Raw genomic sequence first — 42,808 nt, 5'->3', positions numbered from 1 at the left:
GCAGCGGTGAACACCCGGCCTTCCCTGCGCAATGGCTTTACGGCTTATGCCGTGATCTCCCCGGAGACGAGTTCTTGTTGACTCCGTCACCACCGGTTCAGCTTGCGCTAAGCCGACGGCTTGACGCCAGCAACGGGCGCCAGGACCACACGGTTTTGCCGTACGCTCGATCCACGCCATCGTCAGACGTAGACCAGCGTCCACCGCAACCCGCCCAACGTCCGTGACGACGGCCGACGCCCTTCTGACCAGGACGGGATGACGATAGATGCGCACTGATTTGGGTCGACCGACAACAAATATATTTTTGATTTACAGAAATTTTCTACTTGACACGATTTCTGAAACTCAGAATTGATTTGCCCGTCGGGTTGTTTTGTCGCAGTCAACCGTCATTGCGAGCGCAGCGAAGCAATCCATGGCACGGCTTGGCGCAATATGGATTGCTTCGCTACGCTCGCAATGACGAGAGAACCGACCAAGCAACGTCCCGCAGTGCGGTGCACCGAGCTGTGAATGGTTTAACCCGCACCTTCCACAAATCTCCAACTGCCGATACACTGCATCGGCGCTACCGAGAGTGGAAAGGACGTACGATGGCCGATGTCACCGTCAACGCCGGTACCCCGTCAAGCAGCGTCGAACCTAGCCTTCACAGGGTCATGGGCCCCTGGCTGCTCCTCCTGTTCATCGTCGGCGACATTCTCGGCACCGGGATTTATGCGCTGACGGGCCAGGTCGCCAAGCAGGTAGGCGGGGTGGTGTGGCTGCCCTTCGTGGTGGCATTCGTCGTCGCGCTGGTGACCGCGTTCAGCTATCTCGAACTGGTCACGAAATATCCAAAAGCGGCGGGCGCCGCCCTCTATACCCACAAGGCCTTCGGTATCCATTTCATCACGTTCATCGTCGCGTTTGCGGTGATGTGCTCGGGGATCACCTCGGCATCGACGGCCTCCCGGGCGTTCGCGGCGAACATGTCGCACGCGATGGGGCTCGGACTGACCGGTTTTGGCATCACCGTCACGGGTCTTGCTTTCATGGCTGTCGTTGCCGCGGTCAACTTCCGCGGCGTCGGCGAAAGCGTGAAAGCCAATGTGGTGCTCACCTGCGTCGAGCTGACCGGCCTCTTGATCATTATCGTCATCGGCCTTTGGGCCATTGGCCTCGGCCAGGGCGACGTTTCGCGCGTGATGCAGTTTCGCACGACCCCTGATGGCGGCATGTTCTGGCCGGTGATCGCAGCAACCACGCTCGCTTTCTTCGCGATGGTGGGCTTTGAGGATTCGGTCAACATGGCCGAGGAATGCAAGGATCCAACGCGTCATTTTCCAAAAGTGCTGCTTGCGGGCCTGGCGATTACCGGTGTCATCTATGTGCTGGTCTCGATTTCCGCGATCACGCTGGTGGCTCCGGAGCAATTGGGCGAAGGCGAGACCCCTCTTCTGCAAGTGGTTCAAAAAGGCGCGCCCGGTTTCCCGCTCTGGATCTTCGGCTTCATCACCATGTTCGCGGTGGCGAACAGCGCGCTCATCAACATGCTTATGGCCAGCCGCCTTGTGTATGGCATGAGCCGCGAGCATGTGCTGCCGCCCACCCTCGGCAAGGTGCATGCGACGCGCCGCACGCCCTATGTCGCGATCGGCTTCACGACGCTGCTGGCCTTCGGACTGATCACCTTTGTCGGCGAGGTGCCGGCGCTCGGAGGCACCACGGCGCTGCTTTTGCTGTGCGTGTTCACGGTGGTCAATGTTGCGGTGCTGGTGCTGCGGCGCGACCCTGTCGATCATCAGCATTTCCGCACGCCAACCATTCTGCCGATCCTGGGGGCGGTGTTCTGCGCCTTCCTGACCGGTCCCTGGACCGGCCGTGACCCGGTGCAGTACCGCATCGCCGGCGTTCTGCTCGCGGTCGGCGTCGTTCTCTGGTTCGTCACGGTCATGGTCAACCGCGCGACCGGGGTGACGCGCGCCGACCCGGATGTGGAAAATCTGGGTCGCGGCGGGCCCGTCAACTAACCGGCGATCCGCGTCGACGATCTGCGGGGCTCACCGACCACGACGAGCATTCAGGTTCCAACGCCTGGAAAGAAGGCATTCGCACACCTACATTGGGCGGTGACCAGATCGAAATGAGGGATGACCTGATGTCGGCCGTGCCGGAAGTGAAATCAGCGGACGCAAGCATCGAGAAAACCGTCATCAGCACCATCGTGCTCGGCTTTGCGTCCGACCCGATGACGCGCTGGGTTTGGCCCGACCCGTCCGAATATCTCAGGGTGATGCCGCGATTCGTCAAAGCCTTTGGCGGCCGCGCATTCGACCATGGCACGGCCGACATCACCGAACGCGCGCGCGCCGCCGCCTTGTGGCTGCCGCCGGGCGTCGAGCCCGACGAAGCGGCGATGGGCGCCGTCATGGAGGGTTCCCTGCGCCCGGAGATCGCCGAGGATGTCGGCGTCCTGATGAAAGGCATGGCCGAGCATCATCCCCATGAGCCGCATTGGTACCTGCCCCTCTTCGCCGCCGATCCGAAATGGATCGGGCAAGGACTCGGCGCGCTGCTGATGAAACACGCCCTACGACGCTGCGACGAGCGAGGCGCCGCCGCCTACCTCGAAAGCTCGAACCCGCGCAATATTTCCCTGTACGAACGCCACGGCTTCAAGATTATCGGCAGGATACAAAGCGGCTCGTCCCCCGCATTGACGCCCATGCTGCGGGCCCGACCGTGAGCCGACAGGCGGATTGGTTCAACGGATCCGCGCACACCCTGCAGAGTTCGTGACGTGGATCACACCCTCGGCTGAGCGCCCGTTCTACCCTCTCCGGCACGGTGGATGAGGCGTCCATCGCTTGAGAGGAGATCAACGGATGCAAAACGATCACGAGTTGAACATCGACGAGTTGTCCGCGGTGTACGGAGGCATGGCTGCGTCCAGGGATGGCTCGCTGCCCTATCCAAAGCCTTCGCCGATGGATCAGCTCATCAAGTGGATTCTCGGCATGTTCAAATGACCACGGTCCGCGGAGCGGACTGAGGCAACAGCCCGCTCCGTGGCCCTCGGCCGGCTTCAAGGCGTCATTCCGATCGATCGCTGGCCGGCTGCCGGATGCGGCGGCCCATTTCCTGTTTTCCCGACAACGCTTTTGCACATTCGGCGCGATAGTGATCACCGCCCCTGTCCATCGTGGCGCGGCAGCGTGCTAGCCTTGCGCCGGCATCGCGGAAAACTGTCGGAGGAAACCCTTGATGGGCAAGCGGATCAGTCGCTGCGTCGAACTGCTGGAGCAGGATCAGGCGATCTATTATGACGGCCCGCACAGCGGCCATGTGCTGACTCATGCGCAGGGCCGCATCGATGCCGGGACCTGGGCCGACTACATGAATGTCGGCATGGAGCACGGCGCCTTCGATATGGCCGGCCTTGCCGAGTACATGCGCGGCATGGTCGATGCCGGGCCGACGCGGTCGGGGCATCGCACGCCGACTGTCATTGTCGAGGCGCCGGTGAATGGCATCGACGCCGCGCATGTGCGCTACAACGCCTGGCAGTTCCGCCAGATCCTCGGCCGCGGCGTGCATGGCATCCTGCTGTGCCAGGCGGAAACCGCCGACGCGGTGCGGGCCTTCGTTGAATCCTGCCGCTATCCGCACAACACGGATGGCGTCGATCCCGAGATCCCCTCGCCGCTGGCACGGATGGCGGGCGCGATACGCGCAAAAGACGGCGGCACCGACGCCGCCGGCCGCAAGCTGCTCGGCATCGGCACGCGGGGGCGCGGATCGGAAACCACCGCGGCACCTGTGTGGGGCCTGTCGACCGAGGAATATATGGCGCGCTGCGATCCCTGGCCGCTCAATCCGAAAGGTGAGTTGTTGCTGGGCGTGAAGCTGGAAAGCCCCGAGGGCGTCGCCAATTGCGAGGAGATCCTTGGCGTACCCGGACTGGGCTTTGCCGAGATCGGCCCGGGCGACCTCAGTCTTTCGCTCGGCTATCGCGAAATTCCAAGCGAGCCCTTTCCGCGGGAAATGCAGGCGGCGCGGAATCGCATTCTGGCGGCCTGCCGCAACAACGGCGTCGCGTTCCTGCAAGGCTGCACGGCCGACAACATCACGATACGGATTGACGAGGGCGTGCGCGTGATCGCGGGGCATAGCGAGGCCGCCGCCATCAAGGGCCGGGCACACCAGAACCGAAAGTTGCCGGTGTAGCTGGAGCCGATTGGGGCGGCCGCTGGATTACGCCGGAGGGCGCGCTTTCGGCAATGGCCCCATGCGGGCAAGCACCTCGTTCGGCACCCCGTAGAGCTTGATCACGTGGTCGATCTTGTTGAGACCGCAGGCCTCGCGCTGCACGACGAAGAGCCAGAGCGCATACCCCGCCTGTTCGACGAGACCATCGCGGATTTTTCGATCGGAGTTGGCGGTCCGCGGACATGCGGCAAGTGCCGTCAGCGCGGCCTCGAGCCGCCGTCCAAGCCGTCCGAGTGCCGACGCCCTCTCCTCGGCGATCTCGTATTGGAGAGTTGCGTATCCGGATTGAAGTAAATCGAACGCCATAGCGGCGCGCTCCGAAGCATGGCCTGCCCACTTTATCTTTTATTATTAGTCGGCGCGGGGCCGTTCAAGGCCCCAATCCCGGTTCGCTAGCGCGCAGGGGAGCTTGGAGTTATGCTGTCCGCGCCTCGCTTCGTTCCACGCTGGTTCGAACGATCTGGGAGAACGCAATTGTCCAAGGCAATCGTGGAGGGATCGGACGGCCCGGCGGGCAAGGGAAGCAAGGGAAGAATGAAAATTGACGGCGCCTGTCACTGCGGGCGGATCAGCTACGAGGCGGATATCAATCCCGACTACGTCACTATTTGCCACTGTACCGACTGTCAGGCCTTTTCCGGCGCGCCCTACCGCTTCACCGTTCCGGTGAAGGCAGAGAATTTCAAGCTCCACGGGCAACCGAAGATCTACATAAAAACGGCCGACAGCGGCAACAAACGTGCGCTGGCGTTCTGTGCCGATTGCGGTTCGGCCATTTACTCCACGTCATTGGATGACCGTGTTGTGTTCAGCCTGCGCCTTGGGACGGCGAAGCAACGCGCGCAGCTGGTTCCAAAATATCAGGGTTGGTGCCGCTCGGCATTACCCTGGGCCATGGATATCAGCGACATTCCGCGGGCACCAGACCCAACCCAATAGCTGTTTGTTATCGGCACGAAATGGACGCGGTATCTTCGACGTGGGCGAGTAATGCCGTTCGCGAGGCTGAAGCCTGCCTTGCGGCGGCGCAAACGCATAACTGAAATCTACCCAGCCATGGTAGCATTACCGCCCTCCTTGGTCGTGAGGCTGTCAAAATGCCCATCAAGCGGCCCGTTGTTACGGAGATGGACCTGCAACGCGCACGTCAGATCGTGTGCTCCTTGGTGCCGCTCAAACGGCTCTCCGACGACGATGCCGAGATCGTCGCCCGGGCAATTGCCCAAGGCATTGCATGCGGTCGCAAACAAGGTTTGGAGATGGCGAAGGTCGACCAGGAAGCATAGGCTCCGCCCACCGTGCAGGGTCCGGAGGCTTCCATGGCCAACCTCTATTTCGAAGAACTGGACATCGGCATGCGCAGCGCCGCGGGCCCCTACCTGCTGTCCAAGGACGAGATTATCCGCTTCGCAAAACAGTATGATCCGATACCCCGCCACATCGACGAGGAAGCCGCGGCACAATCGGTCTTTGGAGGCCTGACGGCGTCGGGCTCAAATACGTTTGCGATCTACATCTTGCTGTCGAGTCAGCTGCAGCCGCATTACCAGGTCTTGATGGGACTGGGCTGGGAAGGGCTGAAACTGTCGAACCCGGTACGCCCGGGTGATCAGCTCGATCTCGAAATGACGGTACTGGAAATGCGCCAGTCGAAATCCAAGCCCGACTGGGGAATCGTTCGCAATCGAAACCTGTTGCGCAATCAGAAGCGCGAGACGGTGCTGGAATGCATCTCGAATATTTTCGTTGCAAAGCGGCCGGACGCACCGGCCGCGAGTTGACGCTGAGGACGGACTAGTCCTCGTTCGCCTTGAACCGGCCCAGCCCCTGCGTCACGAACGGCGCTACCAGCGCGATCAGCGCGATGCCGAGCAGCGTCGCCGACATCGGGCTTTGCAGCAGCGCCATGGGATCGCCGAGGCTGATCGACATCGCGCGGCGCAACTGGCTTTCGGCGATCGGCCCCAGGATCAGACCAACGACGACAGGCGCGATCGGAAAATCGAACCGGCGCATCAGGAAGCCCATCACGCCGAAACCCGCCAGCATCGACAGTTCGACCACCGACGGTTTTGCTGCGATGGTGCCGGTGGTCGCAAACACCAGAATGCCGGCGTAAAGCCACGGCTGCGGGATCGCGAGCAGTTTCACCCACAGGCCGACCAGCGGCAGGTTGAGCACCAGCAGCATGACGTTGGCGATGAACAGGCTGGCGATCAGGCCCCACACCAGATCGGGCCGCTCGGCGAACAGCAGCGGTCCCGGGTTCAGGCCGTATTGCTGAAAGCCCGCCAGCATCATCGCGGCGGTAGCCGAGGTCGGAAGCCCCAGCGTCAAGAGCGGCACGAGGGTGCCGGCGGCGGATGCGTTGTTGGCGGCTTCCGGCCCCGCGACGCCTTCGATCGCGCCCTTGCCGAATTCCTCGGGGTGTTTCGACAGCCTCTTTTCAGTTGAATAGGACAGAAAGGTTGGAATCTCCGCGCCGCCGGCGGGCAGCGCGCCGATCGGAAAACCGAACATGGTGCCGCGCAGCCACGGTTTCCACGACCGTTGCCAGTCCTCTTTGGTCATCCACAGCGAGCCGCGCACCGGCTCGAGCTTTTCTTCGGAGTGATGACGGCGCGAGACGACGTAGAGCGCCTCCCCCACCGCGAACAGGCCGACCGCCAGCGTCGTCACTTCGACGCCGTCGAGCAGTTCGGGGATGCCGAAGGTGAGCCGGGGCTGCCCGGTGAGCTTGTCGATGCCGACGAGCCCGAGCGTCAGCCCGATGAACAGGCTGGTCAGGCCGCGGATCGGCGAACTTCCGAAGGTTGCCGACACGGTGACGAAAGCCACGCACATCAACGCAAAATAATCTTCCGGCCCGAAGTGCACCGCAAAGTCGACCAGCCAAGGCGCCAGAAAGGCGAGACCAATGGTGGCGATGGTGCCGGCGACAAACGAGCCGATGGCGGCGGTCGCCAGTGCAGGCCCGCCGCGGCCGGCCTTGGCCATCTTGTTGCCCTCCAGCGCGGTCGCCATCGATGCGCTCTCGCCGGGCGTGTTGATGAGGATGGCGGTGGTGGATCCGCCATACATGCCGCCATAATAGATGCCGGCGAACATGATCAGCGAACCGCCGGGATCGAGCTTGTAGGTCACCGGCAGCAGCAAGGCGACGGTGAGCGCAGGCCCGATGCCGGGCAACACGCCAACCGCGGTGCCGAGCAGCACGCCGATCAACGCATAGAGCATGTTCATGGGCTGGATAGCGACAGCCATGCCGTTGGCGAGTGCGACGAAGGCGTCCATCAAAACAGCCTTTCCAGTGGGCCGGCGGGAAGGCTCAACGTCAGCAGGCGACTGAAGGCGACATAGATCAGGGTGGTCATCACGAAGCCGATGGCGAGATCGGTGAGAATGGCGCGCCGCCCGAAGGCCGTCGCCGTGGCGACGAACAATGCCGTGGTCGCCGGGATAAAGCCGCCGCCAAGACCGATGATGGCGATCAGCAGCGCCAACCCGCCGAGAATCAGCCACACCGCTTTGGCGTCGGCGCTCTCGCGTGCCGGCAGATTGCCGCGCAACGCCTCGACCAGGTTGCCGATCGCGAGAATGCCGAGCCCCACGGCGATGACAACAGGCATCACGTGGGGCCCCATGCCGTAGGGATTGTTGGATTGCAGCTGGCTCGCGTCCCACACCAGCACCGCGGCCAAGCCTGCGAGCGCGAGCGCAATGACAACGCCCGCGGAATCGATGCGCCGCTCCGCCGCCCCCTGCGGAAGGTCGCTCATGATTTGACCAGGCCGACCGACTTCAGCACGTCGGTGACGCGCACCGTTTCCTTCTTCAGGAAATCCGCGAACGCGTCGCCGGAAAGATAAGCGTCGTCCCAGCCCTTCTGCTTGAGAACCTCTTTCCAGGCGTCGGACTTGACCATCTTCTCCACCGCATCGCTCAGCGTCTTCTTCTGTTCCGCCGTGATGCCGGGAGGCGCCATCACCGCGCGCCAATTGGCCAGCACGAGGTCAATGCCCTGCTCCTTGAAGGTCGGAATATCGCTGCCGGGAATCCGCTTTTCCGAGGTCACGCCGATCGCGCGCAGTTTGCCGGACTTGATCTGACCGTCGTATTCGCTCATTCCCGAAATGCCCGCGGTGACCTTTCCGCCAAGGATGGCCGCCAGCGACTCGCCGCCTCCGGAAAACGGGATGTAGTTGACCTTCTTGGCGTCGGCGCCGACGGCGCCCGCGAACAATGCCGCCATCACATGGTCGACGCCGCCGGCCGAGCCGCCGGCAAAGGTGACCTTGGCGATATCGGCCTTGAGCGCGGCGGCCAGATCCTGCGCCGTCTTGATCGGCGAATTCGCCGGCACGACGATGACCTGGATCTCCTCGGTGAGGCGTGCGATCGGCGTCACCTGTTCGAGCGTGACCGGTGATTTGTTCATGGCGAGCGCGCCGACCATGACGAAGCCGTTCACCATCATCTGGTTACCGTCGCCCTTGGCGCCGTTGACGAACTGCGCGATGCCGACGCTGCCGCCTGCGCCGGCGACGTTGGTGACCTGGACGCTGCGCGCGATACCGGCCGCGACAAACGCCTGCTGCATCGCACGCGCAGTCTGATCCCATCCGCCGCCGGGCGCTGCGGGCGCCATCAGCTTGAGTTCGAGCTGCTGCGACAGCGCCGGGCTGCCTGCCGTGAGCGTCAGCGCGACCGCCGCGCCGATGAGGCGCGTATAAAACGGGATCATGGGAGTTCCTCCAGGCTGATGCAGATGGCTACGCATTTGCCGCATCGTGTCATTTCGTCGCATATCAGCCGGAAAAGCCGCCGCTGTCCAGACGGACTGTTCGCCGTCGTGATGTTCCGCTGCAAAAACGTGGGGGCGGTATTGCCCGCCGACCCGCCCTCGACGTCCGGCTGCGTTTTCGCCGAAACTTCCGCCGCTCAGTCCGATTTCCCAGCCGGCATCACGCCGCCGAGCGCCACCGTGAGTTCAGCCGCCACCTCGCGCACGGTCTGGCCCAGCAACGGCAGGCGATCGTCGGTGAGACGGCTGGTCATGCCGGACACTGAGATCGCGGCCAGCGGCTCGCTGCAATCGTTGTAGACCACGGCGGCGATGCAGCGCAGGCCCATGCAGGCTTCCTCGTCGTCGATGGCAAAACCCTGGCGGCGGACTTTTTCGAGCTCCTTGAACAGATCGCTCGGCCGCACGATCGACTTTTCGGTCAGGCGCGGCATGCCGTGATGGCGGATGATCGCGTTGACGTCCTCGTCGGACCAGGTCGCGAGCACCGCCTTGCCGACGCCGGACGCCACCATCGCGACGCGGCCGCCGACTTGTGTGAGTGACCGCATGATTTCGCGGCTTTCCATCCGCGTCAGCACGACGATGAACTCGTCATCGACGACGGCCAGATTGGCGGTCTCGCGCGTCAGATCGCGCAATTTGCGCAAATATGGCACGGCCTGCGCGGAAAAATTGCGGCGCCGGGCAAAGGTGGCGCCGACCGTAAAGGCGCGCGCGCCGACATGCCATTTCGATTCGGTGCGGTCGAACTGCACGAAGCGCCGGCTTTCCAGCGTCGACAGCAGCCGGTGCACGGTCGAGGTCGACAACCCCGTGCGGATCGCAAGATCGCTCAGGCGATAGCCCTCGTCGTCTTCGGCGAGCGTTTCGATGATCGAGAGCGCGCGATCGACGGACTGCACGCCGCCGTCTCTCGACTCGGCCTCACTGTCCGGGCCCGATTTCGGCTCGAGTGGTTTGCGCCGGATCACGTTTCGCTTCATCGCGACCTGCATCCATCCGTAGGTTGGATCAATACCGCGTATCCGTGGCCTCATGGTTCGAGACGCGCGGCTTTGCCGCGCTCCTCACCATGAGGGTCTAAGGTCTGATCCCGAGCTATTCGACCTCATCCCCGCGTGAGCGCAAGCTCATCGCCGGAGGAGCCGCATAGCGGCGTCTCGAAGGATGAAGCCACCGTTCTTTCGTCAGAGATCAAAATGCCGCTTCGGCGAACCGAAGCGGCATGGATCGTTGATCTCAGAGCAGGCCCGCGCCGCGCGCCCACTTGTACTTGGCGCCCAGCACTTCGACCGGCAGTTCGGTCGAGTACGCATAGGCCGGGATGCCGTTCTGGTAGAGATATTCGGCGGCCTCCTCGACCTCGACGTCGCCGGCGAGCGAAGCCACGATCGGCTTCACAAAGCCCTTGGCCTCCATCTCCTTCTTCACCTCGACCATGTTGCGGGCGAACACCATCGGCGGCGTGACGATGGTGTGCCAGTAGCCGAGGATCAGCGAGTGGATGCGATCGTCCGACAGGCCGAGCTTGACGGTGTTGACGTAGGTGATCGGCGGCTCGCCACCGGTGATATCCACAGGATTTCCGGCCGCGCCGAACGGCGGGATGAACTTCCGGAACGCCGTATCGAGATCCGGCGGCATCGCCATCAGCGACAGGCCGTTGTCGACACAGGAGTCCGACAGCAGCACGCCGGAGCCGCCGGCGCCGGTGATGATCAGGATGTTTTCGCCCTTCGGCGTCGGCAGGACCGGCACGCCGCGTGCGAATTCGAGCAACTGCCGCAGCGAGCGGGCACGGATCACGCCTGATTGCGCGAACACGTCCTCGTAGATCTTGTCGTTGCCGGCGAGCGCGCCGGTGTGCGACGAGGCCGCCTTGGCGCCGGCCGAGGTGCGGCCGGCCTTGAGCACCACGACAGGCTTCTTCTTGGAGACGCGCTTGGCGGCTTCCGCGAAGGCGCGGCCGTCTTTCAGATCCTCGCAATGCTGCGCGATGATCGCGGTGTTCGGATCCTGCTCGAAGAAGGCCAGCAGATCGTCCTCGTCGATGTCGGACTTGTTGCCGAGGCCGACGATCGCGGAGACGCCCATCTTGGCCGAACGCGAGAAGCCGATGATCGCCATGCCGATGCCGCCGGATTGCGACGACAGTGCCGCCGAACCCTTGACGTCATAGGCTGTACAGAACGTGGCGCAGAGATTGGCGGGCGTATAATAGAAGCCGTAGATGTTCGGCCCCATCAGGCGGACATTGTACTTCTTGCCGATCTCGACGATCTCTTCCTGCAGCTCGGGCGCGCCGGCTTCGGCAAAGCCCGACGGAATCAGCACCGCGCCGGGAATTTTCTTCTCGCCGCATTCGACCAATGCGCCGGCGACGAACTTTGCCGGGATCGCGAACACAGCGGTGTCGATCACGCCGGGAACGTCCTTGACGCTCTTGTAGGCCTTGTAGCCCAGGATCTCCGCGGCCTTGGGATGGATCGGGTAGATATCGCCTTTATATCCGCCGTTGATCAGGTTCTTCATCACCGAGTTGCCGATCTTGCCGTCCTCGGCGGAGGCGCCGATCACGGCGACCGCCTTCGGCTGCATGATGCGGTTCATCGCGGCAACGATTTCGTCATTCGGGCGCGGCGCCGGACGCGGCTTGTAGTCGAAGTCGACGACGATGCGGACGTCGGCGGCGATCGCGTCGTTCTTGGTGGCAAATACCGGGTTCAGGTCGAGTTCGACGATTTCGGGGAAGTCGCTGACCAGCTGCGACACTTTGACGATGACGGAGGCCAGCGCCTCGCGGTTGACGGGGTCACCGCCACGCACGCCCTTCAGCATGTCATGGGCCTGGATGCCGTCGAGCATCGACAGCGCGTCGTCCTTGGTGGCGGGCGCCAGGCGGAACGTGATGTCTTTCAAAACTTCGACCAGCACGCCGCCGAGGCCGAAGGCGACGAGCTTGCCGAACGAGCCGTCGGTGATCGAGCCGACGATGACCTCGGTGCCGCCGGCCAGCATCTGCTGGACCTGGATGCCCTCGATCTTGGCGTCCGCCTTGTACTTCTTCGCGTTGGCGAGAATGGTCTCGTAATTCTTTTCCGCATCCGCCGCGGTCTTGACGCCGACCATGACGCCGCCGGCCTCGGTCTTGTGGAGAATGTCCGGCGAGACGATCTTCATCACGACCGGGAAGCCCATATCGGCCGCGAGCTTGGCGGCCTCGGCCGCCGATTTGGCGACGCCCTCCTTCGGAACCGGAATTCCGTAGGCATCGCAGACCAGTTTGCCCTCCGGAGCCGTCAGGCTGGTGCGCTTATCGGCCTTCACCGCATCGAGAACTTTGCGGACCGCATCTTTGGGATTCGACATGGGACTTCCTCCTGGGCAAATTTTATGGCATTTGGTATGCCAGCGTAGAGAAAGTCAAGTCACCTGATGCCCCGGAAACGCTGAAAATACTGCCAACTTGACACGGTGGTATTTGGTATGCCAAAAATATTAGACGTTATTCCTGTTACAACACGTCTCCCACTGGAGGAGACGAATCGTGCCCGCACGCAAACAACCCAAGGCCACGCCTGCCATGGCTGATGCAGATATCGCAATCGTCCGGATTGCACCTGAGACGAGCTTCAAGAACAAGGCTTACGAAGCCTTGAAGGAAGCTATTCTCAAGATGGATATCTATGCGACGCCCGAGCAGGTGATGCTCGACGAACGCGCGTTGTCCGAACGCCTCGGCGTCAGCCGCACCCCCATTCGCGAAGCCATCGCGATGCTGGAGCAGGACGGTTTCGTCAAAACCGTGCCACGCCGCGGCATCGTCGTGGTCCGGCGCACCAAGACCGAGATCGTCGACATGATCCGCGCCTGGGCCGCGCTCGAGAGCATGGCTGCGCGCTTGATCACCACCACCGCGCGCAAGAAAGACATCACGGCGCTGCGCGATTTCTTCAAGGATTTCGGCAAGGACCGCCTGCCGCAGAACCACGTCGACGAATATTCCAAGGCCAACATCGCCTTCCACCAGGCGCTGATCTCGCTCTCGGAGTCGCCGGTGCTGGTCGATATGACCAACGACATCCTGCTGCATGTGCGCGGCTACCGGCAATTGACGATCGGCCGCACCGATCGCACCGCGACCTCGCTGCCCGAGCATCTGGCCATCATCGAAGCGCTGGAAGCGCGCGACACCGAGCTGGCCGAGAAACGCGCACGCGATCACACGCTGGGCCTTGCTTCTTATGTCGAAGCGCACGGTCAAGAACTGTTTAGTTAGAGAATTACCTAGTTAGAACGACCTCACAGCAGAAGACGATCAACTCGTCCGAACCACACACGATCAGGGAGAAAGTGGAATGTCCGTAACCGCAGCCAAGAGCATCGATACCAATCAGGCCGAGCGCGAGCTCACCGACGGCTTTAATCTCATGATCGATGCGCTGAAGCTCAACGGCCTTACCACGATCTACGGCGTGCCCGGCATTCCGATCACGGATTTCGGCCGCATGGCGCAGGCCGCGGGCATTCGCGTGATCTCGTTCCGCCACGAACAGAATGCCGGCAACGCCGCCTCGATCGCAGGCTACCTGACCAAGAAGCCCGGCGTCTGCCTCACGGTTTCGGCGCCCGGCTTCCTCAATGGCCTCACCGCCCTCGCCCACGCCACTACCAACTGCTTCCCGATGATCCTGATCTCCGGTTCGTCCGAGCGCGAGATCGTCGACCTGCAGCAGGGCGACTATGAAGAGATGGATCAGCTCGCGATCGCAAAGCCGCTGTGCAAGGCGGCGTTCCGCGTGCTGCATGCGCAGGACATCGGCATTGGTCTCGCACGTGCGATCCGCGCCGCCGTCTCGGGCCGTCCGGGCGGTGTCTATCTCGATCTGCCCGCGAAGCTTTTCGGGCAGGTGATGGACGCCGAGGCCGGACAGAAGTCGCTGGTCAAGGTGATCGACGCCGCTCCGGCGCAGATCCCCGCCCCGTCAGCCGTGAAACGCGCGCTCGACGTGCTCAAGGGCGCAAAGCGTCCGCTGATCATCCTCGGCAAGGGTGCGGCCTACGCGCAGGCCGATGATGAGATCAAGAGCTTCGTCGAGAAGAGCGGCATTCCGTTCCTGCCCATGAGCATGGCCAAGGGACTGTTGCCCGACACCCATCCGCAGTGCGCGGGTGCGGCACGCTCGACCGTTCTGAAAGACGCCGACGTCGTGATGTTGGTCGGTGCGCGCCTCAACTGGCTGTTGTCGCACGGCAAGGGCAAGTCCTGGGGCGATGCGCCGAAGAAGTTCATCCAGATCGACATCGAGCCGAAGGAAATGGATTCCAACGTCGAGATCGTCGCTCCCGTGGTCGGCGACATCGGCTCCTGCGTCTCGGCACTGCTCGAAGGCATGGGCGCGAACTGGACGGCGGCGCCTTCCGACTGGACCGGCGCGGTGACCAAGAAGCGCGAAGAGAACGTCGCCAAGATGGCGCCGCGGCTGATGAACAACAATTCGCCGATGGATTATCACGGCGCGCTCGGCGTGCTCAGGACCATCATCAAGGAACGGCCCGACGCCATCCTTGTCAACGAAGGCGCCAACACGCTCGATCTCGCCCGCGGCGTCATCGACATGTACCAGCCGCGCAAGCGGATCGACGTCGGCACCTGGGGCGTGATGGGCATCGGTATGGGCTATTGCATCGCCGCCGCGATCGAAACCGGCAAGCCGGTGCTCGCGGTCGAGGGCGACTCGGCATTCGGTTTCTCCGGCATGGAGGTCGAGACGATCTGCCGCTACAATTTGCCGGTCTGCATCGTGATCTTCAACAATGACGGCATCTATCGCGGCACCGACGTCAACTCGGTCGGCACGGATCCGGCGCCCACGGTGTTCGTCAAGGGCTCGCGCTACGACAAGATGATGGAAGCGTTCGGCGGCGTCGGCGTCCACGCCACCTCCCCGGACGAACTGAAGCGCGCGGTCAACGCCGCGATGGATTCCGGCAAGCCGACGCTGATCAACGCGGTGATCGATCCGGCCGCCGGCTCCGAGAGCGGCCGCATCGGCAACCTCAATCCGCAAAGCGTGCTGAAGAAGAAATGAGCTGATCAACCCACCGGCGTCATTCCCCGCGCAGGCGGGGAATCCAAGTAGCCGCCGAACTATCGTGTGACCAGACCGTGCCCGATTGAAGCGATGGTGATTACTGGATGCCCGCCTTCGCGGGCATGACGGCAACAGACAGCAAGACGACAACAGATAGTAACAGGAGAGAAAATATGTCTAAGGCGCTGAAGGGCGTTCGCATTCTCGATTTCACCCACGTTCAGTCGGGACCGACCTGCACGCAGTTGCTGGCCTGGTTCGGCGCCGACGTGATCAAGGTCGAGCGTCCCGGCGTCGGCGACATCACGCGCGGCCAGCTGCAGGACATTCCCAATGTGGACAGCCTGTATTTCACCATGCTGAACCACAACAAGCGTTCGATTACGCTCGACACCAAGAACCCGAAGGGCAAGGAAGTCCTGACGGCACTGATCAAGAATTGCGACGTGCTGGTGGAGAATTTCGGCCCCGGCGTGCTCGATCGCATGGGCTTCCCCTGGGAGAAGATCCACGCCATCAACCCGAAGATGATCGTTGCATCGATCAAGGGCTTTGGTCCCGGACCTTACGAAGACTGCAAGGTGTATGAGAACGTCGCCCAGTGCACCGGCGGTGCGGCGTCGACCACCGGCTTCCGCGACGGCTTGCCGCTGGTCACCGGCGCGCAGATCGGCGACAGCGGCACCGGCCTCCATCTGGCGCTCGGCATCGTGACCGCGCTCTATCAGCGCACCGTCACCGGCCAGGGCCAGAAGGTTACGGCTGCGATGCAGGACGGCGTGCTCAACCTCGCGCGCGTAAAACTGCGCGACCAGCAGCGCCTCGCCCATGGTCCGCTGAAGGAATACAGCCAGTTCGGCGAAGGCATTCCGTTCGGCGACGCGGTGCCGCGCGCCGGCAATGACTCCGGCGGAGGCCAGCCCGGCCGCATCCTCAAGTGCAAGGGCTGGGAGACCGATCCCAACGCCTACATCTATTTCATCACCCAGGCGCCGGTGTGGGAGAAGATTTGCGACGTGATCGGCGAACCCGGCTGGAAGACCCACGCCGATTACGCCAAGCCGCCTGCCCGGCTGTCGCGCCTCAACGAAATCTTCGCGCGCATCGAACAGTGGACGATGACGAAGACAAAATTCGAGGCGATGGAAATCCTCAACAAGGACGACATCCCCTGCGGCCCGATCCTGTCGATGAAGGAGATCATCGAGGACCAGTCGCTGCGCGCAACCGGCACCGTGGTCGAGGTCGATCACCCGACCCGCGGCAAGTATTTTTCGGTCGGCAATCCGATCAAGATGTCGGACTCACCTTCCGAGGTGACCCGCTCGCCGCTGCTCGGCGAGCACACCGACGAAATCCTGCGCCAGGTGCTCGGCTTCAGCGATCACCAGGTGGCCGAGATCCACGACTCCGGCGCACTCGAACCGCCGCGCAAGCAGGCGGCTGAATAAGCCGCCTCATCTCCCCGAATTCTGCCAAAGGCCGCCGGTTTCCGGCGGCCTTTTCGTTTGGGAACCCGAATATCGTCATTCATGTTGCGATGCAGAAGGCTAATTGCTGCTATGCAAACAAATGCATTGTTTCTGGCATCTGGTATACATAAATTCAGTGCAGATCACGAAGCGGAGCCACTCCGCGACTCAGAAAAGGGGACAAAATGTCCAAGACCGCCTCCCTCAGCCTCGCACCCTCCAGCGCTTTCTTCGGCCGCCTGATGGCCTCGATCGACCGCCTGCTGACCGCGAGTGCCCGCATCGCCATTCGCAACGGCGACCTCCCCCGTTTCGGTCTCTGAGCCCGCTAAGGCGCAGTACTGACTGCGTTTTCAGGACTCGACCACTTCAGGTTTCCTCCCAGACTAAAGGCCCCGGTTTTCCGGGGCCTCTTTTTTTGGCGTCGCCTTAAGCACTCCGGGCCAGGTGCCAACTGCGACAAATTAGCCTGAGCTATGCTTTGGCATCATTATTCGTTTGCAGTATTGGCATATCGCATACCAATATGTCTTCCAAGCGTTCCGGCCCAACAACGAACGGAGGCGATCAGGAGGATGGCGGCAGGCTCTTCGGCGCCAAGGCAGCGATATCAGCAGGCGGTGCCGCGGTTCGCAGTTCACACTCATCCGAAAGACGCGGATGCTGTGCCGAGAGGTCAGGCCTACAATTCAATTTCGCCTGCAACCCTGACCTGCAATGCCATCTGACCAAACCTCATGAGATAACCGAACAGGTGGGGAAATCCCGACGGGATCAGAAGTGTTGAGTTAAGAGTTGAGCTAAAGCCAAAGCCGGCAAAGAACGGCGCTTTTAAATTTTACGGGGAGTACGTCACATGAAGCATTCTGTCTTGCATACCGCGTTAGCCGCGATTGCCATCTTCGGCGCGGGCAATATGGCCGCCTCCGCCGCGTGGGAGCCGGTTCGCCCGGTAGAATTCATCGTACCCGCCGGCACCGGCGGCGGCGCCGATCAGATGGCCCGCACCATCCAGGGCATCGTGACAAAACACAGCCTGATGAAGCAGCCGATGGTCGTCATCAACAAGTCAGGTGGCGCCGGCGGTGAAGGCTTTCTCGACGTCAAGGGTTCGGGAAACAATCCCCACAAGATCATCATCACCCTGTCCAACCTGTTCACGACACCGCTTGCGACAGGCATCCCCTTCAACTGGAAGGACATGACGCCGGTCGCGATGCTGGCGCTCGACGAGTTCGTGCTCTGGGTCAATGCCGAGAAGCCCTACACCACCGTCAAGGACTACGTCGATGCCGTGAAGCAGGCACCCGCCGGCGGCATGAAGATGGGCGGCACCGGATCGAAGCAGGAAGACCAGATCATCACGGTTGCGCTCGAGAAGGCTACCGGCACCAAGTTCACCTACATTCCCTACAAGGGCGGCGGAGAAGTCGCGGTCCAGCTGGTCGGCAACCACGTCGATTCAACGGTCAACAATCCGATCGAGGCCGTGGCGCAATGGCGTGGCGGCAAACTTCGTCCGCTCTGCGTGTTCGACGCCAAGCAGATGACCTATGACGAAGTCGTCGCGGACGGCAAAGGCTGGAAGGATATTCCGACCTGCAAGTCGCAGGGCCTCGACATCGAGTATCTGATGCTGCGCGGCATCTTCATGTCGCCCAAAGCCACCAAGGACCAGGTCGAATACTACGTCGAGCTGTTCAAGAAGGTGCGGGCTACGCCGGAGTGGCAGGATTTCATGAAGAGCGGCGCCTTCAACACCACCTTCCTGACCGGGGCTGACTACGCCAAATGGGTCGAGACGGAAGAGAAGCGTCACGAAGCCCTGATGAAGGAAGCCGGTTTCCTCGCTGCTCCCTGAAACCGAGCCAAGTAAACGTCGCGTACACCGGCGAATGCGCAGCGCATGAAACGCTGCGAACCCAGAACCGTGATTCCGGATGGAGTTTGAATGACTACGAATAGCTCGCACGCCGGCCCGACTCACAAGGCCGTGGAAGCCGGCGTCACGATGCTGATCGCTGTGTTCGGCGCAATCGTCGTCTACGGCAGCATCAAGGCCGGAATCAATTGGGGCGCGGAAGGACCGCGCGCCGGTTTCTTCCCGTTCTACATCGGGATCTTCATTATCGCCTCCAGCGCGATCAATCTCTGGAACGGGTTGCGTGACGGGGACGACGGGCTGTTCGCGGAATGGGGACAGCTGCGCCAGGTGCTGAGCGTCGTCATACCGACCGCGATCTATGTGGGTGTGATGCCCTTCAGCGGCCTCTATCTCGCTTCCATCATCTTCATCGGCTGGTTCATGCGATGGCTCGGCAAGTACAGCTGGCCCATTGTCGCCGCCGTGGCGATCGGCATGCCGATCGCGACCTACCTGATCTTCGAACGCTGGTTTCTGGTCCCGCTGCCCAAGGGACCGATCGAGGAATGGCTTGGTCTCTAGAGCATGATCCGGAAAGTGGGTACCGGTTTTCCGAGAAGATCATGCTCAAACAAGAATAGCATTCTCGTGTCGTTGGAATTGTCGTGTCATTAGCTCACGCTTGCAGGACTTGAAGCAATGGAAGAACTCGTCAATCTGTTTCACGGCTTTGCGGTAGCCCTGCAGCCTTTCAACATCATGGTGATGATCCTGGGCATCGTGCTCGGCGTCATCATCGGCGTGCTGCCGGGATTGGGCGGCGCCAACGGCGTCGCGATCCTGTTGCCGCTGACCTTCAGCATGCCGCCGACATCGGCGATCATCATGCTGTCCTGCATCTACTGGGGCGCGTTGTTCGGCGGCGCCATCACATCCATCCTGTTCAACATACCCGGTGAACCCTGGTCGGTGGCGACCACGTTCGACGGCTATCCGATGGCGCAGAAGGGCAAGGCCGGCGAAGCGCTGACCGCCGCCTTCACCTCCTCGTTCGTCGGCGCGCTGTTCGCCGTCGTCATGATCACGCTGGTCGCGCCGCTGGTCGCAAGTTTTGCGTTACGCTTCGGTCCAGCGGAAAAATTCGCGGTCTACTTCCTGGCGTTCTGCAGTTTCGTCGGCTTGAGTAAGGAGCCGCCATTCAAGACCATCGCCGCGATGATGATCGGCTTTGCGCTGGCGGCGGTCGGCCTCGATTCCATCACCGGACAATTGCGCCTGACATTTGGGTCGACTGAACTGCTCAACGGCTTCGACTTCCTGATCGCCGTCATCGGCCTGTTCGGCATCGGCGAGATCCTGCTGACCATGGAAGAAGGTTTGGCGTTCCGCGGCGGCAAGGCGAAGATCGACCTGCGCGTCGTCCTGCAGACGTGGAAGGAGATGCCGAAGTATTGGGTGACGTCGCTGCGATCCTGCCTGATCGGCTGCTGGATGGGCGTGACGCCCGCAGGCGCCACACCGGCGTCGTTCATGAGCTACGGTATCGCCAAGCGAGTCTCCAAGAACGGCAAGAATTTCGGCAAAGGCGAGATCGAGGGAGTGGTCGCGCCGGAGACCGCGGCGCATGCGGCCGGTACCGCGGCGTTGCTGCCGATGCTGTCGCTCGGTGTGCCCGGTTCGCCGACCGCGGCCGTGCTGCTCGGCGGCCTCTTGATCTGGGGCCTGCAGCCCGGCCCGATGCTGTTCGTCGAGCAGAAGGAATTCGTCTGGGGTCTGATCGCCTCGATGTATCTCGGCAATCTCGTCGGCCTGATCGTCGTGCTGACCTGCGTGCCGATCTTCGCCGCCATCCTGCGCGTGCCGTTCAGCATCATCGCGCCGCTCATTCTGGTGCTGTGCGCGATCGGCGCCTATTCGGTCCACAGCTCGACCTTCGACGTCGTGCTGATGCTGGTGTTCGGCGTGGTCGGCTATCTCCTGAAGAAGTGCAACTATCCCCTCGCCCCTCTCGTGCTTGCCATCGTGCTCGGCGACAAGGCGGAGGAAGCCTTCCGGCAATCGCTGCTGGGATCGCAGGGTTCGCTCGGCGTGTTCTTCTCGAACTCGCTGGTCGGCACGATCATGGTGCTTGGACTGATCGCGCTGTTCTGGTCCGCGATCCAGGAAGGCTACAGCCGGCTGCGTCCCCATTCGGTCGCCTGACGGCTAAAAATACCAGACGAAAATATTTTTCAACCTTGTAAAGCCGCCGGATCGCCAAGCGATCCGGCGGCTAAGTCTTTTTACATCCAGCATTTTCCAAAAAGATCGAGAAAGAGACATCCACGAAAAAATCGACTAGCCTGCGACATCTAGTCAAGATTTCTCTTGCCTACTGGCATATCGTATACCAAACTCCTCCCTTAGAGCTGTCGGGCGATAGAACAGCGCACATAGGAGGAATGATGACGGACACAGTTCAAGGAGCGGCCCCTACAGTAGCCCGCGTCAGCGATACCTACCGCTGGACGCAATTGGCGATCGGCGTCGCCGCCATGGTGATGATCGCGAACTACCAATACGGCTGGACATTCTTCGTCCCCGACATCCAGAAAAAATTCGGTTGGGATCGCGCGTCGATCCAGTGGGCGTTCACGCTCTTCGTCTTGTTCGAAACCTGGCTGGTGCCGGTCGAAGGCTGGTTCGTCGATAAATACGGCCCGCGCATCGTGGTTCTCGTCGGTGGCGTCCTCTGCGCCGTCGGCTGGGCGATCAACGCGCAGGCAGAAACGCTCAACGGCTTCTATCTCGGCATGATCATCGCGGGCATCGGCGCCGGTGGCGTCTACGGCACCTGCGTCGGCAACGCGCTGAAATGGTTTCCCGACAAGCGCGGCCTCGCCGCCGGCATCACCGCGGCCGGCTTCGGCGCCGGCTCCGCGCTGACGGTCGCCCCGATCCAGGCGATGATCAAGGACTCCGGCTTCCAGACCACCTTCCTCTATTTCGGTCTCGGACAAGGCATCATCATCGTGCTGCTCGCCTTCCTGATGTTCTCGCCGAAAGCAGGGCAAGTCCCGGCCGTGATCCAGAACGCCAACGTGATCCAGAGCCGCCGCAACTATGCGCCGACCGAGGTGATCCGCCAGCCGATCTTCTGGCTGATGTATTTCATGTTCGTGATCGTGGGCGCCGGCGGATTGATGGTCACCGCCAACCTCAAGCCGATCGCCGTTGACTGGAAGGTCGACAGCGTACCGGTGACGCTGATGGCGGTAACGATGACCGCGGTGACGTTCGCCGCCACCATCGACCGTGTCCTCAACGGTCTGACCCGACCGTTCTTCGGCTGGATCTCCGACATGATCGGCCGCGAGAACACCATGTTCATCGCCTTCGGCATGGAAGGCGTCGGCATCTGGGCGCTGTACATGTGGGGCCACGATCCGATCTGGTTCGTGCTGCTGTCGGGCTTCGTGTTCTTTGCCTGGGGCGAGATCTACTCGCTGTTCCCCTCGACCTGCACCGACACGTTCGGCGCCAAATTCGCGACCACCAATGCCGGCCTGCTCTATACGGCAAAGGGCACGGCAGCCCTGCTGGTGCCAATCGCGAACTACATGCAGCAATCGTCCGGCACCTGGGACAGCGTGTTCATCATCGCGGCGGGCGCCAACATCCTCGCTTCGCTGCTGGCGATCTTCGTGCTCAAGCCGTGGCGCAAGGTGGTGGTCGCGAACGCAAAGGCGTCCACCTAACCTGACCTACCTGATCCGACGACAAGCGCGCTCATCCCCCGGGATGGGCGCGCTTTGTTATTGAGGACATCCGGTCTGGTATACCTGAGGTAATTTCAGACAACCGAGCCAACCCGTGCCGACGGTACGCGCCGAGCGCCTGCGCCGAAAAACGTCAACAATACTGCCTATTTCTATCGACACGTCTTGCCCGTGACCTGCCCTTTTCGTGTTGACTTATGGTATTATGTATACCAGAATTGCGCATAATCCACCCCAAGGAGGTTGCCATGCAAGTCGGAGATATCCTGCGCAAGAAAGCCGCCCGTGTCGCAACGGTTCGCATGAACGAGACGGTTGCCATCGCCGCGCAACTGATGCGCTCCAGCAATATCAGCGCGCTCGTGGTCAAGGATGTCGTTCGCACCGAGGGCAATACGGCGGTCGGCATGTTCACCGAGCGCGACGTCGTTCGCGCAATCGCCGAGTACGGCGCCGCCGGCGCCAATCTCAAGGTTTCGCAATTCATCTCGGTGCAGCAGCTGGTGTCGTGCAGTTCGCAGGATTCGCTCGAGCACGTTCGCCATCTCATGAACAGGCACCACATCCGCCATGTGCCGGTGCTCGAGAATTACAGCCTGATCGGCGTCGTCAGCATCCGTGACATCTCGACCGCGTTCGACGAGGAAGCCAACGCTCAGCTGGCCATTTCGGCCTGACATTCGGCTTCGGATCGCCGCACCGCACCACACGTTTTAGCTCTGTCGCAAACGGCGTTTGTACACCTGCGCCGCAGGAGCGGTGCGCCGACAAAAAGGACCGATGAAGGGGCTTGGGTCTACGCCGTTCCTTCGCCCGCGAAGACCTAAGAGCAGGCCTAGGAGCCTCATACGGAAGTTTCGAGCGTGGCTTCGATTGAAATTCTAGCATCGGTGGAAGAGAGAGTATGGCGCGCAACATTCTGATACTTGGAGCCTCTTATGGCTCATTGCTGGCGACGAAGTTCTTGATGGCGGGTCACAACGTGACCTTGGTTTGCCGGAACAATACCGCCGAACTCATCAATCGCGACGGCACCGAAGTTCGTATCAAGCTGCGTGAGGAGGCGGCGCACCGGGCGATCTTTTCGCGCGATCTGCCGGGAAAGCTGGACGCGGCCACGCCCGCCGACGTCGACCTGTCGCGTTATGATCTGGTCGGCCTTGCGATGCAGGAACCGCAATACTCCGACCATGCGATCAAGGTCCTGATGATCGAGATCGCCGAGGCGAAGCTGCCCTGTCTGTCGATCATGAACATGCCGCCGCTGCCGTACCTCAAGCGGATCCCGGCACTGGCGGAAACCAATCTGGAAGCGGCCTATACCAATGCGGTTGTATGGGAGCGGTTCGAGCCGGGACTGGTATCGCTCTGCTCGCCCGATCCGCAGGCGTTCCGGCCGCCGGAAGAGCCGGCGAATGTCCTTCATGTCGGCCTGCCGACGAACTTCAAGGCCACAACCTTCGAGGACGAGAAGCACAACGCCATGCTGCGCGAGCTGGAAGCCGACATCGACGCGGTGAAGCTCGATGGGTTGGACGTTCCGGTGAAGCTCAGGGTGTTCGATTCACTGTTCGTCCCGCTGGCAAAGTGGTCGATGCTGCTAACCGGGAATTACCGCTGCGTGACGCTGAACGGACCGAGGTCGATCCGCGACGCGGTATACGATGATCTGTCGCTCTCGCAGTCGATCTATGACCACGTCGATGCCATTGCCCAACGTCTGGGGGCGGACCCAAAGGATCAGGTGCCCTTCGCAAAATATGCCAAGGCGGCCGAAAGCCTTCTAAAGCCATCGTCGGCAGCGCGTGCGGTGTCCAGCGGCGCGCCGTTCATCGAGCGGGTCGACCTCCTGGTGAAGTTGATTTCGCATCAGCTCGGCATACCCAATGCCGAGATCGACCGCACGGTTCAGACCGTAGATCAAAAACTGAACGAGGGGATCAAACTGCCGGAACCGGCCCGCAGTGACGCGCTCCAAACCTAGTTCGAGAAAGCGCTCAGCCGGTCTACACGGTGACCGTCGCGATCGACGGCATCGGCAAGCTGACGAACGAATTCCGGCAGTAAAACGGGGCCGCTCTGGCCCAATTGGCATTTGTAATGCCAGCCGACTTGCGATAAGCAACGCCCGCTCCTCGCCCCAAGGGCCTGCCCCGGGTGACGTAAGGCCTGCTTCGTCGCCGCCCCAACGCGGATCGTCGGCGGAAATGCTCAAAGGCCAGCGCGGGGCGGAACATCCAAAGAAAAATCCAGCACAACCGGTGGAAGAGAGAGAGTATGGCGCGCAACATTCTGATCCTTGGAGCTTCCTACGGCTCGTTGCTGGGAACAAAGCTATTGATGGCCGGTCACAACGTGACTCTGGTCTGCCGGAAGAAGACGGCCGAACTGATCAACCGCGAGGGCACTGAAGTCCGCATCAAGCTGCGCGACGAGAAGGCGCACCGGGCGATCTTCTCGCGCGACCTGCCGGGCAAGCTCGACGCAGTCACGCCTGCCGAGGTCGACCTGTCCCGTTACGACCTGGTTGGCCTTGCGATGCAGGAGCCGCAATACACCAACCACACCATCCGGGTTCTGATGATCAAGATCGCCGAGGCGAAGCTGCCTTGTCTGTCGATCATGAACATGCCGCCGCTGCCCTATCTCAAGCGGATCCCCGCACTGGCGGACATGGACCTCGAAGAGGCCTACACCAACGCGCTGGTCTGGGAGCGCTTCAAGCCGGGACTGGTGTCGCTCTGCTCGCCCGACCCGCAGGCCTTCCGCCCGCCGGATGAGGCCGCGAACATCCTTCATGTCGGCCTGCCGACAAACTTCAAGGCAGCGGCATTCGAAGACGAGCAACACAATAAGCTGCTGCGCGAGCTGGAAGCCGACATCGATGCGGTGAAGCTGGATGGCCAGGACGTGCCGGTCAAGCTCAAGGTGTTCGACTCGCTGTTCGTGCCGCTGGCCAAATGGTCGATGCTGCTGACCGGCAATTACCGCTGCATCACGCCGAACGAGCCGCAGTCGATCCGCGACGCGGTGCATGGTGATCTGAAACTGTCGCGATCGATCTATGACCATGTCGACGGCATCGCGCGGCGTCTCGGCGCCGACCCGACCGATCAGGTGCCTTTCGAGAAATATGCCAAGGCGGCGGAAAGCCTGCTCAAGCCGTCATCGGCGGCCCGCGCCGTGGCCGCTGGCGCGCCGTTCATCGAGCGGGTCGACTTGCTGGTGAAGCTGATTTCGCATCAGCTCGGCGCGCCCAACGCCGAGATCGACAACACGGTGCAGGTGGTCGATCAGAAGCTGAGCGAGAAGATCGTGGGGAGCGGGTCCGGCTCGGCGTGATCGGCGTCGTCGGCTGGTGTAGCCGCAGGCTTTGCGCGCGCGCCTCGTCAGGCCCGCAACGGCAACCGCTCTTTGTAGCAAAACTCGTCATGCCCGGCCTTGTGCCGGGCATCCACGTCTTGGCTTCCACCAAACAAGAAAGACGTGGATGGCCGGGTCAAGCCCGGCCATGACTGAAGGTAGGTCAAGCTCTTAGAAAATCGGCGTCGGATACGGCTGGCCGATCCAGGGATTCCAGGTGACCGTTCCCGGGGGATAGCCGCCGAACGGGGGCTGCGTCGTGCAGCCGATGATGACGACCTTGTCGCCGAACAGGCCGCCGCCGATGCGGCCGCCGCTGACGCCTTCGAGTTGCGCGAGGCTGAGGATTTCGCAGTCAGCGCCCGTGTTCTGATTCAGGGAATTGCTCATGATCATCCTATCCGTTCGCTAGAGGTTGGTTGATGTTCCGGGCATTCGCGGCCCGTGATCGCAACTTGCCTCAGTGCGCCCGGGTGATCCGTGATTTTGATCACCTACGAATTGAAGGCGGTTGCCCGGGCTCCGGTGGCCGGGTCCTTTAGGGAATAAGCGCCGCCGGCATCGGTCCCGTCGGCAGGGGTTTGAAATGGCGCTGATGTCCCTGCACCATCGCCAGGAGCGCTACAGCAAACGTAACAGCCATCAAGAGCTTGAACATGGGCATCAGAAGCCGATCGGGTCCGCCAACTCTTCCTGATTCAGTTTTGCCGAATGGCGGTCAATACATGCAGGCGGAAGAAACCAGCACCGTAAACATGTCGAGCTCAAATTCCGATTCCAGGCTCGTTCCAAACTTCTTTAGCCATTTGTCCTGTGCCATGTAGGCGACCTTCTCCCGCGCCATCGGGCATTCAAACTTGAGGCCTGCAAGATTTTGAAGGTGATGAACCATTTCATGAACCAGGATCGATTGGCCGGCTGGTGATTTTCCGGTCCAGTCGTCGGGCAGAAAGATTGTTTTCAGATTGATGTCGTAGACGGCAACGACACGACGCGGAGCTGGTTCATCGCCCACGGCACCCTGCGTCAAGCCTCGCGAGAACGCACGGTCCTCGGCGCGCATCGTTTCAAGCCTCGACTGCGAGACGAAAGCGACGGCCGGATGATCTGCCGCGGCGGGCAGATCAAAGTTCGAACCGAGCCAGGTCACGATTTCATCGAGCAGATCTCTTGTCGCCCGGGTTGCTTCTGACTGAGGCTGAACAGCAGAAGCGTCAGCCGTCACTCTCGCGGCCGGGTCAGCATGACAAGCGGATTGAAAGGAACCAACAAGAGCCGCAACCAAAAGGAATTGCTTGAACATAAGCGCCTCCGGTCTCTGACTTGTTTTTAATCAAATTGCTCTTCTTCAGAGCAGTCGCTTCAATATCTGCAACGCTAACACGGAGAGCGCGACGCGGCTGTGAAGCCACTCACAGTCGTGCCGCGCGCCTCGCGCAACGGAACAGCTTCATTGCACTCTCGCGTGTTTGTGATCGCGAACCGACGCGTAGACACAACAAACACCTTCGGTATGTGAGCCAGATTACGTTCGCAATGCGGATTGCAGGCGTAATGAGCTGATGATGATCCAGCGTCGATTGGACCGCAGGCAATGCGCTGTTGCGGACGAGGGACAGCCGACATGAATCTATCGTTGATCGATTTGTCGTTGATTGACGTTCTCGGCTTCGTGGCAGCGCTTAGCGTTCTCGCGAGCTTCTGCATGACGACCATACTGGCGCTTCGTTCGTTTGCGTTGCTGAGCAACGTGCTTTTTATCGTCTACGGATTGTTGTCTCAGGTTTACCCGGTGTTTTTCCTGCACCTTGTGCTGCTGCCGGTTAACATCGCCAAGCTCCGCCGGCTTCAGATGGAGACCAGATCGCTGCCGGACCAGCGCAACGGCATTGAGCGGAACAAACTGCCTGCCCGATGAAACCAGGCAACACCCTCGCCCCGACGCGAGAAGCCGCAAATTGTCCGCCCCACGGACAAAAGCCCCGCTTTTGCATGCTTGCGATGCCCTGCCTTCTGCCGTCCCCCGGTAGACTTTTGCGCCTGCTGACGGCATCCTGCCGCTCGAAATCCAACAAAAACGCGCGTGGCTCCGCCCGCGCCCGGAAAACAAAGGGCAGGACATGATCAAGACGCGGTTCACCGAAATGTTTGGCGTCGAGCACCCGATCGTCCAGGGCGGGATGCAATGGGTCGGGCGGGCCGAGCTCGTCGCGGCCGTCGCCAATGCCGGCGCACTCGGTCTGATTACCGCGCTGACGCAGCCCACCCCGGAAGACCTGACAAAAGAAATCGCGCGCTGCCGCGACCTCACCGACAAGCCGTTCGGCGTCAACCTCACGATCCTGCCCGCGATCAAGCCGCCGCCTTACGCGGAATACCGCCAGGCCATCATCGAGGCCGGCATCAAGATCGTGGAAACCGCCGGCAACAAGCCGCAAGAGCACGTCACCGAATTCAAGAAACACGGCATCAAGATCGTCCACAAATGCACCAGCGTCCGCCACGGCCTGTCGGCCGAGCGGATGGGCGTCGACGCGCTCTCGATCGACGGCTTTGAATGCGCCGGCCATCCCGGCGAGGACGATACCCCGGGCCTGATCCTGATTCCGGCGGCCGCCGACAAGATCAAGATCCCGATGATCGCCTCCGGCGGTTTCGGCGACGGCCGCGGTCTCGTCGCCGCGCTCGCGCTCGGCGCCGAAGGCATCAACATGGGCACGCGCTTCATGTGCACCAAGGAAAGCCCGATCCACCAGCTGGTGAAGGAGCGTATCGTCGCCAATGACGAGCGCGAGACCGAGCTGATCTTCCGCACCATGCGCAACACCTCGCGTGTCGCCAAGAACGTGATCTCGACCAAGGTGGTGCAGATGGAAAAGGAAGGCGCAAAGTTCGAAGACGTGCGCGAACTCGTCGCCGGCGCCCGCGGCAAGATGGTCTACGCGTCAGGCGATGCCGATGAGGGCATCTGGTCGGCCGGCCAGGTCCAGGGCCTGATCCACGATATCCCGACCTGCGCCGAACTGGTGTCGCGCATCATGCGCGATGCGGAGGCGATCATCCGCAGCCGCCTAGAAGGCATGATGTCGGGCGCGGCGCGTCAGGCGGCGGAATAAGGCGCGGCTCGCGCCGCGAACTCGGTCACCTCTCCCGCTTGCGGGGGAGGTCGACGCGCGAAGCGCGGCGGGTGGGGGCTCTCTCCCCACCAAGAGTCTGACTCGCGGCACCACCCCCACCCCAACCCTCCCCCGCAAGCGCGGGAGAGGGAGAAAAAGAGAAGCCCATGAAAGCCTACGTCTACGGCGCCAACGGCGCTGAAATCACCGACGTCGCAAAGCCCTCGCCAAAGGGCACGCAGGTGCTGGTCAAGGTCAGCGCCTGCGGACTCAACCGCGCCGATCTCGGCATGACCAAGGGCCATGTGCATGGCGCGGCCGGCGGCGTCGGCACGGTGCTCGGCATGGAATGGGCCGGCGAAGTCGCCGAGCTCGGGCCGGATGCCAAAGGCGTCAAAATCGGCGACAAAATCATGGGCTCGGGCGGCGCGGCGTTCGCCGAATATACGCTGGCCGATCACGGCCGTCTGTTCCGCGCGCCCTCCAACATGAATTTCGAGGAAGCCGCCACGCTGCCCGTCGCGCTCGCCACCATGCACAACGCGGTCGTGACCAACGGCGCGCTGCAGGCGGGTCAGACCGTGCTGATCCAGGGCGCCTCCTCCGGCGTCGGACTGATGGCGATGCAGATCGCAAAGTACAAGGGCGCCAAACTCGTGATCGGCTCCTCGACCGATGCGATGCGCCGCGGCCGCCTCAGGGAATTCGGCGCCGACCTCGCGGTGGATTCCTCTGATCCCGGCTGGGTCGATGAAGTGCTCAAAGCGACTGGCGGCGAAGGCGTCGACCTGATCGTCGATCAGGTCTCGGGCTCGGTCGCGAACCAGAACCTCAAGGCCACCAAGGTCAAGGGCCGCATCGTCAATGTCGGCCGGCTCGGCGGCACCCATGCCGATTTCAACTTCGACCTCCACGCCGCGCGCCGCATCAACTATATCGGCGTCACCTTCCGCACCCGCACCATCGAGGAAGTCCGCGAGATCTTTGACGAAGTGCGGAAAGACATCTGGCCGGCGGTGGAATCCCGAAAACTGCAGCTGCCGATCGACAAGGTCTTTCCCTTCGCCGAGATCGGCGCGGCGTTCGCGCACATGGAAGCCAACAAGCACCTCGGCAAGATCGTGGTGACGCTGTAGGACGCTTGTAGGGTGGGCAAAGGCGTTCTTCACGCCGTGCCCACCATCTCACGCTTCGATTTTGCCTAGTCGAATGGTGGGCACGCTGCGCTTTGCCCACCCTACGTGCTAGCCAAAGGCCACCGCAATGACCTCATCCACCCCCCACACCATCCACGACGGCGGCCGCTACTTCGAAGGGCCGCGCTGGCATGCGGGGCGGCTGTGGTTCGTCGACTGCATGGAACGGACGCTGCTCAGCCTTGCGCCCTCAGGCGAATGCCGGCAGCACGCGAAATTCGACGACACGCCGTGCGGCCTCGGTGTGATGCCGGACGGCAGGCTGATCGTGCTGACGATGTTTCAAAAACGCCTGCTGGCCTTTTCCGACGGCGAGCTGTCGCCCTACGCCGACCTGTCAGAGATCGCGACCGGCACGATCGACGACATGATCGTCGACGGCCTCGGCCGCGCCTATGTCGGCGATCTCGGCTTCGACCTGCCGCCGCCGCCGGATCGCGGCGCGCCCGGCCGCATCATCCTTGTCATGCCTGACGGCGCAAGGCGCGTGGTGGCGGAGGGATTGCGGTTTCCCAACGGCATCGCGGTCTCGCCGCAAAACGACCGCCTCGTCGTGGCCGAGATGGACGGCGCGTGCCTTGCCGATTACGACATCGCACCCGATGGCGGTTTGAAGCTTCGCGGCCGCTTCGGCAGCATGAAATCGCCTGACGGCATCTGCCTCGACGCTGATGGTGCGGTGTGGGTCGCCGCCTTCGAGGAGGACGCCTTCATCCGGCTGGACCGCGAGGGCCGCGAATTGCAGCGCATCGAAGTGCCCGGTCGCCGGGCGCTTGCCTGCGTGCTCGGCGGGCCCGACCGCAAAACCATGTTCTGCCTGAGCGCCGCGACGTCGTATGAGGAACTGCGGCAACGGAAATCGTCGTCGCGGATCGATGTGGTCGAGGTGGAGATTCCGGGCGCAGGTCATCCCTGAGCGCGGAGCCGCGCACCGAACCAACGTTCAAGTGGGCTGAAGCTGGATCAAACCACCGGAGCGGCGATCCTTTCCTTCAGTTCGCTGCAGGTCTTGCGGACCTCCGCCGTCATCAGCGAACAGTCCTCGATCTGAACGAAGATGCGCTTGGCCTCCTCGCGGTAGCGGGCTGCGGTTTCCCTCATCTCCAGGGTCACGGCGAGCGCATCGCGGGTCATCGCCTCGCATTGCTTGACGCGCTCGATCAGTTCCGCGCCCATCGCCTCGATGTCTTTTGCGGCAGCTTCGTATTCGCGAACAATGGCTTCTGCCGTCAGCTTGCCGATTTCCGTGGCTCCCTCGCGGTGCTCGACATAATCAGGCATCGACGAGGTGTCCGCCATCGACACGGTCGGCTCATGCACCCTTGGCGGCGTGAAAATGACAGGCCGCCGCTCGTGGACCGGCGGACTTCTTCGAAACTCCGCTTCGATTTCGCCCTCCAGGTCAATGACGCTGGAGACCCGTTCAACTATAGACTGTACCATCACTACTACTCCCTTTGTCCAAAAGTGAGTCTTCGTAATCGAGTTTAATCAGACTCCACCTCTTTGGGCGCTGAGCGCCCGCGCTCTTGCTTGAGGGCGAAGAGATTATCGCCAAAATTCAAGCAGTTCTACTGCAACCGATACCCTCTGTTCACTAAACGTTCCTACTCCTGAATTGCCGACTACGTTGCTCACCTTGGGTTTCGGCGGCACTGGATTTGCAGAAGCTGCTGCACTCCCCGCGAATGCCTTGCACGCCGGCCGTGACCTCGGTGGCACGCGCTTCCCGGTTGCCGGACACGCGAAACCGCGCCCGATGCTGCCGCAGGGAACCACACCACGGGCAAGACATTGACCTTCCATGAAAATGGCCAAGGCAATCCGGCAGCAGGCAGCCACCGCGGAGCGTGTCGCGGCGAGCGCCGTTGACGCCTATGCCGCCGAACAGATGAGATCGCTGGCGCACGCCTTCCGAGCCCAGGCCGAGATCATCAAGAAGAAGCAAAAGAAAAAGAAGAAGAAATGAGCTTTTCCATTAAAGCCAAGTGCCAGCACGGCGGACTGATCCATCATAGGAAGACCGCAGAAGCGGCGCTCAAGAAAGCGCGGGAAATGTCGCGAGCCGGCTGCTACGACATCTGCATCACCACGCCCGAAGGACGCGATTACCACTCCTCCGAGTTCGCGGACCTGCCTCGCACGCCCAAAGTGCGAGCCGTTCGAACGTCGCATCCCACTCACAAGCCGGATACGCCGTGATGCGCCCGGGCCGAATTGACTCCGATCCTCCGGCTTGCGCGCGGCGATAAGGAACCAATTGCCGGCGGATCGATTGGCTGGGAATGATCCGGAGTTCAAGACATGACCGATGACGCCCCCACCCAGCCGTTTATCTACGAAGGCCTGGATCCGCTCCCCGAATCCAAGTCCACGATCGAGGAAGTCTCTGACGCTGTCAAAGGCGCGGCCAGCCGGGTTGGCGACGCCATCGAGACCGGCCGAAAGCCCGGCATGCCGCTAAGCATCCTTAGCAACATTGCCCGTGAAGCTCCGCTCGGCTCTCTTCTGGTCGCCTTCCTGCTGGGCGTCGCGGTAGCCAGGCGACGGTGAGGAGAAAGTCATGTCCGACAAATCAACCTTTACCGCCGACGAATGGAAAACGCTTCTGGAAAGCGTGATGGCGCCCGGGCTTGCCGTAACGGCCGCCGAGCCAAGCGGGCTTTGGGGCCTGCTCCAGGAGAGTTTCGCAAGCGGAAAAATGCTGGCGAAGACGAAGATGGACGCGGGCTCCAATCCGCTCATCAAGGCCGTGGTCGATGATTTCGCCACAAGCGAGGGGCGAACCGTGGCGCGCGACGGCCTGAAGGAAAGCCTGAGCGGCAAAAAGCCCTCCGAGGTAAAGACCGCCTGCATCGAAATCCTGCAAAAAGTCGATGGCGTCCTAAGCGCCAAAGCGCCCGGCGACGCGGCTGCGTTCAAGAACTGGTTGCGCGAGATCAGCCAACATGTCGCCGAGGCATCCACCGAGGGTGGATTTCTCGGTATCGGCGGTGTCGTGGTCAGCGATACCGAGAAGGCGACGCTTGCGGAAATTTCCAGCGCGCTGAAGCTGGCGAGTTAAGGCACGCAGGCGGATAGGCGTAGCTTCAGTTGAAATTCAGCGGCGGACTACGCCTTTGCGCTACGCACTGGTAGTGTCCGCGTTATGAAGAATCTGTTCGTCGTCACCCACCCGGAATCTGTTCATCACGTCGAACACCTCGTGGGAGGCTGGTACGATACGGCATTGACTTCAAATGGACGCGCGGCGGCGAAGCTGCTCGCGGAGCGCCTGTCATCGCTTGTCGGTGCTCAACAAACTGAAATCTACAGCTCTGATTTACTTCGTTGCTCCCAGACGGCCGACATCCTCGCCGAGCGGCTCGATGGCCCGATTGTTCAGACGTCGGACCTGCGCGAGATCAGCTATGGAGTCGCCGAAGGCAAGCCGCAGGCATGGCTCGACGCTCACCAGACCGCCGCCCCTGATGACAACCGCCTGGACCACCGAGGCGGCATCGAGAATGCCGAGACGCGTCGAGAGTTCGCAAATCGCATCTACCGGGCAACCAATATGATTGTGGCTCGCCCATGCAACAATCAGATCATCGTGACCCACGGCTTCGCCCTGACCTTCGTCGTCGCGGCATGGATCAAAATGCCGATCGACGCCGCCGGCTACGTAAACTTCGCAAGCAAGCCCGGCAGCATCACTCATCTGCAGCAGGACCAGTTTTGGAAGAGCCGGACGGTGCGGACCCTTGGTGACGTCGCACATTTTGCGGATGGCGGGGATGGGATCGGTAGGGTTAGTAGGGCGGATTAGCGTAGCGTAATCCGCCGTCTTGTCTAAAATACAGCGGCGGATTACGCCTTCGGCTAATCCACCCTACGAGTTCTGGTTTGAACGCAGCGGCGGATGCCCTACGCGCTGAATCGTTGCCGCAGGATCGGGTGAGGTTCTATCAGGGGGCAGAGGCAGTGAGTGGTGGGGCGGATCAGCGACCTGTCGGCCAGACGCGCAATTCCAGAAGTGTCGATGCAGGATAGGTTCGTGGATGAAACGCCAGATCGAGATTCGACCCGCAACGGAAAGCGACATCCCCACCATCGCAAATGTTCTCGTTGACACCTGGCGATCGACGTTTCGTGCCCTGCTCCCTTCTGATTTTTTGGACGGCATGTCTCATGCCCGCCAGTCAGAAAGACATCTGCGGATGTTTCGAAAGCCCGAGACCATCTACCATGTGGCGACCGATCCCCAGGGCCACATCGTCGGGTTCGCATGTGGCGGGCCCACCCGGCATCCCGACTTTCAGTACCAGAACGAACTTTATGCGATCTACGTGCTGGATTCCCATCAAGGGTCGGGCGTCGGAACGACACTGTTTCGGACGCTGGCGGGCGATCTCCACCGGTCAGGCAGAACCGGGCTAATCGTGTGGGTGCTGATCAACAATCCCAATCGTCGTTTCTACGAAAGGCATGGCGGAACGCTGATCGGACGCCAGCCGATTACCCTGGGCTCTGCTACCATCGAAGAGCTCGCTTACGGCTGGGACGACGTCCTTGCGGTGCGTGATCGATCCTAAACCAGGACCCGCCGGGCGAATTGCTCCCTTGTCCGCTGCGTGTGAAAGAATTTCCGTTTTACAGAAATTTTTCTTGACGCCACCCCCAAATCACCTGCACAGCTCATCCATCCCGTTCCAATGAAAGGGGCGCTCGCGATCGTCACGAACGTGGGACGGGGTGCGGTGGACGCGGCAGCGTCGCGCGCGATAGGTGGCTGCAGGGTGAGATGAACCTCATGAGCGGCGCACGACGCGCAAGACGAGCGATGCCAACGCCCGGATGGACCTGACAGCGACGACGGGCCGCGCCCGGCGAAGCCGAAGGCGAAGACGGGAATGCTGCGTACGGCAAAACCGTGTGGTCCTGGCACCCGTTGCTGGTGTCAAGCTGGCGGAGGCAAGTCGAGCCCGACCGGGTTTCGATGCGCCGATAATTCGTCAGCGACGGTGACAAAAAGGAACTCGTCGCCGGGGAGAGCACGGCATAAGCCGTAAAGCCATTGCGCAGGGAATGTCGGATCGCCTCCGCTGCCCTGTATGCTCGTGTGCACTTTTCTTTGTGCAAACCGCACACGAGACCGCGGGTGCAGCGTGCATCCGGCATTCCCTGCGCCCTCTCTTGAGAGGGCGGGAAGATTTCAAGCAAGACTCGGGCGCAATGCGTCGCGGGATCGCGAACACATTTTCAGTTGTCGTCACCCGCCCGAGTGCGCACTTGCGCACGGGGGGACGGGTGACCCAGTATGCCAGAGACGTCGATGATAGAACCGAAAGGCCGCAGCGTACTGGATACCCGCTTTCGCGGGTATGACAGCATTGTGTGGGGGCAGCACCACCGCCCCTTCAATTCAGAACAATTCGCAACAAACCTGCTTCTGCAAACCAGTTGCGACTAGCGCTGTGGATGGGCGCTTGATGTTGACGGACGCCCTGCTAAACCGCCGCTCATGACATTGACCCACGCCCGCGTTTCCAGCCTCAAGACCAACGTCGCCGCGATCTCGATTTTTGCCAGCGCCGGCATGGCCGCGGCGAAGTTCGCGGTCGGGATCGCGATCGGCAGTTTGGCGCTGATCTCGGAGGCCCTGCACTCCTCGGTCGACGTGGTCGCGACCATCATCACCTGGCTGGTGGTGCGGGTCTCCGATCAGCCGGCCGATGCGGAACATCATTACGGCCACGGCAAGTTCGAAAGCCTGTCGGCGCTGTTCGTCATCGCGCTGCTCTACGTGCTGGCCGGCGGCATTCTGGTGGAATCCTGGAGCCGGCTGCGCGACGGCGCGCCGCCGCCGACGCTGTCCGCCATTCCCTTCGTGGTGCTGGTGATCGACATCGGCGTGAATTTCTGGCGGGCGCGGGCGCTGCATCGCACCGCGCGCGAAACCAAGAGCCAGGCGCTGGCTGCGGACGCGCTGCATTTTGCCTCCGACGTGCTGGGTTCGATCGCCGTCATCATCGGCCTGGTGCTGACCGGCTTCGGCTATGCCTGGGGCGACACGGTGGCGGCAATCGCGGTCGCCGTGATGATATCGCTGCTGGGCTTGCGGCTCGGACGATCCACCATCGAAACCCTGCTCGACCGCGCCCCGGAAGGCGCGGCGGAAAAAGCGACCGCCGCCATCCGCGCCGTGCCCGGCGTGGTCGGCGTCGAACGGCTGCGCGTGCGCATGGTCGGGCCGACCCATTTCATCGACGCCATCGTCAACGTGCCCCGCACCTACCCGATCGACCGCGTCGAGGCCATCAAGCGGATCGCGCAGGCGGGGGTGAGCGAGGCGCTCGGCGACGCCGATCTGACGTTCACCGCCGTGCCGGTGGCGCGCGACAATGAGAGCGTGCGCGAGCGCATCATGGTGATCGCGCGCAATTCCGGCCTCGCGGTCCACCATGTCACCGTGCACGATCTCGGCGGCCGGCTGACGGTCAGCATCGACCTCGAGGTTGACGGCGAGATGGCGCTGACCGCGGCGCACGACATCGCCCATGAACTGGAGCGCAGCATCCGCGAGGACTTTGGCGAGGATGTCGAGGTCGACACCCACATCGAGCCGCTGGAACCGGAACTGCCCCACGGCACCGACGCCTCACCCGAACGGGTGGAAGTCATCAAGGCGGCGCTGGCGGGCTTCGCGGCCAATGGCGCCATCCATGACATCCATAATGTGCGGGTGCGCGACACCGACGCCGGCGAGATCGTCAACTTCCATTGCCGCGCCGCGCCCTCGATGAGCGTCATCAAGGTGCATGAGAACGTCGACGAGATCGAGCGCGCGCTGCGCCGCGCCTTCCCGACCATCAAGCGCGTGATCAGCCACGCCGAACCGCCTTATCTGTGAGTTGGACGTAGTACTACGGGCGCGTTCCTGTTTCGGACTCTTTTTGGAGTCCCCGATTCCCCGTTGGACAAGATTTATTTGATATTAACGAATCGTTGACTCTCGACAGCCCGGGAAAAACCGATTCAAATCGCTGTGATTCGGAAGTCGAGGGCTCTTCCGAAACGATGTGCAAAAATGAATTTTCGGTGGGGGTCTATTAGCATGGCGCGCGCGCATGCGGCGAACGCGTGTGTCCAATCCGATTCGATCAAGGGATTGGCGCAATCGATCGCTAAACCGGCTTACCACAGGCTGCTGATCGCCGAACCGGCGCTGCGACGCGCCGTGCCGACCCTGATCATCGCCTTCCTGATCACGATCTGCCTCGGCGCGGTCGTGCAGGTGATCGACCAGACCCGGCAGAAGCGCGCCGCCATGAAGCGCGACCTCGCCGCAGTCACCGACCTGATGGCCGAACGCATCGATCGCCTCGCCTCCGTCCGGCAGGATCGCGCCCTCACCATCGACCGGCTGCAGAGCCTGCTGCCCGAACTCATTCCCTCCTGGGGCAACGCGACCGGCCGCCATTTCATCATCACCGGTGTTGAGCATCGCGTGCTGGCGCGGATTCCGGTCGAGGGCCTCAGCGGAAGCGACCGCGTGCTCGACGTGATCTCCACCGCGCAACTGCTCGCCGCGCCGGCTCAGCAGGGAATCATCAACGACATGACGCTACCGAGCGGCAACGGCGCGCTGGCGATTTCGCGGCTGGTCAAGGCGCTGCCCGGCCAGGTCATCGTGATCCAGGAGAAGAACGATCCGCTGTGGGGATCGGACGCGGCGCTGTCGATGACGCTGTCCGCCACCACCGGCTTCGTCGTGCTGATCCTCGGCTTTGCGTTCCACTGGCAATCGACCCGCGCCCGCGAGGGCGACCTGATCAATGACGCGGTGCGCGGCCGGATCGACACCGCGCTCAACCGCGGCCGGTGCGGCCTGTGGGACTGGGACCTGTCGCGCGGGCGCATCTTCTGGTCGCAGTCGATGTTCACGATGCTCGGCCTCGACTCCCGCAACGACCTGCTGACGTTCGGCGAAGTCAACGCGCTGGTGAAATCCGACGACATCGATCTGTTCGCGATCGCCGACCAATTGATCTCCGGCAAGCTCGACCATATCGACCAGACCTTCCGCATGCAGCACACCGGCGGTCACTGGATCTGGCTGCGGGTGCGCTGCGAACTCAGCCAGTCCGCCGCCGACTCCGGCCTGCATCTGATCGGCATCGCGGTCGACATCACCGAACAGAAGAGTCTCGCCGAGAAAACGGTCGAGGCGGATTTGCGGCTGCGCGACGCGATCGAGACCATTCCGGAAGCCTTCGTGCTGTGGGACGCGGAAGACCGCCTGGTGCTCTGCAACTCGCATTTCCAGCGCCTGCACAAACTGCCTGACTCGGCGGTGACATCGGGCACCTCCTATGAAACCGTGATCGAAGTCGGCAGCATGCCGGAGGTCCGCACCAGACTGCAGGAGACCGGCGCGCAAGCGCCGGGAGCGCGCACCTTCGAAGCCCAGCTCGACGACGGCAGCTGGCTGCACATCAGCGAACGCCGCACCAAGGACGGCGGCTACGTCTCTGTCGGCACCGACATTACCCGCATCAAGGAACACGAGCAGAAGCTGGTCGAAAACGACGCCCGGATGCGCGCCAACGTGCTCGACCTGAAGCGCTCGCAATCCGAACTCGCCGACCTCGCCGAAAAATACTCGCAGGAACGAACTCGCGCCCAGGAAGCCAACCAGGCGAAATCAAAGTTCCTGGCCAATATGAGCCACGAACTGCGCACACCCCTGAACGCCATCATCGGCTTCTCGGAGATCATGGGCAGCGGCATGTTCGGCGTGCTCGGCTCCGACAAGTACCAGGAGTACTGCCACGACATCCTGACATCGGGCAAATATCTGCTCGAAGTCATCAACGACATCCTCGACATGTCGAAGATCGAGGCCGGCCGCATGAAGCTCGACATGGAGCCGCTCGACCTGTCGAACATTCTGGCGGAGTCGCTGCGCGTGGTCTCGGGACGCGCGGAGGACAAGCATCTGACGCTCGACGCCGACATCGAAAGCACCATCTCGGTCATGGCCGACCGCCGCGCGGTCAAGCAGATCTTCGTCAACCTGCTGTCGAACGCCGTCAAGTTCACCCCCGACGACGGCCGGGTCACCGTGCGCGGCCAGGTGCTGAGCGATTCCATCGTGCTCGTGATCGCCGACACCGGCATCGGCATCGCCCCGGATTCGCTGCGGCGGCTGGGCAAGCCGTTCGAGCAGGTCGAGAGCCAACTGACAAAAACCTATCAGGGTTCGGGCCTCGGGCTCGCCATCGCAAGATCGCTGACCAGTCTGCACGGCGGAACGATGCGGCTGCGTTCCAAGCTCGGCACCGGAACGGTGGTGCGGATCAAGTTGCCGCGCGAGCCGCAACAGCCGAACGCAAAGCTGTCGGTCGCGGCGTAGCCGGCCCTTAGGTCGATTCCAGCGTCGGCGCGACTTCGCGGGCGATCTGCACCAGGGCAGCGATCAGCGGCGTCATCGGATCGCGCTGCGGGACTACCATGCCGATGCTGTAATCGACCACGGGATCGACGATCGGAATGCTGCGGACGGTGTCCGCGAGCCCCAACGTCTCCGCCAGCTTCGCCGGCATCACGCTCGCCCAGCGTCCGGTCTTGACGTGGGTATAGAGCACCAGGAGCGAGTTCGACGTCAGCGTCGGCATCGCCTCGGCGCCGACCGACGTCAGCGCGCGGTCGATGATGCGGCGGTTCTGCATGTCCGGCGTCAACAGGCACAGCGGCACCTGGCCGACTTCTTTCCACGTGACCTGCTTGCGATCGCCGAACATCGCGTCCGGCGCCGTCAGCAGGCGGTAGCTCTCGTTGTAGAGCGGGATGGTGCGAACCTTGCCGATCGGCTCGTTCTCGATATAGGTCAGCCCGGCGTCGACCTCGAGATTTTCCAAGAGCCCCAGCACCTCGGCCGAGGTGCATGAGCGGATCTGGAAACGCACGTCGGGATGGCGCGCGCGGAACGGCGTGGTGAGCTGCGCCACCATGCCGAGCACGGTCGGGATTGCCGCCAGCCTGATCTCGCCGGAGAGCTTGTCCTTGAGGCTGTTGATCTCCTGCCGCATGGCGCGGGTGTCGCCCACGATCCGCCGCGCCCAGTCGAGCGTGCGTTCGCCCTCGGGCGTAAAGCCCTGAAAGCGCGAGCCGCGCTGCACCAGCATGACGCCGAGGATTTCCTCGAGCTGCTTGAGGCTCGTCGACATCGTCGGCTGGGTGACGCCGCACGCCTCGGCGGCGCGTCCGAAATGCCGCTCCTTTGCGAGCGCCAGCAATAGTTCAAGCTTATCGAGCAAGAAGGCCTCAGTGAATCTGGTCGGTTAACCCCATGGTCCGGCGGTTGACAAATACCACGGCCACCGCTGGACCTATACGTCAAAAGCCGGGCTCCGATCACGCGGTTTCGGCGCTCATTGGATACCGATATCGCCCGATTTTCAGGGCTTATCGGGCGATCGGCATGGAACGGGTTCCCAAAGATTTGGAACAATTCCAATTCCGGTCAGGGCGCGGGGCCGGCCGTCATTTTCGCCTCCCCGCCCCTTTCGGGCGCAGTGCGACCCACGGCCTCAGGTCCTGACATTGCCTTGCGTCGCCGGCTGGCCAGAACTATTTATGCTGATCGAACTTCGGCCGACCGACTTGGCCCCGCCCATAGTGCGCGTGACTGACGAGCCTCAGCCCATTCTCGACCAACATCGTCGGGCCCCTCAGCGGGTCTTAACCGGTGGATGCGATCATCGCTTCGCCCATCAACCGTGAGTCATGCCCGGCAGCGGCCGGCATGCGCCAGGGAGCCAAGTACGCACTTCATGTCCGACAAGCCAGACAATGCCGACGCCCAAACCGCCGACGCGCATGACGACATCATGTACCCGTCCGCGCTGCCGTTCATCGTGCTGCACCTCAGCGCCTTTGCCGCGTTCTGGACCGGCATCACCTGGCAGGCGGTTGCGATCTGCGTGACGCTGTACTGGCTGCGCATGTTCGCGATCACGGCGGGATATCACCGCTACTTCTCGCACCGCTCCTATGCGACCAGCCGGCTGTTTCAATTCGTGCTGGCGTTCCTGGCCCAGAGCACCACCCAGAAGAGCGTGCTGTGGTGGGCCGCCAAGCACCGCCACCACCATCTGTATTCCGATACGCAACATGACGTGCATTCGCCGCGCCACAAGGGCTTCTTCTACAGCCATGTCGGATGGATCTTTTACCGGCAACACGACCTGACCGATCTGGTCAAGGTCGCGGATTTCGCGGCCTTTCCGGAATTGCGGTTCCTGCACCGGTTCGAGCAGCTGCCGAGCGTGATCCTCGCGATCATCTGTTTCGCGATCGGCGGATGGTCCGGCCTCGTGGTCGGTTTTGTCTGGAGCACGGTGATGCTCTATCACGCGACCTTCTGCATCAATTCGCTGGCGCATGTTCACGGCCGCAAGCGCTACGTCACCGGCGACGATTCCCGCAACAACTGGCTGCTGGCGTTCTTCACCATGGGCGAAGGCTGGCACAACAACCACCACGCCTACCAGAGCAGCGCCCGCCAGGGTTTTCGCTGGTGGGAAATCGACGTCACCTTTTACATGCTGAAGGCGCTGTCATTCGTTCGCGTCGTGCGGGACCTGAAGACGCCGCCCGCGGAAGTGCTGCGCAACGAGCAGCGGCTCGGTTCGCGCGTCATCAATCGCGCCGCCGACGAACTCGTCGCCTGGTTCAATCCCGAGCGGATTGCGCTCGCCGTTTCATCGGCGCTGCACTCGTCCGAATTGGTGGCGTTGCAGGAGACGCTGAGCCAGGCCCGATCGCAAACGGCCGAGATTTTGGCATCCTTCCATCCGAGGATTCCGACGCGCGACGAGTTGCTGGCGCAGGCGCAGGCGATGTTTGCGCGCACCCGCTCGCTCGACGAAATCGTCGATCGCGCGCACCAGCTCCTGCTCGGTGCGGTCGGCACTCAGCTGATTGCGGTGCCGGTGCGGGCGTAAACGCAGCCGTAGGGTGGGCAAAGGCGCACTGGCGCCGTGCCCACCATCTATCTGCATTCCGACTAGTGGGCACGCGGAGCCTGTCATCGGGCGCGCATTCGCGCGACCCGGTGGGTTTGCCCACCCTACGGGTCCTGCAACCCATCAGAATCCAATGGGGCCGAGCGCCCTGACTGAATCCATGGTCAGATAGCCGGGAAACGGTTTCCACCAATCCGGCGCACCGGTGCCGGAGCCCCCGGTGGTGGTGGTCGTCGTCGGCAGCTTATCAAACGCCGATTTCAAGCCGCCTCCACTGATCAGATCCAGCTCATCGATGCGCAGTTCATGATTGACGTTGGTCATGGCAAGTCTCCATCCGTTGGCGCAAGCGATCATCGCTCGTTGTGATCGCAACCTATGCCGGCAAGGCCAACGCTTCCGTGACTGTCGTCACGTCGTTGAAGGGCGGCTCGGCAACCAGGCCGGAGGACGGTCGCGGCTGTGCGCGCCGTCACGGACATCACTGGTTGCAGCAGGTCGCGTCGCCTCGCTTGCTTCGCGGTTCCGATTTGAATTTCAAACAGCCATATCAACGTCATTGCGAGCGCAGCGAAGCAATCCATTCTTTCTTCGCGTGGCGGCATGGATTGCTTCGCTACGCTCTCATGCACAAACGCTCCGCGTTTGTTGCAGACAATGACGTGGAAACAGTTTCGCATTCTCGCGGCGCGATGCACCCGAGTTTTGCTCTTGAACTTCCCGCCCTCTCCAATCAGAGGGCGCAGGGAATGCCGGATGCGCGCTGCACCCGCGGTCTCGTGTGCGAATAGTGCAAAGAAAGCTGCACACGAGCATACAGGGCAGCGGAGAACATCCGACATTCCCTGCGCAGTGGCTTTACGGCTTATGAC

General features: G+C 62.1%; 43 protein-coding genes. 32 read left to right on the top strand and 11 right to left on the bottom strand.

Going from position 1 to position 42,808, the window contains the following annotated elements; translation table 11 throughout:
- Nucleotides 1-596: 596 nt before the first annotated feature.
- The 4 genes from JQ641_RS37315 (at nt 597) to JQ641_RS37300 (ending at nt 4,212) form a co-directional block, all read left to right on the top strand.
- Complete coding sequence (locus tag JQ641_RS37315) at nt 597-2,015, top strand: APC family permease (protein ID WP_249151164.1); 1,419 nt, start codon at nt 597-599, stop codon at nt 2,013-2,015.
- Between the two features lie 128 nt (nt 2,016-2,143).
- Nucleotides 2,144-2,731, top strand: a complete 588-nt coding sequence (locus JQ641_RS37310) for a GNAT family N-acetyltransferase (RefSeq protein WP_212002244.1) — start codon at nt 2,144-2,146, stop codon at nt 2,729-2,731.
- Between the two features lie 139 nt (nt 2,732-2,870).
- The gene (locus JQ641_RS37305) at nt 2,871-3,014 is read left to right on the top strand and encodes a bacteriocin (RefSeq protein ID WP_212002237.1); all 144 of its coding nucleotides are present in this window, start codon (nt 2,871-2,873) and stop codon (nt 3,012-3,014) included.
- Between the two features lie 235 nt (nt 3,015-3,249).
- Nucleotides 3,250-4,212 (top strand): aldolase/citrate lyase family protein, encoded by a 963-nt coding sequence (locus tag JQ641_RS37300; RefSeq protein ID WP_212002236.1) that lies wholly within the window; start codon nt 3,250-3,252, stop codon nt 4,210-4,212.
- A 27-nt stretch (nt 4,213-4,239) separates the two neighbouring features.
- Here JQ641_RS37300 and JQ641_RS37295 read toward each other — a convergent pair whose 3' ends face one another.
- On the bottom strand, nt 4,240-4,560 hold the full coding sequence (locus JQ641_RS37295) for a DUF6665 family protein (protein WP_212002235.1): 321 nt from the start codon (nt 4,558-4,560) through the stop codon (nt 4,240-4,242).
- A 168-nt stretch (nt 4,561-4,728) separates the two neighbouring features.
- On the opposite strand from JQ641_RS37295, the gene JQ641_RS37290 reads away from it, so the two are divergent.
- From JQ641_RS37290 to JQ641_RS37280, 3 genes are all read left to right on the top strand, one after another.
- The gene (locus JQ641_RS37290; protein ID WP_349628689.1) at nt 4,729-5,193 is read left to right on the top strand and encodes a GFA family protein; all 465 of its coding nucleotides are present in this window, start codon (nt 4,729-4,731) and stop codon (nt 5,191-5,193) included.
- Between the two features lie 158 nt (nt 5,194-5,351).
- The gene (locus JQ641_RS37285; protein ID WP_212002233.1) at nt 5,352-5,540 is read left to right on the top strand and encodes a hypothetical protein; all 189 of its coding nucleotides are present in this window, start codon (nt 5,352-5,354) and stop codon (nt 5,538-5,540) included.
- A gap of 33 nt (nt 5,541-5,573) precedes the next feature.
- Complete coding sequence (locus JQ641_RS37280) at nt 5,574-6,035, top strand: MaoC/PaaZ C-terminal domain-containing protein (protein ID WP_212002232.1); 462 nt, start codon at nt 5,574-5,576, stop codon at nt 6,033-6,035.
- Nucleotides 6,036-6,048: 13 nt separating this feature from the next.
- On the opposite strand, the gene JQ641_RS37275 is transcribed toward JQ641_RS37280, so the two are convergent.
- The 5 genes from JQ641_RS37275 to JQ641_RS37255 all read right to left on the bottom strand — a co-directional run bounded on the left by JQ641_RS37275 (nt 6,049) and on the right by JQ641_RS37255 (nt 12,430).
- Nucleotides 6,049-7,548, bottom strand: coding sequence for a tripartite tricarboxylate transporter permease (locus JQ641_RS37275; protein ID WP_212002231.1), 1,500 nt, complete (start codon nt 7,546-7,548; stop codon nt 6,049-6,051).
- Nucleotides 7,548-8,033: a tripartite tricarboxylate transporter TctB family protein gene (locus JQ641_RS37270; RefSeq protein WP_212002229.1), complete on the bottom strand. Its 486-nt coding sequence runs from the start codon at nt 8,031-8,033 to the stop codon at nt 7,548-7,550. The genes JQ641_RS37275 and JQ641_RS37270 overlap by 1 nt, the downstream gene beginning before the upstream one ends.
- Complete coding sequence (locus JQ641_RS37265) at nt 8,030-8,998, bottom strand: Bug family tripartite tricarboxylate transporter substrate binding protein (protein ID WP_212002228.1); 969 nt, start codon at nt 8,996-8,998, stop codon at nt 8,030-8,032. Before JQ641_RS37265 ends, JQ641_RS37270 begins: the two co-directional genes overlap by 4 nt.
- 197 nt (nt 8,999-9,195) lie before the next feature.
- On the bottom strand, nt 9,196-10,044 hold the full coding sequence (locus tag JQ641_RS37260; RefSeq protein ID WP_212002227.1) for an IclR family transcriptional regulator: 849 nt from the start codon (nt 10,042-10,044) through the stop codon (nt 9,196-9,198).
- Nucleotides 10,045-10,300: 256 nt separating this feature from the next.
- Nucleotides 10,301-12,430: an acetate--CoA ligase family protein gene (locus tag JQ641_RS37255; protein WP_212002226.1), complete on the bottom strand. Its 2,130-nt coding sequence runs from the start codon at nt 12,428-12,430 to the stop codon at nt 10,301-10,303.
- Nucleotides 12,431-12,644: 214 nt separating this feature from the next.
- Here JQ641_RS37255 and JQ641_RS37250 point away from each other — a divergent pair, with 214 nt between their 5' ends.
- The 11 genes from JQ641_RS37250 (at nt 12,645) to JQ641_RS37200 (ending at nt 25,592) form a co-directional block, all read left to right on the top strand.
- Nucleotides 12,645-13,340 carry a GntR family transcriptional regulator gene (locus tag JQ641_RS37250; protein WP_212002247.1) on the top strand — a complete coding sequence of 232 codons (696 nt, stop codon included), beginning with the start codon at nt 12,645-12,647 and terminating at the stop codon, nt 13,338-13,340.
- 79 nt (nt 13,341-13,419) lie between these two features.
- Nucleotides 13,420-15,153, top strand: coding sequence for an oxalyl-CoA decarboxylase (gene oxc / locus JQ641_RS37245; RefSeq protein ID WP_212002224.1), 1,734 nt, complete (start codon nt 13,420-13,422; stop codon nt 15,151-15,153).
- 176 nt (nt 15,154-15,329) lie between these two features.
- The gene (frc, locus tag JQ641_RS37240; protein ID WP_212002223.1) at nt 15,330-16,607 is read left to right on the top strand and encodes a formyl-CoA transferase; all 1,278 of its coding nucleotides are present in this window, start codon (nt 15,330-15,332) and stop codon (nt 16,605-16,607) included.
- A gap of 206 nt (nt 16,608-16,813) precedes the next feature.
- On the top strand, nt 16,814-16,951 hold the full coding sequence (locus JQ641_RS37235; protein WP_212002222.1) for a hypothetical protein: 138 nt from the start codon (nt 16,814-16,816) through the stop codon (nt 16,949-16,951).
- Between the two features lie 533 nt (nt 16,952-17,484).
- Complete coding sequence (locus JQ641_RS37230) at nt 17,485-18,489, top strand: Bug family tripartite tricarboxylate transporter substrate binding protein (protein WP_212002220.1); 1,005 nt, start codon at nt 17,485-17,487, stop codon at nt 18,487-18,489.
- Between the two features lie 90 nt (nt 18,490-18,579).
- Nucleotides 18,580-19,074 (top strand): tripartite tricarboxylate transporter TctB family protein, encoded by a 495-nt coding sequence (locus JQ641_RS37225; protein ID WP_212002219.1) that lies wholly within the window; start codon nt 18,580-18,582, stop codon nt 19,072-19,074.
- Between the two features lie 117 nt (nt 19,075-19,191).
- The gene (locus tag JQ641_RS37220) at nt 19,192-20,694 is read left to right on the top strand and encodes a tripartite tricarboxylate transporter permease (RefSeq protein WP_212002217.1); all 1,503 of its coding nucleotides are present in this window, start codon (nt 19,192-19,194) and stop codon (nt 20,692-20,694) included.
- 242 nt (nt 20,695-20,936) lie between these two features.
- On the top strand, nt 20,937-22,229 hold the full coding sequence (gene oxlT, locus JQ641_RS37215; RefSeq protein WP_212002216.1) for an oxalate/formate MFS antiporter: 1,293 nt from the start codon (nt 20,937-20,939) through the stop codon (nt 22,227-22,229).
- A 269-nt stretch (nt 22,230-22,498) separates the two neighbouring features.
- Entirely contained in the window at nt 22,499-22,927 is a 429-nt protein-coding gene (locus JQ641_RS37210) for a CBS domain-containing protein (RefSeq protein ID WP_192734339.1), read from the top strand.
- A 227-nt stretch (nt 22,928-23,154) separates the two neighbouring features.
- Nucleotides 23,155-24,234, top strand: a complete 1,080-nt coding sequence (locus tag JQ641_RS37205) for a ketopantoate reductase family protein (protein ID WP_212002215.1) — start codon at nt 23,155-23,157, stop codon at nt 24,232-24,234.
- A 293-nt stretch (nt 24,235-24,527) separates the two neighbouring features.
- Nucleotides 24,528-25,592, top strand: a complete 1,065-nt coding sequence (locus JQ641_RS37200) for a ketopantoate reductase family protein (protein WP_212002214.1) — start codon at nt 24,528-24,530, stop codon at nt 25,590-25,592.
- A gap of 192 nt (nt 25,593-25,784) precedes the next feature.
- Here JQ641_RS37200 and JQ641_RS37195 read toward each other — a convergent pair whose 3' ends face one another.
- A complete protein-coding gene (locus JQ641_RS37195; protein ID WP_192734336.1) occupies nt 25,785-26,003 on the bottom strand; it encodes a hypothetical protein in 219 nt (72 codons plus the stop codon).
- Between the two features lie 328 nt (nt 26,004-26,331).
- Nucleotides 26,332-26,916, bottom strand: a complete 585-nt coding sequence (locus JQ641_RS37190; RefSeq protein WP_212002212.1) for a DUF6647 family protein — start codon at nt 26,914-26,916, stop codon at nt 26,332-26,334.
- Between the two features lie 333 nt (nt 26,917-27,249).
- On the opposite strand from JQ641_RS37190, the gene JQ641_RS37185 reads away from it, so the two are divergent.
- The 4 genes from JQ641_RS37185 to JQ641_RS37170 all read left to right on the top strand — a co-directional run bounded on the left by JQ641_RS37185 (nt 27,250) and on the right by JQ641_RS37170 (nt 30,841).
- Entirely contained in the window at nt 27,250-27,531 is a 282-nt protein-coding gene (locus JQ641_RS37185) for a hypothetical protein (RefSeq protein ID WP_212002211.1), read from the top strand.
- 202 nt (nt 27,532-27,733) lie between these two features.
- On the top strand, nt 27,734-28,729 hold the full coding sequence (locus tag JQ641_RS37180) for an NAD(P)H-dependent flavin oxidoreductase (protein ID WP_212002210.1): 996 nt from the start codon (nt 27,734-27,736) through the stop codon (nt 28,727-28,729).
- A gap of 167 nt (nt 28,730-28,896) precedes the next feature.
- Nucleotides 28,897-29,865: a zinc-binding dehydrogenase gene (locus tag JQ641_RS37175; RefSeq protein WP_212002209.1), complete on the top strand. Its 969-nt coding sequence runs from the start codon at nt 28,897-28,899 to the stop codon at nt 29,863-29,865.
- 127 nt (nt 29,866-29,992) lie between these two features.
- Nucleotides 29,993-30,841: an SMP-30/gluconolactonase/LRE family protein gene (locus tag JQ641_RS37170; protein WP_212002208.1), complete on the top strand. Its 849-nt coding sequence runs from the start codon at nt 29,993-29,995 to the stop codon at nt 30,839-30,841.
- A gap of 47 nt (nt 30,842-30,888) precedes the next feature.
- On the opposite strand, the gene JQ641_RS37165 is transcribed toward JQ641_RS37170, so the two are convergent.
- On the bottom strand, nt 30,889-31,368 hold the full coding sequence (locus JQ641_RS37165) for a hypothetical protein (RefSeq protein WP_212002206.1): 480 nt from the start codon (nt 31,366-31,368) through the stop codon (nt 30,889-30,891).
- A gap of 361 nt (nt 31,369-31,729) precedes the next feature.
- Here JQ641_RS37165 and JQ641_RS37160 point away from each other — a divergent pair, with 361 nt between their 5' ends.
- From JQ641_RS37160 to JQ641_RS37125, 8 genes are all read left to right on the top strand, one after another.
- Nucleotides 31,730-31,894 carry a hypothetical protein gene (locus JQ641_RS37160; protein ID WP_192734771.1) on the top strand — a complete coding sequence of 55 codons (165 nt, stop codon included), beginning with the start codon at nt 31,730-31,732 and terminating at the stop codon, nt 31,892-31,894.
- On the top strand, nt 31,891-32,127 hold the full coding sequence (locus JQ641_RS37155; protein ID WP_212002205.1) for a hypothetical protein: 237 nt from the start codon (nt 31,891-31,893) through the stop codon (nt 32,125-32,127). Before JQ641_RS37160 ends, JQ641_RS37155 begins: the two co-directional genes overlap by 4 nt.
- Nucleotides 32,128-32,229: 102 nt before the next feature.
- Nucleotides 32,230-32,478, top strand: a complete 249-nt coding sequence (locus JQ641_RS37150) for a hypothetical protein (protein ID WP_212002204.1) — start codon at nt 32,230-32,232, stop codon at nt 32,476-32,478.
- 10 nt (nt 32,479-32,488) lie between these two features.
- Nucleotides 32,489-32,989 (top strand): hypothetical protein, encoded by a 501-nt coding sequence (locus tag JQ641_RS37145; RefSeq protein WP_212002203.1) that lies wholly within the window; start codon nt 32,489-32,491, stop codon nt 32,987-32,989.
- An 84-nt stretch (nt 32,990-33,073) separates the two neighbouring features.
- Nucleotides 33,074-33,733, top strand: coding sequence for a histidine phosphatase family protein (locus JQ641_RS37140; protein WP_212002201.1), 660 nt, complete (start codon nt 33,074-33,076; stop codon nt 33,731-33,733).
- A gap of 232 nt (nt 33,734-33,965) precedes the next feature.
- Nucleotides 33,966-34,499: a GNAT family N-acetyltransferase gene (locus tag JQ641_RS37135; protein WP_212002200.1), complete on the top strand. Its 534-nt coding sequence runs from the start codon at nt 33,966-33,968 to the stop codon at nt 34,497-34,499.
- A 929-nt stretch (nt 34,500-35,428) separates the two neighbouring features.
- Nucleotides 35,429-36,817, top strand: coding sequence for a cation diffusion facilitator family transporter (locus JQ641_RS37130; RefSeq protein WP_212002199.1), 1,389 nt, complete (start codon nt 35,429-35,431; stop codon nt 36,815-36,817).
- A 204-nt stretch (nt 36,818-37,021) separates the two neighbouring features.
- The gene (locus JQ641_RS37125) at nt 37,022-39,322 is read left to right on the top strand and encodes a sensor histidine kinase (protein WP_212002197.1); all 2,301 of its coding nucleotides are present in this window, start codon (nt 37,022-37,024) and stop codon (nt 39,320-39,322) included.
- Nucleotides 39,323-39,329: 7 nt separating this feature from the next.
- Here JQ641_RS37125 and JQ641_RS37120 read toward each other — a convergent pair whose 3' ends face one another.
- Nucleotides 39,330-40,226 carry a LysR family transcriptional regulator gene (locus JQ641_RS37120; protein WP_212002196.1) on the bottom strand — a complete coding sequence of 299 codons (897 nt, stop codon included), beginning with the start codon at nt 40,224-40,226 and terminating at the stop codon, nt 39,330-39,332.
- 516 nt (nt 40,227-40,742) lie between these two features.
- On the opposite strand from JQ641_RS37120, the gene JQ641_RS37115 reads away from it, so the two are divergent.
- On the top strand, nt 40,743-41,915 hold the full coding sequence (locus JQ641_RS37115) for an acyl-CoA desaturase (protein WP_249151163.1): 1,173 nt from the start codon (nt 40,743-40,745) through the stop codon (nt 41,913-41,915).
- A 144-nt stretch (nt 41,916-42,059) separates the two neighbouring features.
- On the opposite strand, the gene JQ641_RS37110 is transcribed toward JQ641_RS37115, so the two are convergent.
- Nucleotides 42,060-42,260 carry a hypothetical protein gene (locus tag JQ641_RS37110; protein WP_212002195.1) on the bottom strand — a complete coding sequence of 67 codons (201 nt, stop codon included), beginning with the start codon at nt 42,258-42,260 and terminating at the stop codon, nt 42,060-42,062.
- Nucleotides 42,261-42,301: 41 nt separating this feature from the next.
- On the opposite strand from JQ641_RS37110, the gene JQ641_RS37105 reads away from it, so the two are divergent.
- On the top strand, nt 42,302-42,727 hold the full coding sequence (locus tag JQ641_RS37105; protein ID WP_212002194.1) for a hypothetical protein: 426 nt from the start codon (nt 42,302-42,304) through the stop codon (nt 42,725-42,727).
- The last annotated feature ends 81 nt before the right edge of the window (nt 42,728-42,808 follow it).

It is taken from the genome of Bradyrhizobium sp. JYMT SZCCT0180 (assembly GCF_018130165.1).
GTDB lineage: Bacteria > Pseudomonadota > Alphaproteobacteria > Rhizobiales > Xanthobacteraceae > Bradyrhizobium.
Note: the sequence above shows the minus strand (reverse complement) of the source record. Positions and strands in the feature narration are given on the sequence as shown.

Bases quoted from the DNA above. Each gene is read 5' to 3' on its own strand.
- JQ641_RS37315 (WP_249151164.1), top strand. From the start codon at position 597: ATGGCCGATGTCACCGTCAACGCCGGTACCCCGTCAAGCAGCGTCGAA.
- JQ641_RS37310 (WP_212002244.1), top strand. From the start codon at position 2,144: ATGTCGGCCGTGCCGGAAGTGAAATCAGCGGACGCAAGCATCGAGAAA.
- JQ641_RS37305 (WP_212002237.1), top strand. From the start codon at position 2,871: ATGCAAAACGATCACGAGTTGAACATCGACGAGTTGTCCGCGGTGTAC.
- JQ641_RS37300 (WP_212002236.1), top strand. From the start codon at position 3,250: ATGGGCAAGCGGATCAGTCGCTGCGTCGAACTGCTGGAGCAGGATCAG.
- JQ641_RS37295 (WP_212002235.1), bottom strand. From the start codon at position 4,560: ATGGCGTTCGATTTACTTCAATCCGGATACGCAACTCTCCAATACGAG.
- JQ641_RS37285 (WP_212002233.1), top strand. From the start codon at position 5,352: ATGCCCATCAAGCGGCCCGTTGTTACGGAGATGGACCTGCAACGCGCA.
- JQ641_RS37280 (WP_212002232.1), top strand. From the start codon at position 5,574: ATGGCCAACCTCTATTTCGAAGAACTGGACATCGGCATGCGCAGCGCC.
- JQ641_RS37275 (WP_212002231.1), bottom strand. From the start codon at position 7,548: ATGGACGCCTTCGTCGCACTCGCCAACGGCATGGCTGTCGCTATCCAG.
- JQ641_RS37270 (WP_212002229.1), bottom strand. From the start codon at position 8,033: ATGAGCGACCTTCCGCAGGGGGCGGCGGAGCGGCGCATCGATTCCGCG.
- JQ641_RS37265 (WP_212002228.1), bottom strand. From the start codon at position 8,998: ATGATCCCGTTTTATACGCGCCTCATCGGCGCGGCGGTCGCGCTGACG.
- JQ641_RS37260 (WP_212002227.1), bottom strand. From the start codon at position 10,044: ATGAAGCGAAACGTGATCCGGCGCAAACCACTCGAGCCGAAATCGGGC.
- JQ641_RS37255 (WP_212002226.1), bottom strand. From the start codon at position 12,430: ATGTCGAATCCCAAAGATGCGGTCCGCAAAGTTCTCGATGCGGTGAAG.
- JQ641_RS37250 (WP_212002247.1), top strand. From the start codon at position 12,645: ATGGCTGATGCAGATATCGCAATCGTCCGGATTGCACCTGAGACGAGC.
- oxc (WP_212002224.1), top strand. From the start codon at position 13,420: ATGTCCGTAACCGCAGCCAAGAGCATCGATACCAATCAGGCCGAGCGC.
- frc (WP_212002223.1), top strand. From the start codon at position 15,330: ATGTCTAAGGCGCTGAAGGGCGTTCGCATTCTCGATTTCACCCACGTT.
- JQ641_RS37235 (WP_212002222.1), top strand. From the start codon at position 16,814: ATGTCCAAGACCGCCTCCCTCAGCCTCGCACCCTCCAGCGCTTTCTTC.
- JQ641_RS37230 (WP_212002220.1), top strand. From the start codon at position 17,485: ATGAAGCATTCTGTCTTGCATACCGCGTTAGCCGCGATTGCCATCTTC.
- JQ641_RS37225 (WP_212002219.1), top strand. From the start codon at position 18,580: ATGACTACGAATAGCTCGCACGCCGGCCCGACTCACAAGGCCGTGGAA.
- JQ641_RS37220 (WP_212002217.1), top strand. From the start codon at position 19,192: ATGGAAGAACTCGTCAATCTGTTTCACGGCTTTGCGGTAGCCCTGCAG.
- oxlT (WP_212002216.1), top strand. From the start codon at position 20,937: ATGACGGACACAGTTCAAGGAGCGGCCCCTACAGTAGCCCGCGTCAGC.
- JQ641_RS37210 (WP_192734339.1), top strand. From the start codon at position 22,499: ATGCAAGTCGGAGATATCCTGCGCAAGAAAGCCGCCCGTGTCGCAACG.
- JQ641_RS37205 (WP_212002215.1), top strand. From the start codon at position 23,155: ATGGCGCGCAACATTCTGATACTTGGAGCCTCTTATGGCTCATTGCTG.
- JQ641_RS37200 (WP_212002214.1), top strand. From the start codon at position 24,528: ATGGCGCGCAACATTCTGATCCTTGGAGCTTCCTACGGCTCGTTGCTG.
- JQ641_RS37195 (WP_192734336.1), bottom strand. From the start codon at position 26,003: ATGAGCAATTCCCTGAATCAGAACACGGGCGCTGACTGCGAAATCCTC.
- JQ641_RS37190 (WP_212002212.1), bottom strand. From the start codon at position 26,916: ATGTTCAAGCAATTCCTTTTGGTTGCGGCTCTTGTTGGTTCCTTTCAA.
- JQ641_RS37180 (WP_212002210.1), top strand. From the start codon at position 27,734: ATGATCAAGACGCGGTTCACCGAAATGTTTGGCGTCGAGCACCCGATC.
- JQ641_RS37175 (WP_212002209.1), top strand. From the start codon at position 28,897: ATGAAAGCCTACGTCTACGGCGCCAACGGCGCTGAAATCACCGACGTC.
- JQ641_RS37170 (WP_212002208.1), top strand. From the start codon at position 29,993: ATGACCTCATCCACCCCCCACACCATCCACGACGGCGGCCGCTACTTC.
- JQ641_RS37165 (WP_212002206.1), bottom strand. From the start codon at position 31,368: ATGGTACAGTCTATAGTTGAACGGGTCTCCAGCGTCATTGACCTGGAG.
- JQ641_RS37160 (WP_192734771.1), top strand. From the start codon at position 31,730: ATGAAAATGGCCAAGGCAATCCGGCAGCAGGCAGCCACCGCGGAGCGT.
- JQ641_RS37155 (WP_212002205.1), top strand. From the start codon at position 31,891: ATGAGCTTTTCCATTAAAGCCAAGTGCCAGCACGGCGGACTGATCCAT.
- JQ641_RS37150 (WP_212002204.1), top strand. From the start codon at position 32,230: ATGACCGATGACGCCCCCACCCAGCCGTTTATCTACGAAGGCCTGGAT.
- JQ641_RS37145 (WP_212002203.1), top strand. From the start codon at position 32,489: ATGTCCGACAAATCAACCTTTACCGCCGACGAATGGAAAACGCTTCTG.
- JQ641_RS37140 (WP_212002201.1), top strand. From the start codon at position 33,074: ATGAAGAATCTGTTCGTCGTCACCCACCCGGAATCTGTTCATCACGTC.
- JQ641_RS37135 (WP_212002200.1), top strand. From the start codon at position 33,966: ATGAAACGCCAGATCGAGATTCGACCCGCAACGGAAAGCGACATCCCC.
- JQ641_RS37130 (WP_212002199.1), top strand. From the start codon at position 35,429: ATGACATTGACCCACGCCCGCGTTTCCAGCCTCAAGACCAACGTCGCC.
- JQ641_RS37125 (WP_212002197.1), top strand. From the start codon at position 37,022: ATGGCGCGCGCGCATGCGGCGAACGCGTGTGTCCAATCCGATTCGATC.
- JQ641_RS37115 (WP_249151163.1), top strand. From the start codon at position 40,743: ATGTCCGACAAGCCAGACAATGCCGACGCCCAAACCGCCGACGCGCAT.
- JQ641_RS37110 (WP_212002195.1), bottom strand. From the start codon at position 42,260: ATGACCAACGTCAATCATGAACTGCGCATCGATGAGCTGGATCTGATC.